This is a genomic window from Mycolicibacter senuensis (assembly GCF_002101885.1).
In the GTDB taxonomy this organism is placed as follows: domain Bacteria; phylum Actinomycetota; class Actinomycetes; order Mycobacteriales; family Mycobacteriaceae; genus Mycobacterium; species Mycobacterium senuense.
Genome location: NZ_LQPS01000039.1, coordinates 1 through 57,671 on the forward strand (window position 1 = coordinate 1; position 57,671 = coordinate 57,671).

The window sequence follows — 57,671 nt, forward strand, 5'->3', positions numbered from 1 at the left end:
CTGGGGTACCGCGCGGCGGGGCGGCGGATGGCGGTGCAGCAGCGGCGGGGGCTCGCGGGGTGGTGGGGGCGGCGGCTGCCGCTCCCAGGACCGCCCCGGTCCGCCGGGTCTGCGATCGCCGTTCACCTGGCCAATCTACGCACTCAGGATCCGCGCCGCGGCTCGTGCCGTGGTGTGGCGTCTACACGAAAAAATCGCCCCCGAATGGGAGACAAACACCATTGGCGACGACCCGTGCGCGCCGCGACGATGGTTTTACCAACACAACAAACGTCGAGCCGACCCGGAGCGACGGCAGCCCGCCGACCATGGAAGGACCGCGAGCTGAAACGGATCGGCATCGAGCCCGGTGTGTCGATCCTTCCCGATTCCTGCTGGACCCGGAGATGATTCCGCCTCCGGTGGTGACGGCCGTTCCAGGCCGACCGTTACGGCAGTGAACTGATCCGAGATGGATGGAAGGAACACCCTGGTGCCCGACGAAAGCGCTGGCGAGCAACGCACCGAGTCGCGCGGCGCCGGCAAACTACGCATTCGCAAGCTGTATGACAGCGAGACGAAACTGTCCTGGGTTCTTGCCGGTCTGGCAGGCCTGCTGGGCGCTACGGCGTTCACCCATTCCGCCGGCTACTTCGTCACCTTCATGACCGGCAACGCGCAGCGCGCGGTGATGGGCTACTACGCCGAGGACGACTGGGCCGCGTCATCGCCCTGGCTCGCGCTCTCGGCGGCGTTGCTGCTGGTGGCGTTCGTGGCCGGCGTGGTCAGCGCGACGCTGTGCCGGCGCTACTTCTGGCCGACCCGACCGCATTCCACCACCGTATTGACCACCTTGGCGCTGGTACTCGCCACGCTGCTGGACGGCTTCCTGCTCGGCGGACCGGAGCTTCCGCTGCCGTTCTTCCCGATCATCTTGATGACGTTCGGCATCGGCGCGTTGAACGCGACCTTCATCGACAAGAAGGGCGAGGTGTCGATCCCGCTGAGTTATGTGACCGGCACCCTGGTGAAGATGGGCCAGGGCATCGCGCGGCATCTCCTCGGGGTAGACGAGATCACCGCCTGGCTGGGCTACTTTCTGCTGTTCGGGTCTTTCGTGCTCGGCGCCGGGATCGGTGGGGCTATCGGTATGGTCGCCGGCGGTACCTACATGCTGGCGATCGCCAGCCTGATCTGCGCGCTGACCACCGTATACACCTATTTTTACGCCGACCGTCGTCAGCTGTTCCAATGAGTCGCACCCCAACCCGGACCCCACGTTTTCTCAGGTGGCGTTAGCGGTATTCCCATCAACTTGTTATGTTGAACGCGTCAGTTCGGCCACTGTCGCGGAAAGAGGTCTACCCCAGGATGACTCGCGTGCCCAGGTCGAAGCGGACTCCTCGTGTCGTCGCCCTGAGTACGGCAGTGGGGGCGGTGCTGGCATTCGGGGCGACACCGTTGGCCGCGGCACCGGTGGCCGCCGCCGAGGGGTTCGACGACGTGTTCGACCTCGCGTTGGCGCCGTTCGTCGACGCGACCACCGGCGGCACGGACTGGACCGCGGTGTTCAACCCGGCGTCCTGGGAGGCGTTCCTCGGGCAGGCGAACTGGGACGACTTGCTGCCCGGCGCGGCAGCGGCGGAGCCGAGCCTGTTCGCCCCGGACCTCACGGCGTTGCTGCACAACTGGTTTTACACCCCGCTGTACACCGGTATCGACGACTTGGTCAGCAGCTCCTGGATGGCGCCGGTCGTCGACGGGCTGAACCAGTTCAGCGGGGCGCTGGGGCTGGGCCTGATGATCGGCGACGGTACGGCCGGCACCGCGGAGTCCGCCGCCGGTGGCGCGGGGGGCTGGTTGTTCGGTGACGGCGGGGCCGGCTGGGACAACACCGCGGTCGACGGCGTCGGTGGGGCTGGTGGCGCGGCCGGGTTCTTCGGCAACGGTGGCGCCGGTGGCGCCGGTGGTGAGGGTGGCGCCGGTGGTGTCGGCGGGGCCGGCGGCTGGTACATGGGTGTCGGTGGCGCCGGCGGCTCCGGTGGCGACGGACTGGTGGGCGGTGCCGGTGGCGACGGTGGTTTAGGCCGAGGGTGGGCGCTGGGCGTCGGCGGTAGCGGTGGCGACGGCGGTGACGGCACCCATCTCGGCGGCAACGGTGGCGACGGTGGCAACGGCTCGATCTGGTTCGGCGGCGGCGGCGACGGCGGGAACGCCGGCACCGGGGTCTACCACGGTCCGGGCGACCTGCCCGGCCTGGGCGGGGCCGGCGGCGTGGCCGGCGCGCTGGGCACCCACGGCGCGGTCGGCAACTTCGGCACGCTGGACGGCGCCCCGGAGCGAGGCCCGGCCGAACTCGGCACCGCCGGCAAGTGGATCGTCGACCACGACGGCCGGGTGGTCATCCTGCAGGGTGTCAACCAGGTGTACAAGTCGCCGCCGTTCTCGCCCGGCGGCGACGGCTTCGGCGACGACGATGCGGCGTTCCTGGCCGCCAACGGCTTCACCGCGGTGCGCCTGGGCGTGTACTGGCAACAGATCGAGCCGGAGCCCGGGCAGTACGACCTCGAGTACCTGGCGTCGGTCAAGGAGACCGTCGAGACGCTCAAGGCGCACGGCATCGTCAGCATCATCGACATGCACCAGGACCTCTACAGCATGCCGGTCGGTGGCCACGGCGCGCCGGACTGGGCGACGATATTCAACCCCGCCGACAACGACACCAGTCACCCGTTCCCGTTCGCCTACGCGCTCAACCCGGCGCAGAATCAGGCCTGGGATGCCTTCTGGGCCAACGAGAAGGTGGGCGGGGCCGGGCTGCTGAACCAGTACGCGCGGATGTGGCAGGTCACCGCCGACTACCTGGGCGGTACCCCGGGCGTCGCCGGCTACGAGATCATGAACGAGCCGTGGCCGGGCACCCCGTGGCTGGGCAGCTTCCTCGGCAACGCGCACTTCGACCGCGAGACGCTGACCCCCTTCTACGACCAGATGACCTCGGCGATCCGGTCGGTCGACCCGAACACCACGGTGTACTACGAGCCGAATGTGCTGTTCGGCAACGCCACCCCGGTGACCCACGTCGGCCCCGTCGACGACGACAACACCGTGTTCGCATTCCACGACTACTGCATCTTCGACGCCCTGGGCGGTGGCAGCGCATTCGGTTGCTCCCTGTGGGACGGGATGATGATGAGCGGCGCCCAGCACTACATCGACCGCTACGACGTCCCGGGAATGGTCACCGAGTTCGGCGCGACCCGCAATCTCGACACCATCGCCAGCCAGCTGAACTCGATCGACCCGCACAAGTTCGGGTGGCTCTACTGGGGCTACACCAACGAGGCGGGGTCGCTGGTGCATGACACCAACCTGCCGCCGGCCGGCGACAACGTCGACGAGGCCGTGGTGGCGACGCTGGCTCAGCCCTACCCGCAGGTGATCGCCGGCATTCCGAACAGCTGGTCGTTCGAAGGCGGGGTCTTCTCGTTCAGCTACTCCACGGCGATGGCCGACGGCTCGGGCAGCTTCGCCGCCGGGTCGGAGACTCAGATCTCGATCCCGACCCTCCAGTTCCCGAACGGCTACCAGGTCAGCGTGACCGGCGGCGAGGTCGTTTCGGCGAACAACGCCCCGGTGCTGGTGATCGAATCCGGCGCCGGCGCCGGCTCCATCACCGTCACGGTCAGCCCCGCCGCATCCGGGTAGCGGGATATCAGCGCAGCCAACCCAACTGGTCGGCGAACAGCGAGTACCCGACGAAGGCGACGGTGTCGATCAGGCCGTGGGCCAGCACCAGCGGCCACAGCCGGCCGGTGCGCTGCCAGGCGTAGCCGAACACCAGGCCCATCGCGATGTTGCCCAGGCCCGCGCCGAACCCCTGGTAGAGGTGGTAGGCGCCGCGCAGTAGCGCCGAACCGGCCAGCGCCACCGCCGGGGACACCCGCAGCTGCCGCAGCCGGGTCAGCAGGTAGCCGACGACGATCACCTCTTCGGCGAAGCCGTTGGCGAAGGCGATCACGATCAGCATCGGGGCGCGCCACCAGGTGTCGTCGACCGCCGCGGGGATGACGTCGGCGTTGAGGCCCAGGGTCCGGGCCAGCAGATACAGGCCCAGTCCGGGCAGTCCGATCAGGGCGGCCAGGCCGAGGCCGCCGGCCAGGTCCCTGCGGCGGGGCAACCGGTCCAGCCCGATCCGGCCGGGTGGAAAGCCGCTGCGCCACAGCAGGTACAGCGCCAGGGCGCCCCAGGCGAACAATTGCGCGGCCCAGGCCGCGTTGAGGCCCAGGTCGATGAAGTCGAAGTAGGACCGGCGCGGGTTCAGCGGGATCCGCTGGGCGCTGAGATCACGCAGCACCGCGTCGGCGAGTTGCAGGATCGCGGTGACGGCGCTGAGCCCGAAGGTGACCGCCAGCACCAAGACGATCTCCAGGCGCAGTGCGCGCCGCTGGTCCGCCGGATCGGTCACCTCGACACGGTATAACCCCTACCGCGACTGACGACGGGGCTGCAGCCCGTTGAGGAACGGGCAGCCCATCAGTGCGCGCACCGCGCGGTTCAGGCTAAGCACGTCCTCGACCGGCCGCGGAAAACTGAGGCGCACGTCGTGGTCACCATCGGCGGCCTCGACCCGCAGCCACATCCCGTAGCGGTCCACCGCGAGGGGGCGGGGCCGGCCGCGGCGCAACTGCGGCGGCAGCTTGGTGGTGGCCAGCCGGGCGATCAGTTCGGGGTGCGCCGAATCCAGGTGTTGCAGCCAGTGGGCCTCGATCGCGCAGAACGGGTCGGGGCGGGCCGCCAGCAGCTCTTCGACGGCGACCGACTCGGCCCCGGTCGTATCGGCCAGCACCGCCGAGTCGGGCGTGAGCCGCAGCAGCGAGTAGCTGACCTCCGTGGGGGCCGGGACCTCGGATGTCCTGGCTGCCGAACGCGGGGAGATCACCTGCAGCAGCGCCGGATTGGGGTTAACCGTAGCGATCTGGTCGAGCAGTGCGGGGATCTCGGCCTCGGGGACCGCCACCAGCCGGCCGCGGATCCACGCCAGCGCGCGGACCCGTTCGCGCAGCCGCAGCGGTGCGTGGTCGGTCAGCTCCAGCATCGCCGCGACCCCGGCGGTGGCCGCCTCGGCGACCGGATCGCCGACCGGGACCGCGACCACCACGGACCCGTCCGGCAACAGGTGGCACACCGGTGCGTTGACCGGCGCGGCGTCGGCGGAGTCGGCGATCGCCAGCAGTGCCTGGCCACGGACACAGGCGCTGCGGATCCGCTCCGCGGACGTCGGGACGGTTACCGCTGTGGTGGTGGCCATCGATCACCCTTTCAGTAAGTGAGGTAAGCCTAACTTAATTAACGACCGGGTCCGGCGCAACCGTTCGGTGGAATCCGGTCCCCCGCGCCGCGCCAGGGCGGCCTCCTCGACCCGCCGCGGCCGATAGGGTTGAGCGGTGACCCGCATCAGCTATCTCGGCCCGGCGGGGACCTTCACCGAAGCGGCGCTGCTCGCGTTGACCGGCGCCGGCCTGGTTCCCGGCTGTGGCCATGAAGACCATCGCGCCGTGCCGGCCGAGACCACGCCGGCCGCGCTGGAGGCGGTGCGTACCGGCGCCACCGAGTACGCCTGCGTGCCGATCGAGAACTCGATCGAGGGCGGTGTGACGCCCACCCTGGACGGCCTCGCGACCGGTTCGCCGCTGCAGATCTTCGCCGAAACCACCCTCGATGTCGCGTTCTCGATCGTGGTTGCGCCGGGGCGGTCGCCCGCCGACATCCGCACCGTGGCCGCCCACCCGGTGGCCGGCCCCCAGGTGCGACGGTGGCTGGCCGAGCATCTGCCGCAGGCCCAGGTGGTGCCGGCGAACTCCAACGCCGCTGCCGCGCAGCAGGTCTGCGACGGCGAAGCGGATGCCGGGGTGAGCACCGCGCTGGCTGCGCAGCAGCGCGGGTTGATCGCGCTGGCCGACGGCGTCATCGACGAGCCCAACGCGCGGACCCGCTTCGTGCTGGTGGGCACGCCCGCGCCGCCGCCGCGGCGCACCGGCGCCGACCGGACGTCGGTGGTGCTGCGGCTGGACAACGCGCCGGGCGCGCTGGCTGCCGCGCTGACCGAATTCGGCAGCCGCGGAATCGATCTGACCCGGATCGAATCCCGCCCGACCCGCACCGAGCTGGGTACCTATCTGTTCTTCCTGGACTGTGTGGGGCACATCGAGGACGGCGCCGTCGCCGCGGCGCTCAACGCGCTGCGCGGCAGCTGCGCCGATGTGCGGTACCTGGGCTCCTGGCCCGCCCGGCCGGAGGCGGCGACATGACCGGCCGGCTGGTGCTGCTGCGGCACGGTCAGTCCTACGGCAACGTCGACCGTCGGCTCGACACCCGGCCGCCCGGGTCCGAACTGACATCGCTGGGCCGCGACCAGGCTCGGGCGTTCGCCGGGAACGGGCTGCACCGTCCGGCGTTGATCACCCATTCGGTGGCGCTGCGCGCTGCCCAGACCGCCGCGGAGATCAGTGGACCGTTCGGCGTGACCGCCCGCGCCATCGAAGGCATCCACGAGGTGCAGGCCGGTCATCTGGAGAACCGCAGCGACGACGACGCGATCGCCGAGTTCAACGCGATCTATCAGCGCTGGCACTGCGGCGAGACCGGGGTCGCGCTGCCCGGCGGCGAGACCGCCGAACAGGTGCTGGACCGTTATCTGCCGGTCGTGACCGAACTGCGGATGCGCTACCTCGACGACGATGCCTGGACCGGCGACATCGTCATGGTCAGCCATGGCGCAGCGATCCGGCTGGCGGCGGCCACCCTGGCGGGTGTGGACCGCAGCTTCGCGCTGGACCACCACCTCGACAACGCCGAGGCGGTCGTGCTGGCGCCGATCACCGACGGCCGGTGGAGCTGCGTGCAGTGGGGCTCGCTCACGCCGCCGTTCTATCCCGAGCCCAACGCGGACCCGGTCGGCGACGCGCTGCGCTCCGACACCGACCCGATGGGCTGAGCGGCGCCGTCGCTCAGATCGCGATCGCGTACGCCTGCGCGCAGCGGCAGCCGACGGCGTCGCAGTCGAGTGCGAACGAATGCGCCATCAACTCGCCGGGACAGCCGTCCTCGGTGCACTCGGCGGTGTGCAGTACGTGGTGGATGAGCGTGCCGTGGCAGTGCTCCAGCCCCGCCCGGCAGGCTCGGCAGTGGTCAACCATGGGTCGTTCATAGCACCGCATGCCGACAACATCGTTCCGCCGCGCCGCGACCGCGTTGCTCAACCCCAGCCGAGTTCGTGCAGCCGGTCGTCGTCGATGCCGAAGTGGTGGGCGATCTCGTGGATCACCGTGATCCGTACCTCCTCGACGACCTCGTCGTCGGAGCCGCACATCTCCAGCAGCGCGTCCCGGTAGATCGTGATGGTGTCCGGCAGCGACCCGGCGTAGCTGGAGTCCCGCTCGGTGAGCGCCACCCCTTCGTAGAGCCCGAGCAGGTCGGGTTCGTCGGGGTTGCGGCCCTCCACCAGGATGACGACGTTGTCGAAGGCGGCGGCCAGCTGGGCGGGGATCAGATCCAGCGCGTCGGAGACCAGTTCGTCGAACCGGCGCGGTTCCATCTGCACACTCACCGCGGCTGGCTACCGGCGGGCAATTGGTTGAGCCGCTCCGCGGGAATCGACGGCGGCGGCACCGGGGGCTGGCCGTTGATCAGCAGCTGCCCGCGGGCACTGTTGATCAGGGCCGCCCAGCCGCCGTTGCCCAGCGTGGCGCCGAGGCTGCATGCCACCTCGCGGCTGCCCGCCGACCAGCTGGGCAAGGAGATGGTGGCGTAGGTCAGCGTCAGCGTCGTGTCGCGCAACTGCACCGGCGCCAGGTACTCATCGGTGAGCCGCGTGCAGGTCTCCTTGATGAACGCGTCCTGCTCGGGCTCGGGAGGCAGGGCGTCGGGGAACCGCTCGGCCAGATTGACGGTGCCGGTCACCTCTTTGGTGTGGGGTGCGGCGCAGTCCACCGGAACGTCGTTGGGCTGGTTGGTGCCCGGGTCGATGCCCAGGCAGGTGCCCGGCGGCCAGATCTTGGACTGGTCGATGTCGGCGACCTTGCCGGTGAATGCGATCTGCTGGCCGCCCACGCCGGGAAGCTGCAGGCCACACAGCATTCGGCGCTCACCGTGGTGGCGCCAGGCCCGCTCGCCGGCCCACAGCATGCTGGCGACGAACTTGCTGTGCGGGTCGAACTTCGCGCCGAGGTAGCGGCGCACCGAGGACTCGCACTGCTCCTGGGTGATCTGCTCGATGCGGGCGGTGGACGGCGGCGGAGCATCCGGGCCGTACTCGGCGCCGGGAAACATCTTCATGTCCACCGGCCCGGCGACCTCGAACTTGTGCTCGTCGGCGCAGCTGACCACCGTCGCGCCGTCCAGGTCGTTCTCCGGCCAGTTCAGGCAGTCTCCGGCGACCGCGCGGTCGATCGCGTCGTTGCCCTTGCCGATACCGATCCCCAGTCCGGGCCCGGGGCCCTTGCCGCCCGCACCGGATGGCGGCTCGGCGCCCAGGTGGCCGAGCAGCCCGCCGGGCCCCTCGCCCAGCACCGGAACCACGGTGACCAGTCCCGCGATCAGCAGCCCGCCCAGCGCGGTCAACAACAGGGCGCGGCGGGTCGCGGCCGCCTGCAGCGTGCGCAGCCAAGACACCCGCTTGGCGGGTGGATTCTCCGGGTCGGCTGCCTTCGACATCCGGTCCATTCTGACAGGCAGGCACCAGCGCGTGACAAATGATGCGAAAGTGATGCCGCGGGCCGGGCCGGCCCTGGTTGTAGGGTTGCGCCGTGATCGACCTGACCCTGCTGCGTGAAGACCCCGACCGTGTCCGCCGCTCCCAGCTGGGCCGTGGCGAGGATCCGGCCCTGGTGGATGCCCTGCTGGCCGCCGACACCGCACGGCGCACCGCGATCTCGGCGGCCGACACCATGCGCGCCGAACAGAAGGCGGCCAGCCGGTCGGTCGGCGCGGCGTCGCCCGAGGAGCGTCCCGTGCTGCTGGCCCGGGCCAAGGAGCTGGCCGAGCAGGTCAAGGCCGCCGAAGCCGCCCAGGCCGAGGCGGCGGCGACATTCACCGGAGCCCACCTGGCGATACCCAACGTCGTCATCGACGGGGTGCCGGCCGGCGGGGTGGACGACTACACGGTGCTCGACGTGGTCGGGGAGGCGCCGGCGATCGAGACCCCGCGGGACCACCTGGAACTCGGCGAGTCGCTGGGCTTGATCGACATGGGCCGCGGCGCCAAGGTCTCCGGCTCGCGCTTCTACTTCCTGACCGGCGCCGGGGCGCTGCTGCAGCTGGGCCTGCTGCAGTTGGCGTTGCGGCTGGCGGTCGACAACGGGTTCACGCCGATGATCACCCCCGCGCTGGTGCGACCCGAGATCATGTCGGGCACCGGGTTTCTCGGTGCGCACGCCGACGAGGTCTACCGGCTCGAGGCCGACGATCTGTATCTGGTCGGTACCTCCGAGGTGCCGCTGGCCGGCTACCACGCCGACGAGATCCTGGACCTGTCCGGGGGGCCGCTGCGCTACGCGGGGTGGTCGTCGTGTTTCCGCCGGGAGGCCGGCAGCTACGGCAAGGATGTCCGCGGCATCATCCGGGTGCACCAGTTCGACAAGGTGGAGGCGTTCGTCTACTGCCGGCCTGCCGAGGCCGAGGCCGAACATGATCGGCTGCTCGGCTGGCAGCGCGAGATGCTGGCCCGCATCGAGGTGCCCTACCGGGTGATCGACGTCGCCGCCGGCGACCTCGGCTCGTCGGCCGCGCGCAAGTTCGACTGCGAGGCCTGGGTGCCGTCGCAGGGCACCTACCGGGAGCTGACCTCGACGTCGAACTGCACCACCTTCCAGGCGCGCCGGCTGGCCACCCGCTACCGCGACGACAACGGCAAGCCGCAGACGGCCGCGACGTTGAACGGCACGCTGGCCACCACCCGGTGGCTGGTGGCGATCCTGGAGAACCACCAGCAGCCCGACGGCAGCGTGCGGGTGCCGGCGGCGCTGGTGCCCTATGTCGGCACCGAGGTGCTCGAGCCGGCGCGCTAGCGACGTTCGGTTCAGCCGGTGAACAGCCGGCGCGAGCAGTCCAGCAGCATCCGGTGCAGCTCGTCGTTGGCGACTTCGGCGACGGTGGGGTCGGCGGCCGCCCCGAGGATGCCGGGAACCAGCATGGCGATAGCGATGAGGGTCGCCGGGTCGGGCTCCGGTCCGGCCAGGATTGCCTGCAGGCGTCGGGAGGCATCCCGGAATTCCGCGATGGCCTCGACCACACCCACCACGGCCGGGTCGGTGTGGGCCAGGGCGGTGGTGCGGCGGTGCCGGACGGCCAACTCGATGAGGCCGCTGATGGTGGCCTCCCGCTGCACCTCCCGGGACTGGATCGCCTCGGCGATATTGACGACCCGGGCGATGTCGTCGAACACCGGACGGAAGACGGCGACGACGATGTCGTCCTTGGAGTGGAACTGGTAGTACACCGCCGACTTGTTGACGCCCAGTCGGTCGGCGATCATCTGCAGGGTCGTGCCGCTGACTCCGTGTTCGGCGAACAGCGCCTGCGCCGCGTCGAGCACCCGGTCTCGCGCGAAACCGCGCGGAGCCAACGTCTTCGCCACCGCGTACCTCCCGGCTACCCAGAGTGAGCCACACCGGCCAATTGAACTAACTGATCGCTTGATTCTACTTTACTGTTCGTATAACTTCACCTAGGTCATACGCAACCGCAGTTTCGGGGGAAGGGAGCGTCGCCGATGCTGAAACCACACGCCCACGAGCCGGCGGAGCCCGCCCCATGCAAGCACTGAAGCGCGGTTGGCTGCCACTGCTGATCGTGGTCGTGCTGGTGCTCGGCACGTTGACCGTGCTGCGACTGCGGACCTTCTTCGGGGGTGAGAATCCCACCCTCATCAGCACCAAGGTCGACGACACCAAGCCCTACAACCCGAAAGTCGTCACCTACGAGGTTTTCGGTGAGCCCGGTGCGACCGCCGACATCAGCTACCTCGATCTCGACAGCCGGCCACAGCGCGTCGACGACGCGGTGTTGCCGTGGGCGGTGACCTTGAGCACCACGTTGTCGGCGGTGTCGCCCAACCTGTATGCGCAGGGCAAAGGCTTCACGCTGGGGTGTCGCATCAGCATCGACGACGAACTCAAGGACGAACGGACCGCCACCGGCGCCAGCGCCATGACCTTCTGTCTGGTCAAAGCCGCATGAGCGCGCAGCCGAACCCGCATGCCGCCGAGCGCGGTCGGATCGCCAAATGGATTCGGCGCCTTGCCATCCCGATCATGCTCGGCTGGATCGGGATCATCGTCCTGGCGAACGTGACCGTTCCGCAGCTAGAGCAGGTCGCCGAGACGGCCGCCGTGCAGATGACGCCTGAGGAGGCGCCGTCGATGATCGCGGTCAAACGTCAGGGCCAACTCTTCGAGGAGTTCAGCTCCAACAGCTCGGTCATGCTGGTGCTCGAGGGCGACGAGCCGCTGGGCGCCGACGCCCACCACTACTACGACGCGGTCATCGAGAAGCTGAAGGCCGATACCACGCACGTCGAACACATTCAGGACTTCTGGGGCGACCGCCTGACCGCCGCGGGGGCGCAGAGCCCGGACGGCAAGTCCGCCTACGTGCAGATCTACACCGCCGGCAACCAGGGCGAGGCGTTGGCCAATGAGTCGGTCAAGGCCGTGCAGCAGGCCGTCGACAGCGTGACGGCGCCGCCGGGCGTCACCGCCTATGTGACCGGCGGCGCCGCGCTGGCGGCCGACCAGGACAAGGCCGGCACCCGCAGCATGCACGTCATCGAATCGCTGACGTTCGTGGTGATCATCACCATGATGCTGCTGGTCTACCGATCCATCACCACCGTGTTGCTGGCGCTGTCGATGGTGGTGACCGGGCTGATGTCCGCCCGCGGCATCGTCGCGCTGCTGGGTTACCACAACCTGATCGGGCTCTCGCCGTTCGCGACCAGCCTGTTGGTGACGTTGGCGATCGCGGCGGCCACCGACTACGCGATTTTCCTGATCGGCAGGTACCAGGAGGCCCGCAGCGCGGGCGAAGACCGGGAAGCCGCCTACTACACCATGTTTCGCAGCACCGCGCACGTGGTGCTCGGGTCGGGGATGACGATCGCGGGGGCCACCATGTGCCTGCACTTCACCCGGCTGCCGTACTTCCAGTCGTTGGGCATCCCACTGGGTATCGGCATGACGGTCGTCGTCGTCACCTCCCTGACGATGGGGGCGGCGGTCATCTCGGTGGCCGGGCGCTTCGGCACACTGCTGGAACCCAAGCGGGCCAGCCAGGGCCGGGGCTGGCGCAAAATCGGTGCGGCCGTGAGCCGTTGGCCGGGGCCGATCCTGATCGCCGCCACGGCGACCGCCATGATCGGCATCCTCGCCCTGCCCGGTTACGAGCCGGGTTACAACGACCGCGCCTACATGCCGGACGACCTGCCCGCCAACCAGGGCTTCCTGGCCTCCGACCGGCATTTCCCCTCGGCGCGGATGAACCCCGAGATGCTGATGATCGAAACCGACCACGACGTGCGCAACTCGGCGGACTTCTTGATCATCGAGCGTATCGCCAAGCGCGTCACCGCCGTGCCCGGCATCTCCCGGGTCATGTCCATCACCCGGCCGCAGGGCATTCCGATGGAGCACTCCACGTTCGGCTACCTGCTCGGCATGCAGTCGGTGAGCCAGGAGATGACGCGGAAGTTCAACGAGGACCGCACCGCCGAGATGCTGGCGCAGGCCGAGGACATGCAGGGCCAGATCGAGGTCATGACGAAGATGATCGAGCTGATGGAGCAGATGAACGCCACCATGGGCCGCATGGTCGGCAAGATGCACCTGATGGTCTCCGACATCGAGGAGCTGCGCGACGACATCGCCAATTTCGACGACTTCTTCCGGCCGATGCGCAGCTATTTCTACTGGGAACCGCACTGTTTCGACATCCCGGTCTGTTATGCGCTGCGGTCGGTCTTCGACGCCATGGACGGCGTCGACACCATGACCGACGCCTTCAAGGGGATCCTTCCCGACATGGATGCGATGGCCGCGCAACTGCCGCAGATGCTCACGTTGATGCCGCCGATGATCCAGATGATGAAGAACGCCAAGGCCATGATGCTGTCCACCTACGCCACCCAGAGCGCACTGGCCAAGCAGCAGGAGGAAGCCCAGGGGGATCCCGCCGCGATGGGGGAGGCCTTCGACAAGGCCCGCAACGACGACTCGTTCTACCTGCCGCCGGAGATCTTCGACAACGAAGAATTCCAGCGTGGCATGAAGATGTTCATACCGCCCAACGGTCACGGGGTGCGGTTCGTCATCACCCACGAGGGCGATCCGCTCAGCGCCGACGGGATCGAGCACATCGACGCGATCAAGCTCGCCGCCAAGGAGGCGATCAAGACCACCCCGTGGGAGGGCTCCAAGATCTACGTCGGCGGTACCGCCGCGATGTTCAAGGACATGCAGGAGGGCTCCAATTACGACCTGATGATCGCCGGAGTCGCAGCACTGTGCCTGATCTTCATCATCATGCTGATCATCACCCGTGCCGTGGTGGCCGCGCTGGTGATCGTGGGCACCGTGGTGGTCTCGCTGGCCGGTGCCTTCGGTATGTCGGTGTTGGTGTGGCAGCACATCATCGGGCTGCCGGTGCACTGGATGGTGTTGGCCATGGCGGTGATCATCCTGTTGGCCGTGGGCGCCGATTACAACCTGCTGCTGGTGTCCCGGCTGCGGGAGGAGCTGCACGCCGGGCTGCACACCGGCATGATCCGGGCCATGGGGGGCAGTGGGTCGGTGGTGACCGCCGCGGGACTGGTGTTCGCCTTCACCATGATGACGATGGCGGTGAGCGAACTCCGGGTGATCGGACAGGTCGGCACCACCATCGGAATGGGGCTGCTGCTCGACACTTTGATCATCCGCTCGTTCATGACGCCGGCGATCGCCACGCTGCTCGGCAAGTGGTTCTGGTGGCCGCAGGTGCCGCGGCTGCGGCCGCCGCCGTCACCGTGGCCCGCCCCGCTGCAACGTGATCCGGGTGAGGCGCTGGTGGGATCCGGCGGCGGGTCGCACCGGAGCTGGTGAGCGGCCTCAGGTCAACGGCGCCATGATCCGCCGTGCGGTGTCGAGCAGGATGCTGTGCAGCTGCTCGTCGTCGATATCCTCGAGTTCGGGATCGGCTGCGGTGGTGAAGGTTCCGGCCAGCAGCGTGGTGGTGATGATGCGGTCCTCCGCGGTCGGGGAGGGGCCTTGCAGGAGCGCCGCCGCCGCATCGTGGATCGCCATGAAGTCTTCGCGCGAGCGCACCGCGTATTCCACGGCGCGGTCGTAGAACAGGAAGGTGAGGCGGCGGTATCGCACCGCCAGTTCGACCACGCCGCTGACCGTCACGTCACGCTTGCCCTGCTGGGTCGGCATCGCCTCGGCGATCTTGATCACCCGCACGATGTCGTCGAACATCGGTTCCACCAGGGCCATCACGATGTCGTCGCGGGAGCGGAACTGGTAGTACACGGCTGGTTTGCTCACGCCCAGCCGGTCGGCGATCATCTGCAGCGAGGTGCCGCCCACGCTGTGCTCCATGAACAGGTCCAATGCCGCCTGCAGTACTCGCTCGCGCGCGGAACCGCGCGGCGCCACCGGCTTGGCCACGACATCCCTCCCGTCGTCGCGGCCAGCCTAGCGTGCGGGGTTTTCGGAAGCGGTCCTGCTACGCGGTTGCCGTGGCGTGGCGGCGCTGGCGTTCCATGGTCGCGAAGTAGAACGCGTAGGCGAACGCGCAACTGGTGAACAGGCTCGACACGAAGTACAGCCACGGGTGTCGCAGGCCCCGCCGGTAGCCGTCCACGACGGTGAACAGCGGCAGCAGAATGACGTTGATGATGGTGTAGTCCTGGCTGGCCGAGCCGGCAGCCGGGTTGGTGTACATCAGCTGGATGTACTGGGTCCAGCTGCCCGGCCCCCAGATCGGGTTGTGGTTGGGGCCGGCGGCGTACTCGTTGACGAAGCGGATGTTGAAGTACCAGCCCAGCCCGATCGAGGCGATGCCGATCACGTAGTACACCACTTCCATCGGCGAGAACTGTCCGCCCTGAGGGGGTTTCGCGAAGACCGCGCGGTTGGCTGTCACGATCCAGCCGACGGTCGCCAGGCCCAGCACTGCATGCACGAGGAGCGAGATCATGCGCTCAGTGTCACCACGGACCGCACGTTTTGTCAATATTGCCATTCTGGGGCCGCTGGGCGCTGCGGTACCTTTAGCCGCATGCCCCGAGTGCCGCAGACCGCGCGCAGCGAACGCACCCGCGAAGCGCTGCGCCAGGCCGCGCTGGTGCGGTTCCTGGCCCAGGGTGTCGAGGAGACCTCCGCCGAGCAGATCGCCGCCGACGCGGGCGTCTCGCTGCGCACGTTCTATCGGCACTTCACCTCCAAGCACGACCTGCTGTTCGCCGACTATGACGCCGGTCTGCAGTGGTTCCGCAGCGCCCTGGCGGACCGGCCGGCGGGCGAGCCGATGATCGACTCGGTGCAGGCCGCAATCTTCGCCTTCCCCTACGACGTTGAGGCGGTGACCCGCATCGCCGCGCTACGCGCCGAGGAGCTCGACCCCGAGCGGATCGTGCGGCACATCCGGCAGGTGGAGGCCGACTTCGCCGACGCGGTAGCCGAACGGTTGCGAGCCACGACATCCCACGACCGGTTGCGGGTCGCGGTGACGGCTCGCTGTATCGCCGCGGCGGTGTTCGCCGCGATGGAGGTCTGGATGCTCGACGAGGATCGCTCGCTGGCCGAGTTGGCCCGGATGTGCCGGACTGCACTGGATTCCCTGCCGAACCGCTAGTTACGTCAATATTGACAAAACTGCGCCCACCGTGTCAGCCTCGGCGCAACGGAAGGCGGGTGCGAGGGTGAGTTTCAAGGCCGATTACGACGCGATCGTCATAGGCGCCGGGCACAACGGGCTGGCGGCGGCGCTCATCCTGCAGCGCGCCGGACTGCGCACGCTGTGTCTGGAGGCCGGGCGTTACCCCGGCGGGATGGCCTCGACGGTGGAGTTGTTCGACGGCTATCGGTTCGAGATCGCCGGTTCGGTGCAGTTCCCGACGTCGGCGGCGGTCAGCGCCGAGCTGGGTCTCGACGCCCTGGAAAGCATCGACCTCGAGGTGATGTCGGTGGCGATGCGTGGCGTCGGCGACGACCCGCTGGTCCAGTACACCGACCCGATGAAGCTGTTCACCCACCTGTCCGAGGTGCACGGCGCCGAGGCGGTCAACGGCATGGCGGGGCTGCTGGCCTGGAGCCAGGCGCCCACCCGGGCGCTGGGCCGCTTCGAGGCCGGCCGTCCGCCGAAGTCCCTCGATGAGATGTATGCCTGTGCCACGAACGAATTCGAACGCTCAGCGATAGACGACATGCTGTTCGGCTCGGTCACCGATGTGCTGGACCGTTACCTGCCCGATCGGGAGAGGCATGCCGCACTGCGCGGTTCGTTCACCGTGCTGGCCGTCAACACGCTCTACCGCGGGCCGGCCACGCCCGGCAGTGCCGCCGCCCTGGCCTACGGCCTCGGCGTTCCCGACGAGAACACCGTGCTGATGAAGAAGCTGCGCGGCGGGATCGGAGCACTCACCGGCCATTTGTGCGACACCTTCGTCGGGCTCGGCGGTGAACTGCGGCTGCGTGCCAAGGTGGCCGAGATCGTCGTCTCCGACGGGGCGATCAGCGGCGTGCGCACCGACGCCGGCGAGACCGCCTCAGCGCCGGTGGTGGTTTCGGCCATCGCCCCCGACACCACCGTCACCGCGCTCCTGGACCCGGCCGCGGTTCCCGACGACGTCCGCGCCCGCTACGCGCGCACCGATCACCGCGGGTCATACCTGCAGATGCATTTCGCGCTCGAGGAGGCCCCGGAGTTCGCAGCGCCCTACCAGGCGCTCAACGACCCCGCCATGCAGGCGTCGCTGGGAATCTTCTGCACGCCCGAGGAGGTGCAGCAGCAGTGGGAGGACGCGCGGCGCGGCGTGGTACCGGCCGATCCGACCGTCGTGTTGCAGATCCCGTCGCTGCACGACCCCGACCTGGCCCCGCCGGGCAAGCAGGCCGCGTCGGCGTTCGCGCTGTGGTTCCCGATCGAGGGCGACGGCAACTACGGCGAGATGAAGGTCGAGATGGGCCAGCGGGTGATCGACAAGATCACCCGGCTGGCACCGAATTTCGAGCGCAGCATCAGCCGGCACACCACCTTCACCCCGCGCCATATGGGCACCATGTTCGGCGCTCCCGGCGGCGACTACTGCCACGGCTTGCTCAACCCCGACCAGATCGGGCCCAACCGGCCCGGCGCCCGCGGCTTCCTGGGCCAACCGCTGGTCGACGGCCTGTATCTGGGCAGCGCCGGCTGTCACGGCGGTCCCGGGATCACCTTCATCCCGGGCTACAACGCCGCGCACGCGGTGCTGGCCGACCGCTGAGCACACGCCGGCGGCGAAGGGCCGATCAGCCGTCCAGCAGTTCGTCGAGCAACTCTTGGAACGCGGCCGGATCCACCGGGGTGAACGCCGGCTGCGGCCAGCCCGCGTCGGCGAGATCCAGGGTGATCAGCGTGCTGCGCCATGGCCGCCTGACGTCCAGCGGCAGCCAGCGCCGCAGATCCGAACTGCCCCACAACCGGAACCGGTGAGTCAGCATGCCCAGCGGCTCGGCGCGGTAGCCGCGGATCGCCGACAACGGGATCACCTTCGAGGTGCCGGACGGAAAGTGGTAACGGCGCAACGTGATCGCCCGGCGGTCCAGGGCGACCAATCCGTCGTCGTAGCAGTCGATCACAGCTTCTCGCAGCGCAACTCGTGACCCTTGGCGGTCAGGCAGCGTCCGGTCTTGAGGTCCCATTGCCAACCGTGCTGATTGCAGGTCAGCGTCTCGCCCTCGACCACCCCGAACTTCGACAGGTCGGCTTTCATGTGGGGGCAGCGGCGCTGAATCTGCCAGCCGTCCAGGGTGATGGTCGCCGAGTCGTCGTGGCTCTCGCCGAACCACCCGTCGGCGTAGACGATCCGGTCCTCGGTGAGGCACTTGAAGAACGTGTAGAGGTACTCGTTGTAGCCGCCGACCCGCCACGCCGTGAAGCGGGTCGACAAGAAGATGGTGTTGACCCAGTCGGGTTCGCCGTCGCGCAGCACGGTGCGCACCAACTCAGGCGGGATGCCGAAGCCGTATCGGAATTTCTCGCCCGGAACCGGCTCGCGCACCACGCGTTTGGGAAAGTCCAGCACCACCGTCTCGGTATGCCCGGCACCGTCGAGCACCAGCTCGACCGGATAGCCGATGCCGTCGCAGATCTCGTTGCTGCGGGCCATGATCGGCTCGAACAGTGCGCGCAGCTGCTCGCGCATCGCCGGGCCGGCCGCCGGCGCCCAGGATGCCTTCTCGGCGGCCAGCACCGGTGCCATCCGCTCGGCGTAGGCGGCGATGTAGTCCGCCTTGCCGCCGGTGAAGATCGCCTCCGCGTCGTCGACCGGATGGGTCAGCGAATCCAGTTGCGCTGCGGTGAAATCGGCCGTGGTGCCCGGAATCATCAGCAGCCCGCCGTCGTGGCCGTTGCGCCGCAGCTGATCCAGGAACACCATCTCGTCGGGGAAGATGTTCGCCGGATCGCCGTGGTCGTCGTTGAGATGGCGCAACTCCGGATCCAAAAAGCACGGCGGGCCGGCCGACGGAACCACCCATCGCGCGCCGACGTGGGCGACGTACTGGCGGGCGCGGTCCATCTGGCGTTGCCGCTTCTGGATGCCGAACGCCTCCTTGGCCCGGGCCGGCATGTCGTAGACCATCGGGTACCAGATCGCGCCCGAGTACTGCAGCAGGTGCACGTCGATCGAGTCGAAGGCGCCCAGCACGTCCAGGTCGATCGGACGCGAGTCGTTCATGTTGAACACGGTGGTCACGCCGTCGCAGACCACCAGTCCGGAGTCGCCGATCGGGCCGTCGGCCGGGGCGCGCAGGGCGATGATCATCACGTCCAGCTCGCCCTTGGGCCCGGTCACGGTCTGCCGCACCGAGTCGGTGGTCTCGAAGAACCGGTGAAAACCCAGCGCCTCCAGCTCCCGGCGCAGGTCGGGCACCGGATAGTCGGGCAGCAGCACCACCGCGTCCTTGTTGACGTGGGCCGCCAGGTGCTGCGGGTCGAAGTGGTCGCGGTGCAGATGCGAGATGTAGAGGTAGTCGCAGTCGCCCAGGGCGTCCCAGTCCAGCGCGGAGTTGTCCGGGAACGGGAACCACGACGCGAAGTAGGCCGGATTCACCCACGGGTCGCACAGAATGCTGCCCGCGGCGGTGTCGATCCGGAAGCCGGCGTGTCCGACGCTGGTGACCCGCACTTGCACCTTCCCGACGCTGTAACCGATTCCTCCCGAGCTTAACGGCGGCACGCCCGCCGGCATCGCCTAGGCTGGACGACTGTGGAGCCGTGGTACGGGAGTGTCGCTACCGTTGCGCGCACGTTGTGGCGCTTCCAAGGGGTGAAGATCACCGTCACCGGTGCCGAGCACGTCCCCGCCAGCGGGGGTGCGGTGATCGCGATCAACCACACCGGCTACCTCGACTTCACGTTCGCCGGAATGGCCGCGTACTTGGGCAAGCCGCGCCGCCGGGTGCGGTTCATGGTCAAAAAGGAGATGTTCGACAATCGGTTCGTCGGCCCGGTGATGCGTGGTTGCCGGCACGTCGCGGTGGACCGCGGCCAGGGCGCCGACGCCTATACCGCCGCCGTCGAGAAACTCAAGGCCGGCGAGCTGGTCGGCGTCTACCCGGAGGCGACCATCAGCCGCAGCTTCGAGCTCAAAGAGTTCAAGAGCGGCGCCGCCCGGATGGCGATCGAGGCGCAGGTGCCGATCATTCCGCACATCGTGTGGGGCGCCCAGCGGATCTGGACCAAGGACCATCCCAAGCGGCTGGGGCGCATCAAGGTCCCCGTCTCGGTGGTGATCGGCGAGCCGATACCGCCGACGCTGCCCGTCGACGACCTGCGGGCGCTGTTGCAGACCCGCATGCAGCACCTGCTCGAGCAGGCCCAGGACACCTATCCCGAACACCCGGCCGGCGAGTTCTGGGTGCCGCACCGCCTGGGCGGCGGCGCCCCCACCCCCGCCGAGGCACTGCGGCTCGACGCCGAGGAAGCCGCCCGCAAGGCCGAGAAGCGCGACGCCGGAAACCAGCAGCCGCCGACCGCGACGGGCGGCCTGGAGTAGTCCTGGCATGCAGCCGGTTTTTCGCGCACTGGAACTGGCAGCGGTGACCATGGTGAAGGTCTCCGGGGCTCGACTCGATTTCGATGGCCTGGAACACATCCCGGCCACCGGCGGCGCGGTGATCGCCATCAACCACACCGGCTACGTCGACTTCCTGCCCGCCGCGCTGGCGGTGTATCGCCGGAAGCGCCGGATGCGGTTCATGATCAAAGCCGAGATGCAGCGGGTGAAGGTGGTGAATTTCCTGATCAACCACACCGGCACCATCCCGGTCGATCGCGGCGCCGGGTCGCAGGCCTACCGGCATGCGGTGGCCGCGCTGCGGTCCGGCGAGGTGGTCGGGGTGTACCCGGAGGCGACCATCAGCCGCAGCTTCGAGCTGAAGGACTTCAAGTCCGGGGCCGCCCGGATGGCCCTCGACGCGCAGGTGCCGATCGTCCCGCTGATCGTGTGGGGCGCTCACCGGTTGTGGACCAAGGATCACCCGAGGGCGCGCCTGGTCGCCAGCGGGATACCCATCACCGTCGCGGTGGGCCCGCCGCTGGCCCCGGTCGGCGACGCCGCCACCCTCAGCGCCGGGTTGCACGCAGCCATGGCGCCGATGCTGGACCGCGCACAACGGGAGTATCCGCACCCGAAGGACGCGTACTGGGTGCCGCGACGACTGGGCGGCAGTGCGCCCACGCCGCAGCAGGCTAGGGTGCTCGATGAGCGGGAGCTGGCTGAACGGATGCGCAACGCGGCGGGCCGGGGCCGACCGGACGCATCGAGCACGGAGTAGTAGCGCATGGCCGAACCGCTGTTCCGAGCCCTGGAGATCATGATCCCGCCCCTGGTGAAGGTCAATGGGCCGCATCCGGTTTTCGACGGCCTGGAGAACATTCCGGAACGCGGCGGTGCGGTGCTGACTCTCAACCACACCAGCTATCTGGACTGGTATCCGGCCTCGATCGCGGCGCTGCGGCGCAACCGGCGGCTGCGGTTCATGATCAAGTCCGAGATGACCGAGGTGCCGGTGATCAGCTACGTGATCAGGCACATCAAGCTGATCCCGGTCGACCGCTCCGCGGGGGCCGGCGCCTACGACGTGGCGGTGCAGCGGCTGGCCGGCGGCGAGCTGGTCGGGCTGCACCCGGAGGCCACCATCAGCCGCAGCTTCGAACTGCGCGAGTTCAAGACCGGTGCCGCCCGGATGGCCCATGCCGCCGGTGTCCCGCTCATCCCGGTGATCGTCTGGGGCATCCACCGGGTCTGGACCAAAGACCACCCGAAGCAGCTGTGGCGCAACCACGTACCGGTGCTGGTGAAGATCGGCCGGCCGATTGCCGCCTCCGGCGACGTGGAGGCGACCACCGCCGAGCTTCGTGACAGGATGGCCGCGATGCTTGAACAGGCGCAACTGGAGTATCCGCACCCCGCCGGCGCGTACTGGGTGCCGCGGCGGCTCGGTGGCGGCGCCCCGACCATGGCCGAAGCCCTGGCGATGCGCGAAGCCGAGCTGGCCGAGCGTGACCGCAAACGGCTGGAGCAGCCGCACGGTGGCCGGCTGCGGCGGGCGTTGGCCGGCCGGGGGCGGAGTTGATGGCACGGCTGGTACGGTCGCAGGTCGACTCGGCGCCGCCCGCGCTGATCGCCAGTGACGTCGACGGCACCCTGCTCGACAATGCCGAAAACATCAGCGCGCGCACCCGGGCGGCGGTGCATGCGGCCATCGAAGCTGGATCCGGCTTCATTCTGGCGACCGGGCGCCCGCCGCGCTGGATCTCGCCGGTGGTCGATGCGCTCGGGTTCGCGCCCCTGGCGGTCTGCGCGAACGGGGCGGTGCTCTACGACCCGAACACCGACCGGGTGATCTCGGCGCGGACACTCTCGGCGGACACCCTGGTCAAACTGGCCGAAGTGGTCTACCGCGTCATCCCCGGCGCCGGCCTGGCAGTGGAGCGCATCGGCGAGCGGGCGCACGATGCGGTGACGCCGCAGTTCGTCAGCTCGCCGGGCTACGAACACGCCTGGCTCAACCCGGACAACACCGAGGTGTCCCTCGAGGACCTGTTGTCCCGGCCGGCGATCAAGCTGCTGATCCGCAAGGCGGGGGCGTCCAGCGCCGACATGGTCGCGGAACTGGCCGCCCACATCGGCAGCGCCGCGGAGCTGACCTATTCCACCAACAACGGGCTCGTCGAGGTGGTGCCGGCGGGCATCACGAAGGCCAGCGGCATCGAGGAGCTGATCACGCCGCAGGGGCTCGGCATCGAGCAGGTGGTGGCCTTCGGGGACATGCCCAATGATCTGCCGATGCTGGTGCAGGCGGGCCACGGCGTGGCGATGGGCAACGCCCACCCGGCGGTGCTGGCCGCCGCCGCGGAGATCACCGCGCCCAACACCGAGGACGGCCTGGCGCGGGTGCTGGAACGGATTTTCCCCGGCTGACTCTGCGCCGGTGGCGGGGGCCTCTCGCACTTTCGCGCCCTGGCCGCAGCGTGAACGGCGCTAGTTCACGCCGATCACCCGCGAGAAACGTTCCAACTGCGCCGGCGGGCCCTCCGGCGGGGGCGGTGGCAGCTCTTCGGCGTTGCCGTCGACAACCCGGATGACGTTGCCGTCGGCCCGGTTGTAGTTCAGCGTGCCGTGTTGGAAGTTCTGGCCGATCCACTCCGGTTCGGGGATCTCGGCGCTGGTCGGGAGGCCGAGCATGCCGCGCTCGTAACCCAGTGCGGCCCAGGCCTCGTAGATCGCCCCGGTGATCGGCTGGGCGCCGGTCTCCGGTGACCAGTACACCGCGCCGCGCTCGAAGGTGGCGTACTTGGTGGAGCCCTCGCCGATCGCCTCGGGCGAGGTGGGGGCACCGAGCATGCCCTCCGCACCGCCCAGTTCCAGCCAGCGGGCGTGGATGGCGCCGCCCTGCATCGTCCGGATCATGTCTTCGGGGCCCGGGGGGTCGCCGAACCGGGCTGCGATCTCGCGGATCTCGTTGAGCGCTACGTACCCGTGCTCGCCGGGGCACTCGGTCTCGTCGAGGTCGCGGTGGCCGATGATCGTGGGCAATGACAGTGCCGAGCCGCGGGGGAAGTGGGTGAAAGAGCCGCCGCCGGAGGTCAGTTGGACGGTGCTGCGCGGGTCGGTGCGGTCCAGTCCCAACCGCCAGCCCAGCAACCGGCCGACGGTCTCGAGCTGGATCGGCGGCGGGGGCGCGTCGTCGAAGGTGCCGATCATCGACACCCCCCAGGTGTTCTTGTTGAACCCGCCGGCGTGGCTGCCCACGATGCCCTTGGTGATGCCGCCTGCCCGGCCCTCGAACACCTGGCCGTACTTGTCCACCAGCGCGTTGTAGCCGATGTCGCACCAGCCCAGGGCGCGGGTGTGATAGGCGTAGATGGCCCGGATGATCGCCGCCGAGTCCTCGGGGGAGTAGTCGTTGGAGCCGGCGGTGTGATGCACCACCGCTGCCTGGACCGGGCCGCTCTCCGCCGGCTTGCCGCACCGGCCGCGGGCGCCGGCACCCCATTGGCTGCGCGGAATGATGTTGGGCGGCTGTCCCGGTGCCAGCGCGGCGCTCGGCGGGGTCCATTGCGCGTCGACCGGGGCCTTCGGCGGGGTGATCAGGACCGCGGAGATGTTCTGGGCGAACGGCTGTGCGGCGGTGGCCGGCACGTAGCCGAGGTCGGGCTTGGGCTTCTGCTTCGGCTCGGGCCCCGCCTTGGCTCCCGTCTTGGCTCCCGGTTTCGTTCCCGGTTTGGCCTCGGGTTCGGCGTCGGCGGCTTCGGGCCGGGTGAGCGCGATCTGGACCGCGGTGGTCCGGCCGACGAACACCGGTTCGGTCCCGTCCGGGCCGGGGGCGGGCGCATCGGCCGGCCGGGCCTGCGAGGACGCCTCCTTGACCTCGTGGGCGGTGGCATACCAGGGGCCCCACGACCCGTCGGCGCGTCTGGCGCGGACTTTCGCCGAGGTGCCGCTGAGGTCGGCGCCGGTGAGCGCCACCATGGTGAACGGCTCGTCCTGGGTGATCTCCCGGACGGTGACGCCCGGTGCGAGATCGGGCAGTGGTTGCTGATTCAGTTTGGTCGCCGCGGCGCTGGGGGGAGCCGGTGCGGTCCCCGCCGGCTTCGACCCCGGCCCGGCGTCCAGTGCCCACGGCAGGATCAGCACGGTCGCGACGGTAGCGGTCAGCTTGATCGTCGGCGGGGGGCGACGGGTTGGCACGTGCTGATGTTACGTATGTGTCTTGTGTTGTTAGTGATGCGACACGCGTCTGGTCGAAGTGGCCGGACGTCAAACGACACCGCAGAGTCCCACGTTGCCCGGCGGTGCGGGCTGACTCTGCGGTGCCGTTTAGGAAACAGGCTTCTTTGTTACGGGGCCGGCACGGCGGCGGGTGCCGCCGCGGCGGCCGGACCGGCGCCCTGTGCGGCTTGGGCGATGGACGGGATCACCACACCCTTGAGCAGGTCGATGGCCTGTCCGGCGCCCAACTGGTTGGCCGCGCTCATCAGGTCGCTGACGACACCGCCCTTCTCCTCCGGCATGCCCATGCCCAGCGAGGGGTCGCCGAGGATCGGGTAGGTGCCGTCCAGGCCCGGGTCAAGGCCCACCGGAGAGGTGAGCGGCATGCCGTCGGAGCCGAGCAGGCCGGTGTCCGGGCTGGTCAACCCGGGGCTGGTCAACCCGGGGCTGGTCAGCGACGAGTCGGACAGCGACGGGGTGGTCAGACCGGGCGAGGTCAGCCCGGGGGTGCCCAGCGGCGGCGTGGTCAAACCCGGCGAGGTCAAGCCCGAGGTGGTGGACACACCGGGTGTGCCCGCCGGCGGCGTGGACAGCGACGGGTCGGTGAGCCCCGGCGAGGTCAGTCCCGGTGAGGTGAGCCCCGGCGAGGTCAGGCCGGGTGAGGTCAGGCCGGGCGAGGCGGGGTACATCCCCGGCGAGGTCAGCCCCGGTGACGCGGGGTACATCCCCGGCGACGCGGGGTACATCCCCGTCCCTGCCCCGTTGCCGAAGCCGCCCGGCACCGGCGGAAGGTTCACGCCGAACTGGGACAGGCCCTGGGTGAGGGCGGAGATCAGCTCGTTGGGCAGGTCGGCCACCGACGCGGCCGCAACGAAGTCATGGTGCTGCGGGGCGCTGTTGTGGGCGGCCAGCTCGGATACTGCGACAACTGCAAACGGACTTGCGACCGCTAGGGCGGCGACTGCGCTCATAGTGGTCGAGAGCCTGCGTCGACGTCGGTTCGGCACGGAAGTCTCCTCAATGTGTTTTGCCCTTCAGTCCCGAGGGGCTGCGGAGCGTTTACTGCCTACCTGATCGACGGTACGCGTGTGGCTAGTGTGATTAGAGTGACGAGATCGAATCGTGAGGAAACCGCGACCAACCCTTCGTCGACGTCGGTGTCCCGGGCGCGCACCGAGATTGCACTGGTGCAGAGAATCGGCGCGTTTTGCCTGCGTGAGCGCAATCTCGCGGTGCCGCCGGCGCTGCGAGCGCCCGCCCGGCCGCCTGGACGGGAGAAGTGGCGGGGCGCCGACGATGCTCGCGGCCACTGTTCGGCTACCCTTGGCGCCGATGACCGCTCCTTTTGACCTCTTCGTTGTGGGTTCTGGATTCTTCGGCCTGACCATCGCCGAGCGCGTGGCCAAGCAGCTCGACAAGCGTGTCCTGGTCCTCGAGAAGCGCCCCCACATCGGCGGTAACGCCTACTCCGAAGCCGAACCGCAGACCGGCATCGAGGTCCACAAATACGGCGCGCACCTGTTCCATACCTCTAATAAGCGGGTCTGGGACTACGTGCGGCAGTTCACCGACTTCACCGGCTACCAGCACCGGGTCTTCGCCATGCACGACGGGCAGGCCTACCAGTTCCCGATGGGGCTGGGCCTGGTCTCGCAGTTCTTCGGCCGCTACTTCAGCCCAGATGAGGCCAGGGCGCTGATCGCCGAGCAGGCCGCCGAGGTGGACACCAAGGACGCCACCAACTTCGAGGAGAAGGCGATCAGCCTGATCGGCCGCCCGCTCTACGAGGCCTTCGTCAAGCACTACACCGCCAAGCAGTGGGAGACCGATCCCACCGAGCTGCCCGCGTCCAACATCACCCGGCTGCCGGTGCGCTACACCTTCGACAACCGCTACTTCAACGACACCTACGAGGGGCTGCCGGTCGACGGCTACACCGCCTGGTTGCAGAACATGGCCGCCGACGAGCGCGTCGAGGTCCGCCTCGACACCGACTGGTTCGACGTCCGCGAGGAACTGCGGAACGCGAGCCCGTCGGCCCCCGTTGTTTATACCGGTCCGCTGGACCGCTACTTCGACTACGCGCAGGGCCGGCTCGGCTGGCGCACCCTGGACTTCGAACTCGAAGTGCTCGAGGGCTGCGGGGACTTCCAGGGCACCGCGGTGATGAACTACAACGACGCCGACGTGCCCTACACCCGCATCCACGAGTTCCGGCACTTCCACCCCGAACGGTCCTATCCGACCGACAAGACGGTGATCATGCGCGAGTACGGCCGGTTCGCTCGCGACGAAGACGAGCCGTACTACCCGATCAACACCCCCGATGACCGCGCGATGGTCGAGGCCTACCGCCGGTTGGCCAAGGCCGAGATGGAGTCGGGCAAGGTGCTCTTCGGCGGGCGGCTGGGCACCTATCAATACCTCGACATGCACATGGCGATCGCCAGTGCGCTGAGCATGTACGACAACGTCCTGGCGCCGCACCTGGCCGATGGTGTGCCGCTGCACGAGAACAACAGGGAAAACAACCGATGACCAAACCCAAGAGTTCGCGTGCGGTGAGCCGGCTTTCGCGGATCATCCTGCCGCGCCACGGCGAGCCGCTGGACGTCCGCAAGCTCTACATCGAGGAGTCGGAGACCAACAACCGCCGGGCGCACCCGCTCACCCGGACCAGCCTGGAGATCGGCGAAGAGTCGGAGGTGTCGTTCGCGACGTACTTCAACGCCTTCCCGGCCTCCTACTGGCGTCGCTGGTCGGTGGTCGAATCGGTGGTGCTGCGCCTGGAGCTGACCGGTTCCGGCCGCGTCGACGTCTACCGCTCCAAGGCCACCGGTGCGCGCATCGCGGTGGACGGCAAGCCGTTCGGGTCCGTCGATGGCGACGGCACGCCGACGATCGTCGAGTTCGAGGTCGGTCTGCAACCGTTCGAGGATGGCGGGTGGATCTGGTTCGACATCACCACCGACAGCGCGGTCACGCTGATCGGCGGCGGCTGGTACGCGCCGACCGAGGCCCCCGGGCGTGCCGACGTGGCGGTGGGCATCCCGACCTTCAACCGGCCCGACGACTGCGTCAACGCGCTGAGCGCGCTCACCTCGGACCCGGACGTCGACGCGGTGATCAGCGCGGTGATCGTCCCGGATCAGGGCACCCGTAAGGTGCGCGACCACCCCGGCTTCGCGGCGGCCGCCGCCGCGCTCGGCGACCGGCTGTCGATCCACGACCAGCCCAACCTCGGCGGGTCCGGCGGTTATAGCCGGGTGATGTACGAGGCGCTGAAGAACACCGGCTGCGAACAGATCCTGTTCATGGACGACGACATCCGCATCGAACCCGACTCGATCCTGCGGGCGCTGGCGCTGAACCGCTTCGCCAAGACGCCGACCCTGGTCGGCGGGCACATGCTCAACCTGCAGGAGCCGTCGCACCTGCACATCATGGGCGAGGTCGTCGACCCCGGCGTGTTCATGTGGACCAACGCCCCGCACACCGAGTACGACCACAACTTCGCCACCGACTCGCTGGCTGAGACACCCGATTTGCACCGCCGCATCGACGTCGACTTCAACGGCTGGTGGATGTGCATGATCCCGCGCGCCGTCGCCGAGGAGATCGGTCAGCCGGTGCCGTCGTTCATCAAGTGGGACGACGCCGAATACGGGCTGCGGGCCGGCGAGCACGGCTACCCCACGGTGACCCTGCCGGGCGCGGCGATCTGGCACATGGCCTGGAGCGACAAGGACGACGCGATCGACTGGCAGGCCTACTTCCACCTGCGCAACCGGTTGATGGTCGCGGCGCTGCACTGGGACGGCAACATCGCCGGCCTGATCCGCAGCCACCTCAAGGCGACCCTGAAACACCTTGCCTGCCTGGAGTATTCGACGGTCGCCGTGCAGAACAAGGCGCTGGATGATTTCCTGGCCGGCCCCGAGCACATCTTCGCCATCCTGGAGTCGGCGCTGCCGGACATCCACGCGCTGCGCAAGACCTACCCCGACGCGGTGGTGTTGCCGGCGGCCAGCGAACTGCCCATCCCGTCGCAACGCCGCAAGCCGATGCGCCCGCCGGTCCAGCCGCTGACCATCGGCTATCGGTTGGCCCGCGGCATCCTGCACAACCTGAAGGCCACCGCGCCCGAGCATCACGTGCGTCCGCAGCTCAACGTGCCCACCCAGGACGCCCGGTGGTTCCTGCTGTGCACCCAGGACGGCGTCACCGTCACCACCGCCGACGGCCGCGGCGTGGTCTACCGCCAGCGCGACCGGGCGAAGATGTTCACGCTGCTGCGCGAATCGCTGCGCCGCCAGTACCAGTTGTCGCGCCGGTTCGACGACCTGCGCCGCGCCTACCGCCGGGCACTGCCCACGCTGGCCAGCAAGCAGCAGTGGGAGACCGTGCTGCTTCCCGACGGCGCCAAGTCGGCATGACCGAGTTCGCGCCCCCTGGTGATCCCGACGCGGTTCCGCCGCACGGCGAGGACGCGGTGCTGGTCGCCGTGCAGTCTGCGCTGGCCGGCCGGTCCGGGGTGCTGACCACGGCGCGCGCCATGTCGCACTTCGGTGAGCACAGCCTGGGCTGGCTGGCACTGTCGGCGCTCGGTGCGCTGGCGTGGCCGCGCCGGCGCCGGGCCTGGCTGACCGCCGGGGCCGGGGCGTTCGTCGCGCACGCGGCCGCCGTGGTGATCAAGCGGGTGGTGCGACGCGAGCGCCCCCACCACCCGGCGATCGCGGTCAACGTGGGCACCCCGAGCCGGCTGAGCTTCCCCTCCGCGCACGCCACCTCCACCACCGCGGCGGCGATTCTGCTGGGACGAGCGGCCGGGCTGCCCGCCAAGACACTGCCTGCGGTGCTGGTGCCGCCGATGGCGTTGTCCCGCATGGTGCTCGGGGTGCACTATCCCAGTGACGTGGCCACCGGCGTCGTCGTCGGAGCCGCGGTCGCCGCGGCCGCGATCCGCCTGGACAACTCGGGAGGCGCCGGATGAGTGCAGCGACCGAACACCGCGCGCCGGAGGCCCGCCCGCCGTCCAACCTGATGACCGGGATCGTCAAGGCGATGCGGCCCCGGCAGTGGGTGAAGAACGTCCTGGTGCTGGCCGCGCCGCTGGCCGCCCTGGGCGGAGACGTGCACTACGACTACGCCGATGTCGGCGGCAAGGCGCTGATCGCGTTCGTGGCGTTCAGCCTGGCGGCCTCGGCGGTGTATCTGGTCAACGACGCCCAGGACGTCGAGGCAGATCGCGCGCACCCCACCAAGCGGTTCCGGCCGATCGCCGCCGGGGTTGTGCCGGTCGGCATGGCCTACGGGCTGGCCGCGCTGCTGGGGGCGGCGTCGCTGGTCGTCTCCTGGAGTCTCAGCCTGAGCCTGGCGCTGGTGATGGCGGTCTACCTGGCCATGCAGCTGGCCTACTGCTTCGGGCTCAAACATCAAGCGGTGCTGGACATCTGCATCGTGTCGTCCGGATTCCTGCTGCGGGCGATCGCCGGGGGAGCGGCCGCCGACATCTACCTGTCGCAATGGTTCCTGCTGGTGATGGCATTCGGGTCGCTGTTCATGGTGGCCGGAAAGCGCTACGCCGAACTGCAGCTCGCCGAACAGACCGGCGCCAAGATCCGCAAGTCGCTGGAGAGCTACACCGGCACCTACCTGCGTTTCGTCTGGACGGCCTCAGCCACCGCGATGCTGGTCTGTTACAGCCTGTTCGCCTTCGAGCGCGACAACGGTTCCGGCTCCTGGTACGCGGTGACCATCATCCCGATCACCATCGCGATACTGCGGTACGCCGTCGACGTCGACGGCGGCATGGCCGGCGAGCCCGAGGACATCCTGCGGCGCGACCGGGTGCTGCAGCTGATGGCGCTGGCCTGGATCGGAACCATCGGTGCTGCCGTCGTTTTCGGCTAGCCGACCGCTGCGCGCACCGGACCCCCGGGTCCGGCCGTTGGGCTGGCCGGCGGTCGCCTACAGCCCATCGGTGCGGCTGAGTTCGTGGGCAGCGGTGGCCGTCGTGCTGTTGCTGTTCGGTGTCGGGGCATGGCGGAGACGCTGGATCTCCGACGACGGACTGATCGTGTTGCGCACCGTGCGCAACCTGCTGGCCGGCAACGGCCCGGTGTTCAATGCCGGCGAACGGGTGGAGGCCAACACCTCCACGGCCTGGACCTACCTGATGTACCTCGGCAGCTGGCTCGGCGGGCCGATGCGCATGGAGTACATCGCGCTGGTGTTCGCGCTGACGCTCAGCCTTGCCGGGGTGGCGCTGCTGATGCTGGGCACCACCCGGCTGTACGCCCCCAACCTGCAGGGCCGCCGCGCACTGTTGCTGCCGGCCGGGGCACTGGTCTACATCGCGGTGCCGCCCGCCCGCGACTTCGCCACCTCCGGGCTGGAGAGCGGGCTGGTGCTGGCCTACCTGGGCCTGCTGTGGTGGATGCTGGTCTGCTGGTCGCAGGCGCTGCGCATGCCACGGTCGCGGGCCCGCGGCCCGCTGTTCACCGGGTGCCTGGCCTTCGTGGCCGGCGCCAGCGTGCTGGTGCGTCCCGAGCTGGCGCTCATCGGCGGCGGCGCGCTGATCATGCTGCTGATCGCGGCGCCCCGGCAGTGGCGGCCCCGGGCACTGATCCTGGTGGCCGGCGGCGCCCTGCCGGTGGCCTACCAGATCTTCCGGATGGGCTACTACGGGTTGCTGGTGCCCGGTACCGCGCTGGCCAAGGACGCCGCCGGCGACAAGTGGTCGCAGGGCATGATCTACCTGGCGAACTTCAACGCGCCCTACGCATTGTGGGTGCCCGCCGTGCTGTTGGCGGCGCTGGGCGCGGCGCTGTGGGTGGGCGCCGCGGTGCGCCAGCGTCCCCGCCGTCCGGTGCCGCGCGGTGTCGGCAGGTGGGCGCGGCTGGCGCAGAGCCCGGCGGCGGTGGTCTGCTTCTTCGTGATCAGCGGACTGGTGCAGGGCGCCTACTGGATCCGCCAGGGCGGCGACTTCATGCACGGCCGGGTGCTGCTGGTGCCACTGTTCTGCATGCTGGCCCCGGTGGCCGTCATCCCGGTGCTGCTCCCCGACGGTGCGCGTTTCCACCGGGAGGCCGGCTACCCGCTCAGCGGGGCCGTCGGCCTGCTGTGGCTGGCGGTGGCCGGCTGGGCGCTGTGGGCGGCCAACTCACCCGGGATGGGCTACGACGCCACCCGCGTCACCTATTCCGGGATCGTCGACGAGCGCCGATTCTATTCGCAGGCGACCGGTCACGCCCACCCGCTGACCGCCGCGGACTATCTCGGCTATCCGCGAATGCGCGCGGTGCTGGCCACCATCGAGGCCACCCCCGACGGGGCACTGCTGCTGCCGTCGGGCAACTACGACCAGTGGGATGTCGTCCCGGTCATCCTGCCGGTGCCGCCGGGAATCGGCGTGCCCACCGATCCCCAGCCCGGCGACACCGGTCCGCACACCGTGTTCTTCACCAACCTGGGCATGTTGAGCATGAACACCGGCCTCGATGTCCGACTGCTCGACCAGATCGGTTTGGCCAATCCGATTGCGGCGCACACCGAACGGCTGGACCACGGCCGGATCGGCCACGACAAAGACCTGTTCCGGGACTTCGTGGTGGCCGACGGCCCGTGGGTCAAGTGGTATCCGCTGATTCCCGGCTACCTGGACCAGGACTGGGTCGCGCAGGCCGAGGCGGCGCTGCGATGCCCCGACACCGCGGCGGTGCTGGGCTCGGTGCGTGCGCCGATGGGCCCGCGCCGGTTCCTGTCCAACGTGCTGCACGCCGCGAGCTACACCCGCTACCGGATCGAGCGGGTGCCGCGCGACGAGCTGATCCGCTGCGGGCTGGCCGTGCCCGAACCGACCCGCCCGGCCTACACCGGGATGCCGCCCGACGTCCCGTGACGGTAGGTGCGCGGCGGCTGGCGAAAATGTGACAGACGTCATGCCGGGCCGGTCGCCGCCACCCCGCGCGGCCGGTCCCACCGGCTCGTATGGGGGCCCGAGCGCAACGCGGCGGTCGCCGGAGAAACCGGTGCCGGACCCGTCCGGCCGGTCGTGGCAGAACTCTAAGAGCTCGATCACGGACTTCTATGGTTGACTACACCGGCACTGTCGCGCACGCGCGCGCAGATCTGGCCCGACTCGGGCCCACGTTATGAGCACGGCAACAAGACGAATGAGGATGCCCAGGATGAAGTTGCTTGACAGGTTGATGGTCGCCGCCTCCGGCGCGGCCCTGCTTGCGGGGTTGGTCGGTGCCGCCGGTGGTACCGCAGAGGCCAACGCCTTCTCCCGGCCGGGTCTGCCGGTGGAGTACCTGCAGGTGCCCTCGGCGTCGATGGGCCGCGACATCAAGGTGCAGTTCCAGCCGGGTGGCGCCGACTCCCCGGGGCTGTACCTGCTCGACGGCATGCGCGCCCAGGACGACTTCAACGGCTGGGACATCAACACCCCGGCGTTCGAGTGGTACCTCAACTCGGGCATCTCGGTGATCATGCCGGTCGGCGGCCAGTCCAGCTTCTACAGCGACTGGTACAAGCCGGCCTGCGGCAAGGCGGGTTGCTCCACCTACAAGTGGGAGACCTTCCTGACCCGTGAGCTGCCGACCTACCTGGCGTCGGAGTACGGCGTGAGCCAGAGCCGTAACGCGGCGGTCGGCCTGTCGATGGCCGGTTCCTCGGCGATGACCCTGGCCATCTACCACCCGAACCAGTTCACCTACGCCGGTTCGCTGTCGGGTTACCTCAACCCGTCGACCGGGAAGGGCTGGATCGGCCTGTCGATGGGCGACGCCGGCGGCTACAAGAAGAACGACATGTGGGGCGACGACAACGACCCGGCGTGGCTGCGCAACGACCCGACCGTCAACGTCGAGAAGCTGGTCGCCAACAACACCCGGCTGTGGGTGTTCTGCGGCAACGGCAAGGCCAACGAGCTGGGCGGCGACAACATCCCGGCCGTCTTCCTGGAGCAGAACTTCATGATCGGCGCCAACAAGAAGTTCCAGGAGCTCTACACCGCTGCCGGCGGCAACAACGCGATCTTCAACTTCCCGGAGTACGGCACGCACTCCTGGGAGTACTGGGGTCAGCAGCTGCAGGCCATGAAGCCGGACCTGCAGAGCCACCTGGGCGCCACCCCGAACAGCGGCGAGAGCACCAGCTCGGGCGAGTAGTCTCCCAGCACCGATGTACCGCCGACGGCGGCGACCTCCGAGTCGCCGCCGTCGGCCGTTTTCTGTCCTGGCCGCCGGTGCCGTGTGATTGACTACCTTCCGGAGTCAGGGCGCGCGACCAGCGGCGGGTGACACCACGAAATCTGTGCCGACGAGCGAGGTGGGTATGAGCGGACTGTCGAGGTTGTGGCGGGCACTGTGCGTGACCGTGCTGACACTGGGGCTGTGGGGCGGTGGCGCGATCGTCGGTTCCAGCGCCCAGGCCGCACCGTTCGAGAGCCTGATGGTGCCGTCGCCGTCGATGGGCCGGGACATCCCGGTGGCGTTCCTCAACCAGGGCCCGCACGCCGTCTACCTGCTCGACGCCTTCGACGCCCACCCCGAGGTGAGCAACTGGGTGACCGCGGGCAACGCGATGAACACCCTGGCCGGCAAGGGCGTCTCGGTGGTCGCACCGGCCGGTGGGGCCTACAGCATGTACACCAACTGGGAACGCGACGGCAGCAAGCAGTGGGACACCTTCTTGTCCAGTGAACTGCCGGACTGGCTGGCGGCCAACCGGGGCCTGGCGCCGGGCGGTCACGCGGTGGTCGGCGCGTCCCAGGGTGGCTACGGCGCGCTGGCGCTGGCCACCTTCCACCCCGACCGGTTCGGCTTCGCCGGCTCGATGTCGGGCTTCCTGAACCCGTCGCATACCACGGAGAGCGGTGTCATCAGCGCCGGCCTGGAGAACTTCGGCGGCGTCGACCCGTACGGCATGTGGGGCGCGCCGCAGCTGGGCCGCTGGAAGTGGCACGACCCCACCGTGCACGCCACCCTGCTGGCGCAGAACAACACCCGGGTCTGGGTCTACAGCCCCATGGGCGGCGCCTCCAACCCGGCCGCGATGATCGGCGACCCGGCCGAGGCGGCCGGCAGCGGGCGGTTCTTCAACATGCAGTACCGCCAGTCGCGTGGCCGCAACGGGCATTTCGACTTCTCCGGCGGTGACAACGGCTGGGGTTCGTGGTCATCGCAGCTGGGGGCCATGGTCGGCGACATCGTCGGCGCGATCCGTTAATCCCCCGCTGACACTGCACTCAGGGCGCAAAAGTGCGAGTAAGCAGCGCCTTCAGTGCAGCGTCAACGTGTTCCAGGCGGCCCTGACGCGGCGCAGGACGTCGCCGCCGCGGTGTTCCTTGAGCACCTTGATGTGCGTCCAGCCCAGCTGCCGGATGTACTCGAGCCGGGTGGCGTCCCAGACGTACTGCGGCCGGTCGGTGAGGTGGTGCTCGCCGTCGTACTCGACCGCCAGCATGAGGTCTTGCCACCCCATGTCCAGAAAGTACTTGGGGCGACCGTCCGGCCCGGGGACCGGGATCTGGGTGGTCGGGCGGGGGAAGCCGCCGCCCATCAGCAGCAGCCGCAACCAGGTCTCTTTCGGTGATTCGGCGCCGGCGTCGACGAGGTCGAGCGCGGCCTCGAGCTGACGCAGCCCGCGGGTATGACGGTGGCGCCGGGCCAGTTCGAGCACATCGGCGGTGCGCAAGCCGGTGGCGTTGGCCAGTGCGTCCAGCCGGGCGACCGCCTGACCCAGGTGCCCACGCCGGCCGAGGTCGAACGCCGTCCGCGCCACCGTGGTCACCGCCATCCCGCGGCGGTGTTGCTGCTCGCCGGGGAGCAGTAGGTCATTGCGGGTCAGCACGCCGGCCGGAGGGTGGGTGTTGCGCCAGATCAGTTCGATCGGAACGGTGGCATCGACCCATTTCGCGCCGTGCAGTGCGGAGGCGGCGGCCCCGGCGACCACCGCCTGGCCGCCCGACCACAGCCAGGCGGCGACCGTCCGCTGCTGCAGGCTCGGGCGGATGCGTGCCGGCAGGTACACGTTCGGTAGCACCGCCACGTGATGGCGACGCAACTCGTAGCGGGTCAGGTTCCCGGCCGCCAACGCCGCACTGCCGAGAAAAGGCATCTCGGAATCCGTCATGCCCAGATGATGGCCGCGGCGCGTCCCAGCGCGTCGACGCTGATCCACAACACCAGTTGACGCTGCGTCCAGGGCGTAAAAGTGCGAGTAACCACCGCCCTCAGTGCAGCGTCAATGGCGAAAGCCGCCGATCTGTACCGTTATAGGCGATATGGCCAAGAAAGCGCGCAAGTCCACCGCGAAATCCCCACGTAAATCCCCGGCGAAAGCGCTGCGCAACCGGCGCCGCGTATTGGCGTGGGTGGCCGCCGGTGCGATGGCACTGGCGGTGGCGCTGGTGGCGGTGGTGGTGGTGATCTGGATCCGGCACCCGGGCTCGCCGCCGATCGCGGACCAGCAGCCAGAGGGCGTCCCGCCGACCAGTTCGACGCCGCCGCGGGCCAAGAAGCCGCGCCCGGCCTATCAGGACGCCAGCTGCCCGGACGTGCAACTGGTCTCGGTGCCCGGCACCTGGGAGACCTCGCCCACCGACGACCCGCTGAACCCCACCCAGTTCCCGATTGCGCTGCTGCTCACCGTCACCCGCCCGATCGCCGAGCAGTTCGACGCCTCCCGGGTGCAGACCTACACGGTTCCCTATACCGCGCAGTTCCACAATCCGCTCTCGGCCGACAAGCAGATGAGCTACAACGACAGCCGGGCCGAGGGCACCCGCAACACCATCAAGGCGCTGACCGAGATGAACGAGAAGTGCCCGCTGACCAGCTACGTGCTGGTCGGTTTCTCGCAGGGCGCGGTGATCGCCGGTGATGTCGCCAGCGACATCGGCAACGGGCGCGGCCCGGTCGATGAGGACCTGGTGCTCGGCGTGACGCTGATCGCCGACGGCCGCCGCCAGGAGGGACCCGGCGGCGGGATCGATGTGCCGCCGACGCCGCCGGGGCAGGGCGCCGAAGTGACCCTGCACGAGCTGCCGATCCTGTCCGGGATGGGGCTGACCATGACCGGCGCCCGCGACGGTGGCTTCGGTGACCTCGACCAGCGCACCAACGAGATCTGCGCGCGCGGCGACCTGATCTGCGCCGCCCCGCGAGAGGCATTCAGCATCGGTAAGCTGCCGGCCACCCTGGAGACGCTCGCCGGTGGGGCGGGTCAGCCGGTGCACGCGTTGTACGGCACCACCGACGTCTGGAGCCACGACGGCCTGTCCGCCGCCCAGTGGACGTTGAACTGGGCCCGCGAGCTGGTGGACAACGCGCCGCATCCGCCGCACGGCTGAAGCTGGGACCGCCGCGTGACCCCGGCGGTTCAGCGAGGCTCGACGAAGGAGAGGCGAAGCTGGGACCGCCGCGTGACCCCGATATGGCCGTCACACGCGGTACCGTTTGATTTGGCACATGCCGCACCGACCTCTAACATTAAGAAGAATTTAAGAGCATGCGGCTCGTGGCCGCGGGACCAGCAGCACGCGTCGAGGGGTATCGGAATCCCGCTACCATCTGTGAGGTCCCGGGCCCGCGCGACGGACCACACCACGCGGCTGGCCGCGCCCGGCAGCCGATGAGAACGTAAGTTCGCGACAGGAGATTTTGCATGGCCCAGGCACCAGCACAGGCCGCCTACCACAACCCTTTCGTCAAAGACGGCAAGATCCGGTTCCCCGACAACGCCAACCTGGTGAAGACGGTTGAGCGCTGGGCCGCACTGCGCGGCGAGAAGCTGGCCTACCGGTTCCTGGACTACTCCACCGAGCGTGACGGCCTGGCCCGCGACATCTCCTGGGCGGACTTCGGTGCCCGCAACCGGGCGGTGGCGGCCCGGCTGCAGCAGGTCACCCAGCCCGGTGACCGGGTGGCGATCCTGTGCCCGCAGAACCTCGACTACCTGGTGTCGTTCTTCGGGATCATGTACTCCGGACGCATCGCGGTGCCGCTGTTCGACCCGGGCGAGCCCGGCCACGTGGGCCGGCTGCACGCGGTGCTCGACGACTGCACGCCGTCGGCGGTGCTGACCACCACCGATTCCGCCGAGGGGGTGCGCAAGTTCTTCCGCAGCCGCCCGGCCAACGCCCGGCCGCGCGTCATCGCCGTCGACGCGGTGCCCGCCGAGGTGGGTTCGACCTGGGTGATGCCCGAAGTCGACCGGGAGGCGATCGCCTACCTGCAATACACCTCCGGGTCCACCCGGACCCCGACCGGGGTGAAGATCAGCCACCTCAACCTGCCGACCAACGTCGTCCAGCTGCTGGATTCGCTCAAGGGGCGCGAGGGCGACCGCGGGGTGACCTGGCTGCCGTTCTTCCACGACATGGGCCTGGTCACGATTCTGCTGTCGTGCGTGATGGGCCAGCAGTTCACCTTCATGACCCCGGCCGCGTTCGTCCGCCGGCCTTACCGGTGGATCAAGGAGATGGCGCGTAAGGAGGGCGAGACCGGGGAGTGCTTCTCGGTGGCCCCGAACTTCGCCTTCGAGCACGCCGCCGCCCGCGGCCTGCCCAAGGAGGGTGACCCGCCGCTGGACTTGAGCAACGTCCGGGCGATCCTCAACGGCAGCGAGCCGGTCTCGGCCGCGTCGGTGCGCAAGTTCAACGAGGCGTTCGCGCCGTTCGGCTTCCGCGAGGTGGCCATCAAGCCGTCCTACGGGCTGGCCGAGGCCACGCTGTTCGTCTCCACCACCCCGCCCGACGAGGGGCCGCGGATCATCTACGTCGACCGCGAGGAGCTCAACAACGGCAACCGGTTCGTCGAGGTGCCGGCGGATGCCCCCAACGCGGTCAGTCAGGCTTCAGCCGGCCGGGTGGCCGTCGACCAGTGGGCGGTGATCGTCGACTACGAGACCGGCGCCGAGCTGCCCGACGGCGAGATCGGTGAGATCTGGCTGCAGGGCAACAACATGGGCGTCGGTTACTGGAACCGGGAAGAAGAGACCGCCGACACTTTCAAGAACGTGCTGAAGTCGCGGACCAGCCCCTCGCGCGCCGAGGGCGCCGACGAGAACGGCTTCTGGGTGCGCACCGGCGACTACGGCGCCTACTACGACGACGACCTCTACATCACCGGCCGGGTGAAGGACCTGGTGATCGTCGACGGCCGCAACCACTACCCGCAGGACCTGGAGTACTCCGCGCAGGAGGCCAGCCGGGCGCTGCGGGCCGGTTACGTCGCGGCGTTCTCGGTGCCGGCCAACCAGTTGCCGCAGGAGGCGTTCGCCAACCCGCACTCCGGGCTGAAGTTCGATGCTGAGGACAGCTCCGAGCAGTTGGTAATCGTCGCCGAGCGCGCCCCCGGCGCCCACAAGCTGGAGTACCAGCCCATCGCCGACGACATCCGAGCGGCGATCGCGGTGCGGCACGGCGTGACGGTGCGTGACGTGCTGCTGGTGTCGGCGGGCAGCGTGCCGCGCACCTCCAGCGGCAAGATCGGCCGGCGCGCCTGCCGGGCGGCCTATCTGGACGGCAGCCTGCGCGGCGGCACCACCGGTCCGAATGCCTACCCCGACGAGGTCTGACCCTAGATGAGCGAGGCACCGCAGATGACCGGCGACGGCGACGACGCAGCATTGCGCGGCACCGGCCGCACCGACCTGACCGTCGCCGACATGCGGGCCTGGCTGCGCAACTGGGTGGCCAACGCCACCTCCCAGTCGCCGGAGAAGATCAACGAGACCGCCCCGCTGATCGAGCTGGGTTTGTCCTCGCGCGACGCGGTGGCGATGGCCTCCGACATCGAGGACTTCACCGGTGTCACGCTCTCGGCGACGGTGGCGTTCCGGCACCCGACGATCGAGGCGCTGGCCACGGTGATCATCGAGGGCGAGCCGGTGGTCATCGATCACTCCGGCGACGAGGACTGGTCACGCGAGGCCGATGTCGACGACATCGCGGTGGTCGGGCTGGCCACCCGTTTCCCGGGCGACATGAACTCCGCCGAGGAGACCTGGACCAAGCTGCTGGCCGGGTTCGACGCGATCACCGACCTGCCGGAGGGCCGCTGGAGCGAGTTCCTGGAGGAGCCGCGCATCGCCGAGCGGGTGGCCAAGGCGCGTACCCGCGGCGGCTACCTGTCCGACATCAAGGGTTTCGACGCCGAGTTCTTCGCGCTGTCGAAGATGGAAGCCGACAACATCGACCCGCAGCAGCGGATGGCGCTCGAATTGACTTGGGAAGCACTGGAACACGCCCGCATCCCGGCGTCGAGCCTGCGCGGCCAACCGGTCGCGGTGTACATGGGGTCGTCCAACGCCGACTACCAGAACCTGGCGTTGTCCGACCCGAGCGTCACCCACCCGTATGCCATCACCGGTAACGCCAGCTCGATCATCGCCAACCGGGTCAGCTACTTCTACGACTTCCGCGGGCCGTCGGTGGCGGTGGACACCGCGTGCTCGTCGTCGCTGGTGGCCGCACACGCGGGGGTGCAGGCGCTGCGTAACGGTGAGGCCGATGTGGCGATCGTGGGCGGCGTCAACGCGCTGATCACCCCGTTGGTGACGGTCGGCTTCGACGAGGTCGGCGGGGTGCTGTCCCCGGACGGCCGGATCAAGTCGTTCTCCTCCGACGCCGACGGCTACGCGCGTTCCGAGGGCGGCGGCGTGCTGGTGCTCAAGCGGGTCGAGGACGCCCGCCGCGACGGCGACCAGATCCTCGCGGTGATCGCCGGGTCCGCGGTCAACCACGACGGCCGCTCCAACGGTCTGTTGGCGCCCAACCCGGACGCGCAGGAGGCCGTGCTGCGCAAGGCCTACAAGAACGCCGGTATCGACCCGCGCACCGTCGACTACATCGAGGCGCACGGCACCGGCACCATCCTGGGCGACCCGATCGAGGCCGAGGCGCTGGGCCGGGTGGTCGGGCGCGGCCGTGCCGCAGACAAGCCGGCGCTGCTGGGCGCGGTGAAATCCAATGTGGGACACCTGGAGTCGGCGGCCGGAGCGGCCAGCTTGGCGAAGATCGTGCTGGCATTGCAGCACGACAAGGTCCCGCCGTCGATCAACTACGCCGGGCCCAACCCCTACATCGACTTCGCGGCCACCCGCCTGAAGGTCGCCGACGCCGTCACCGACTGGCCCCGTTACGGCGGCTACGCGGTCGCCGGGGTGTCCGGTTTCGGGTTCGGCGGGGCCAACGCGCACCTGGTGGTGCGTGAGGTGCTGCCGCGCGACGTGGTGAACAAGGCGGTCGAGGAGCCCGAAGCGCCTGCCCCGGTGGAGGATCCGGTGCTCGAGCACGAAGCGCCCCGCTTCGACGAGTACGGCGAGTTCATCGGGCCCGAGGGCTCCGCCGATGAGCCGGAGTACGAACTGCCCGGCCTGACCGACGAGGCGCTGCGGCTCAAGGAGGCCGCGCTGGCCGAGCTGGCGGAGCGGGCGCCGTCGCCGCTGATCCCGTTGGCGGTCTCGGCATTCCTGACCTCGCGCAAGAAGGCCGCCGCAGCCGAGCTGGCCGACTGGATGGACAGCGACGAGGGCCGCGCCACCCCGCTGGAGTCGATCGGCCGGGCGCTGTCGCGGCGCAACCACGGCCGGTCCCGCGCGGTGGTGCTGGCCCACGACCACGACGAGGCCATCGCCGGTCTGCGGGCCGTCGCCGAGGGCAAGTCCAAGCCGAACGTCTACTCCGCCGACGGTCCGGTGACCAACGGGCCGGTGTGGGTGCTGGCGGGATTCGGTGCGCAGCACCGCAAGATGGGCAAGGACCTCTATCTGCGCGATGAGATCTTCGCGGAGTGGATCGAGAAGGTCGACGCGCTGATCCAGGACGAGCGCGGGGTCTCGATCCTGGAGATGATGCTCGACGACGCGGTCGACTACACCGCCGACACGGTCGAGTACCCGATCGAAGCGGTGCAGCTGGTGATCTTCGCGATCCAGATCGCGCTCGGCGAACTGCTTCGCGCACACGGCGCTTCCCCGGCGGCGATGATCGGTCAGTCGCTGGGCGAGCCGGGCGCGGCCTACTTCGCCGGCGGGTTGTCGCTGCGTGACACCGTCCGCATCATCGTGCCGCGCGCCCGGTTGATGGGCGAGGGCGAAGCCATGCTGTTCGGCGAGTACATCCGGCTGATGGCGCTGGTGGAGTACTCCGCCGACGAGATCAGAGACGTCTTCGCCGACTTCCCCGACCTGGAGGTGTGCGTCTACGCCGCACCCACCCAGACCGTGATCGGCGGGCCGCCCGAGCAGGTCGACGCGATCATCGCCCGCGCCGAGGCCGAGGGACGCTTCGCCCGCAAGTTCGCGACCAAGGGCGCCAGCCACACCGCCCAGATGGACCCGCTGCTGGGCGAATTCACCGCGGACCTGCAGGGCATCGAGCCGATGCCGCTGAACTGCGGCTACTTCTCCACGGTGCACGACGGCAACTACATCCGTCCCGGCGCCGAACCGATCCACGACGTCGACTACTGGAAGAAGGGGCTGCGTCACTCGGTCTACTTCACCCACGGGGTGCGCAACGCCGTCGACAACGGCTACACCACCTTCCTGGAGTTGGCGCCCAACCCGGTGGCGCTGATGCAGGTCGGTTTGACCACGGCCAGCGCCGGGCTGCACGACGCCCAGTTGATCGCCACGCTGGCCCGCAAGGCCGACGAAGTCGACGCGATGACGATGGCGATGGCCCAGCTCTACGTCCACGGCCACGACCTGGACATGCGCACGCTGTTCCCGCGGCACACCGACGGCCCGGTGGGCCCGGAGGAGTTCGCGAACATCCCGCCGACCCGGTTCCGGCGCAAGCCGCACTGGCTTGACGCCCGCTTCTCCGGCGATGCGACCGGCGTCATGCCCGGCTCGCATGTGGCGACCCCGGACGGCCGGCACGTCTTCGAGTACGCCGCGCGAGGTGAGGCCGATCTGGCCGCGCTGGTGAAAGCCGCTGCGGCGGCGGTGATCCCGGACGCCTCGCTGGTTGCCTCCGAGCAGCGTGCGGTGCCGGCCGACGGTTCCCGGCTGGTGACCACGCTGACCCGGCACCCGGGTGGGGCGGCGGTGCAGGTGCACTCGCGCATCGGCGAGTCCTTCACGCTGGTCTACGACGCGCTGGTCTCGCGCGGCGGCACGACTGGGGTGGCGCTGCCCATGGCGGTCGGCGCCGGTACCACCATGGCCGTCGAGGCGTCTGGAGCATCCGTTGTGGCACCGGCCGAACCCGAGGTCGACGACGCCGAGATTTTGCGCGACAACCTCACCGCGGGCGCCGGCCTGGCCGCCGGTTTTGCCAAGTGGTCACCGGAGAGCGGTGAGACCGTCGCCGACCGGTTGGGCGCGATCGTCGGCGGCGCGATGGGTTACGAGCCCGAGGACCTGCCCTGGGAGGTGCCGCTGATCGAGCTGGGCCTGGATTCGCTGATGGCTGTGCGGATCAAGAACCGGGTCGAGTACGACTTCGACATACCGCCGATCCAGCTGACCGCGGTCCGCGACGCGAACCTCTACAACATCGAGGAGATGCTCCGCTACGCGGTCGAGCACCGCGACGAGGTCCAGGCGCTGCACGAACACCAGAAGACCCAGACGCCAGAGGAGATCGCCGCCGAGCAGGCCGCGCTGATCTCGGGGGCCACCGCCACGTCGGTGGCCGCACCCGCGCCGGACCCGCAGGCCGAGCCGGAAACCGAGCCCGCACCGCCCGCCTCGATGGACCCTTCCGACATCCCGATCCCGCCGCCTCCGACAGATCCGTCCGGCCCGGGTGCGAACGCGAGCGGTGTCAGCACCAAGACGGCTGCGGCTGCGGCCGCCAAGGTTCTCACCCAGGAGGCGGTGGCCGAGGCACTGGGCGCCGACGTCCCACCGCGGGACGCCGCCGAGCGGGTCACCTTCGCGACGTGGGCGATCGTCACCGGCAAGTCCCCGGGCGGAATCTTCAATGAGCTGCCCGCCATCGACGACGACACGGTGGCCAAGATGGCCGAACGGCTCTCCGAACGCGCCGAAGGCGTCATCACCGTCGACGACGTGAAGTCGGCCACCACCATCGAGGCGCTGGCGACCATCGTCCGCGACCAGCTCGAGGAAGGGGTGGTGGACGGGTTCGTCCGCACCCTGCGGCCCCCCGCCCAGAACACTGAGGGGGCGTCGAAGATCCCACTGTTCGTCTTCCACCCGGCGGGTGGCTCAACGGTGGTCTACGAACCGCTGATGAAGCGGCTGCCCGCCGACACTCCGGTCTACGGCATCGAGCGGGTGGAGGGCTCCATCGAGGAGCGCGCCGCCGAGTACGTGCCCAAGCTGCTGGAGCTGCACGACGGCCCGTTCGCGCTGGCCGGTTGGTCGCTGGGCGGGGCGCTGGCCTACGCCTGCGCAATCGGCCTCACCCGCGCCGGCGCCGACGTGCGCTACGTCGGGCTCATCGACCTGGTGCTTCCCGGTGAGCCGATCGACCAGAGCAAGGCGGGGATGCGGGCGCGCTGGGATCGCTACGCGCGTTTCGCCGAGCGCACCTTCAACGTCGAGGTTCCCGAGATCCCCTATGAGGAGCTGGAGAAGCTCGACGACGAGGGCCAGGTGCGTTTCGTCCTCGATGTCGTCGCGCAGAGCGGCGTGCAGATCCCGGGTGGGATCATCGAGCACCAGCGCACCTCGTACCTGGACAACCGCGCCCTGGACACCATCGAGATCCAGCCTTACGACGGGCACGTCACGTTGTACATGGCCGACCGCTACCACGACGACGCCATTGTCTTCGAGCCCGCGTATGCCACCCGCAAGCCGGACGGCGGCTGGGGCGAGTACATCTCTGATCTGGAGATCGTGCCGATCGGGGGCGAGCACATCCAGGCCATCGATGAGCCGTACATTGCCAAAGTGGGCGCGCACATGAGCGAGGCGCTCAACCGCATCGAAGGAAAGTAGGCGCGCGTGACCGGCCAACTCCCGCCACCCCTCCCCTCGGAAGATCTCCCAGCCGTCCAGCCCAAGACCACTGCCGAGCTGCTGGCCGAACTCCGCGAAAAGCTGGAACTGGCCAAGGAACCCGGCGGTGAGAAGGCCGTCGCCAAGCGCCAGAAGAAGGGCATCCCCAGCGCCCGCGACCGTATTCATGCGTTGCTGGACCCGGGCAGCTTCCTGGAGATCGGTGCGCTGTGCAAGACGCCCGGCGACCCGGATGCGCTCTACGGCGACGGCGTGGTGACCGGCCACGGCCGGATCGACGGGCGCCCGGTCGGGGTGTTCAGCCACGACCAGACCGTGTTCCAGGGCTCGGTCGGCGAGATGTTCGGCCGCAAGGTGGCCAAGCTGATGGAGTGGGTGGCGATGGTCGGTTGCCCGATCATCGGCATCAACGACTCCGCCGGTGCCCGCATCCAGGACGCGGTGACGTCGCTGGCCTGGTACGCCGAGCTGGGCCGGCGCCACGAGATGCTGCGCGGCCTGGTACCGGAGGTCTCCATCATCTTGGGGAAATGTGCTGGGGGAGCGGTGTATTCGCCTATCCAGACCGACCTGTTGGTGGCCGTGCGTGACCAGGGCTACATGTTCATCACCGGGCCCGACGTGATCAAGGACGTCACCGGTGAGGACGTGAGCTTCGACGAGTTGGGCGGCGCGGATGCGCAGGCGCAGCGCGGCAACATCCACAAGGTGGTCGCTGATGAAGCCGAGGCCTTCCAATACGTGCGTGACTACCTGTCGTTCCTGCCGTCCAACCACTTCGACGACCCGCCGATCGTCAACCCTGGCCTGGAGTCCGAGATCACCCCGCACGACCTGGAACTGGACGCGATCGTGCCCGACGCGGACAACACCGCCTACGACATGCACGAGATCCTGCTGCGGATGTTCGACGACGGCGATGTCTTCGAGATCGGTGAGCAGCGCGGGCAGGCGATGATCACCGCGTTCGCGCGGGTCGACGGGCATCCGGTCGGGGTGATCGCCAACCAGCCGATGTTCATGTCCGGCGCGGTCGACACCGAGGCATCCGACAAGGCGGCCAGCTTCATCCGGTTCTGCGACTCCTACAATCTCCCACTGGTTTTCGTCGTCGACACCCCCGGGGCGATGCCCGGGGTATCGGAGGAGAAGAACGGCATCATCAAGCGCGGCGGCCGGTTCTTCAACGCCATCGTCGAGGCCGACGTGCCGAAGGTGACGTTCATCATCCGCAAGGCCTATGGCGGCGGCTATGCGGTGATGGGCTCCAAGCAGCTCTCCGCGGACCTGAACTTCGCCTGGCCGACGGCCCGTATCGCAGTGATCGGTGCCGACGGCGCCGCCCAATTGTTGGTGAAACGCTTCCCGGATCCGACTGCGCCGGAGGTGCAGAAGATCAAGGCGGACTTCATCGCCGGCTACAACGAGAACATGGCGATTCCGTGGACCGCGGCCGAGCGGGGCTACATCGACGCGGTGATCCAGCCGCACGAGACCCGGCTGCTGCTGCGTAAGTCGCTGCGACTGTTGCGCGACAAGCAGAACTTCCCCAAGGTGCAGCGCAAGCACGGTCTGCTGCCGATCTGAGCCTGATGCGGGTCGTCCGGCGGGCCCTGAGCTCGCAGCTGGCGCCCGGTTTGGCGTTGCTTGTGGCGACGGCGGCCGCCCTGCTGTGGGCCAACTGCGCCGGCCAGACGTACACCAGCTTGTGGGCTGCATGGCCGGGCTCGGCTTCACCGTCGCCCTGTTCGTGTCCCATCTCGCCTATCCCGACAGCAGCATGATCGAGCACGCCAAGATCGGCGTATTCGCGGCATCGCTGGTGGCCGCCGGGGCCGCCGCCGCTGTGCTGGCCTGCACCGGCCGGCGGACTGTCCGTGCATTAAGTTGACGTTCAGCGTTTGGTGCCGGCCGACTGGGGCGCGCTGTTATAACGCCTGGTCAAACCGCGGATCGCCGCCCGGCGATCCTAAATTTGACATAACAGAGTGTGATTGGAATCATCCAGTCGACAACGGTCCGTTGATCTGCGGACGTGCGACCGCGGCGAGGAAGTCGGGATGTTTGATGCAGTCGCGGCACGCTCCGGGCGCCGCACACCAGGCCTGCTAGCCGCACTGGGCGCCGTCACATTGGTCGCCGGACTCACGGGTGCCCCGCAGCTGACGTCGCTGCCGTCGGCGCCTGCTCAGGCCGGCGTGCTGCTGTCCGCCGGGACCGATTCACTCGCGGAATCGAACATTGCGCTGATCATGGGGCCTAGCATGATCCCGACGCCGAGCCAGCAGTACGCCGATATCGTGAACGACCTCTTTTTGCAGCCGCGCGGTTTCGCCGGCGAACTCGAGGTACTGACCACGCCGGAGGCACCCTATTTGCTGGATGACTCCATGGCCGAGGGCGGGCAGGCGCTGGTCGACAGGGTGCAGAGCCTGATCGCGGACGGGCAGGCCGGCGCCGATAACCCGGTGACGGTCTTCGGCTACTCGCAGAGCGCCGCGCTGACCACGCTGGCTATGCAGCAACTCTATGACGCCGGGGTGTCGACCGACGCCGTGCGCTTCGTGTTGATCGGCGATTCGGCGAACCCGAACGGCGGCCTGCTGGTCGGTTTCGAAGAGATGCAGGACTTCTACGACACCATGCGAGATGCCGGCGTCACGTTGGGCAACCCGACGCCCAACGATCTGTACGCCACCGACATCTACACCTTGGAGTACGACGGCTACGCGGCCTTCCCGCACTACCCACTGAACTTCCTGGCTACCCTGAACGCGATCATCGGTATGGCTACGCAGCACATGGCCTACCTCGGACTGACTTCCGAGCAGCTTGAGCAGGCGATCCTGCTGGAGTCCAGTCCCGACAGCCTGATCAACTCCTACATGGTTCCCAGCGAGCACCTCCCGCTGCTGTTGCCGCTGCTGTTCATGCCCGTGTTCGGAAAGCCGCTCTACGACCTGCTGGAACCGACCATGCGGATCCTGGTGAACCTGGGCTACGGCAACATCGAACACGGCTGGTATGACGGCCCGGCCGACCAGCCGACGATGTTCTCGCTCGATTCCCAGGACGTCGACTGGACGGAGTTCAACGCCGCGTTGGCCGTGGCGTCGCAGACCGGCTGGGACAACTTCGTTGCCGGCGTGATGGACCCGGCGACCTATCAGTGGCTGGACCCGGCCGACGATCCCGCCTTTGCGAATTTGATTGCGGCCGGCGAGGCTATGGGCCTCGGCGGAGGTCCGGTGCCGGAGCTGCTCGCGAACCTGACGAACCTGATATGGGAATCGCTGGTCGGCCAATACCTAGACCCGGCTTACTGGGCAGACGTCTCCTAAGATCCCTTTCGCCGCGAGCTGGGCCCCGGCTCACTGCGAGTCGCGCTACGCACACCGCCGCGCCCGCCGCAGTCAATGACCGGTATCGGGCGGGTAAGTGTTGCGTAACGCTTCAGCAACACCGGCAACTTTTGCCCCAAAGCAATTATTGTTTCCCCCAGGCGATCCCACGCCGGGTTGAACGCCGAGGTCCCAATAGGCCGGGGCCCGAGCGTGATTCCCGGCTGCGCGGTTCGCTACGGAAGCTCCGGTGGTACGACAAGGGGGACTGCGTGTGGCATAGCGACGGACGGCGATGAGCCTGCTGCTGCCGGCGTCGCGGCCACCGGCGCCGGCCAAAGAAAAGCGCCGAAGCACCGCGGAGCAACGCAACCGTGTGCTGCGCAAGGCGATTGTGGCGTCGGCGGTCGGTAACGCCACCGAGTGGTATGACTACGGGGTCTATGCCGTCGTGGCGACGTATCTCACCGACGCGTTCTTCCCCGACACGCTGGGCAACCTCGGTACCATGCTGGGTTTCGCGGTCTCGTTCGTGCTGCGGCCGCTCGGTGGCATGGTCTGGGGCCCGATCGGCGACCGGTTCGGCAGGAAGTCGGTGCTGGTCGCGACCGTTCTGCTGATCGCGGTGGCGACCACGCTGATCGGCGTCCTGCCCACCTACGCCACCGCCGGCTGGTGGGCGCCGGGCCTGCTGATCGCGCTGCGTATCGTGCAGGGGTTCTCGACCGGCGGCGAATACGGTGGCGCCGCGACGTTCATGGCCGAAAGCGCGCCGGATGCCAAGCGCGGCACCTATGGCAGCTTCCTGGAATTCGGTGCCGTGGCGGGCTTTGTGATGGGCACCGCGGTCGTGCTCGCGCTCGAGGCGACGTTCACCCATGAGCAGATGGTCGCCTGGGGCTGGCGGATCCCGTTCTTGTTGGCCCTGCCGCTGGGTGTGGTGGGCCTGGTGCTGCGCAGCAGGATGGAAGAGACGCCGGTGTTCGCCGAATGCGTCGCCTGCGAGGAGATCACCGGTTCGGCGTGGGACCGCCTGGTGGACCTGCTGACCAACTACACCCGGCCGATCCTGGTGACGTTCGCGTTGTTCGTCGTGCTGAACATCATCGACTACACCCTGGTGACCTATCAGCCCACCTACCTGCACGCCTCGGCCGGACTCGACGAGCGCAGCCGGACGACCGTGGTGCTGATCGGGGAGCTGGCGATGTTGGCCTGCATCCCGTTCGCCGGCGCCTGGTCGGACCGGGTCGGGCGCAAACCGCTGTGGCGGGTCTCGCTGCTGGGGTTCGCCGTGCTGGGGCTACCGATGTACTGGCTGATGGGACACGGATTCGTTTGGGCGCTGGTGGGTTTCACGGTGCTCAGTGTGTTGTTCGCCGCGCCGCTGGCGACGGTGTCGGCGACGTTCCCGGCGCTGTTCCCCACCCAGGTGCGTTACGCCGGCTTCGCGATCGCCGACAACGCTGCGGTGGCGGTGTTCGGCGGCACCGCACCGGTACTGGCCGACTCGGTGATCGAACGCACCGGGTGGCACCTGTTCCCGGCCGCGTACCTGGTGTTCGCCGCGCTGATCGGGCTGGTCGCGTTGCGGTTCCTGCCGGAAACCCTCGGGTACTCGCTGCGCGGTACGGGCATCCCCGGCGTGCCGGGCGAGCTGGAGCGCGAACTGTCCGCCCTGGCCGCTGAGCAGTCGGCCGGCGTGCGCCGCAACCCGGCGTTCGACGAGGTGTGGGCGGTCGACAAGTACCTGCGGCCGCAGCAGCGGACGCCCGCCGGCTACCGGGGTGTGCCGCAGCTCGCCGGAGTGAGTGGTCCGCGGATCAGGGTTTGAGCACCCGCATGCCATACAGATAGGTGGTCAGGTATTCCTCGATCACCGGGGCCCGAACCTCGCCGGCCTCGGGGATCGTGATCAGCAGGGCGTACAGCCCGACCAGAAACGAGATGCCGTTGTGCATGACGTCGACGTCGGCGGGGATCTCGCCGCGGTCGCGGGCCCGCTGAAGTTCCTCGATGACCGCAACGATCACCGGGTGGGTGGGCCATACCTCCGTCGGCGGCCGGGTAGGCGAAAAGTGCAGCACCAGCAGCTCTTTGAACAGGTGACCGCCCAGGCGACGTTCTAGCTTCTCCAGCACGTGCACGATCTGCGCCAGTGTGGCCCGCACATCGTGCTCGCGGGTGAAGAAGCGGGTGAGTTCGCCGGCCATCCGCACTTCCTCGCGGTGCTCCAGCTCCAGCAGGACGTGTTCCTTGGTGGGGAAGTGGAAGAAGAACGTGCCGTGGGCGACGCCCGCTGCCGCGACGACGGCGCCGATGTCGGCGGCGGCCATGCCGGCGCGTTTGAACTCGGCGAGCGCGGCACCCAGCAGCCGCTCGCGGGTCTGCAGACCCTTGCGGCCCCGGCCGTCGGTCTTGGGGTTCGGCACTGCGGTCAACTCCGGCTTCGGCGAACTGGTTCCGGTCGACTCTAGACTACAGTTAACTGACTTGAATCAGAATCAGGCTTGGCAACAGCTGCCGGGACCGCTACGGTACGGGGGACGTAAATACCGGCAGCACAATGCGTACTAGGTCTCGGCGCGGCGAGCCGCGGGCCGGGACGCAACGCCAATAATGCTGACTCAAGTCATCTCGGAGGGGTTCGGTGCAGATTCTCCCAGAAGTCCAAGACCTGCCCAGCGCAGGCAACATCAAGGCCCAGTGGGTCAGCTTGTGGACCGGACCGGCGGTCGGCGCCGTCCTGGTGGTGGCCTTGCTGGCGTTCCCCGGTTTCTGGCCTCCGATGTCGCCGACCTTGACCGCCGAGCAGGTCGCGCGATACTACGCAGAGCACACCGACTGGATCCGGTTCAGCCAGATCACGTTCAACCTGTGCGGAATCATGCTGCTGCCGTTCTTCATGGTGATCGTCGTCCAGATGAAACGCATGAAGAACCAGAGTCACATCTTCGCCTACTGCTACCTGACCGCGATCGTCAGCGGCGCCACCATCTTTGCGCTGTCGAACGTCTTCTTTCTGGTCGCGGCCTTCCGCCCGGACCGCGACCCCGAGCTGACGTTGCTGCTCAACGACTTGGCCTGGATCGTGTTCATCGCACCGATCGGCATGGTGCTGGCGCAGTTCCTGATGTTGGCCGCCGCGGTCCATTTCGACGACGGGCCGGACCCGGTATTCCCGCGCTGGGTCGGCCCCTATTCGCTGGCGACCGGTGTGGCGATGATCCCGGCGGCCGGCGCCGCGGTCTGGCAGACCGGACCGTTGGCCTGGGATGGGCTGTTGTCGTTCTGGCTGCGCAACGGGGCATTCGCGGCGTTCGTGGTGGTGATGTTCTTCGTGCTTCGCCGGGCGGTGCTGGGCCAGGCGGTGGCCGAGGGAGTGGTGGCCCGGGGAGCGGTGGCCGGGTGAACCTGCTGACCCCCGACCGGTACGTCACGACGCCCGCGGGCGTCCCGACCGGCAAACACGATGTGCGCTTTCTGACCTGGTTCTTCCCGGTCTGGTACACCGTCTTCGGCATCATCATCTGCGTGTTGACCCGGGTGACACCGCCACCGCGGCCGGACGTCACGACGGCCGGGAAGGTCGCGTTCTTCACCGAACATCAACTGACCATCCAGATCGGGTTCGTGCTCCTGCTGATCCTGCTGGGCGGTGCGCCGCTGACCAACGGCCTGGTCCTGTACCACATGAAACGGATGTCGGTGGGGTCGGTGCTCGCCTACGGCTACATCGGCGGCATGAGCGTCGGCGCGCTGCCCGGATTCCTGCTCGTCGGCGTCTGTTATCTGACCGCGACGTTCCGGCCCGACCGTGATCCCGAGCTCATCGGCTGGCTCTACGATCTGGGCAATCTGTCCTACAACGGGTCGCTGGGTTGCTTCACCACCGCCTACGTGGTGCTGGCCATCGCGGTCCTCTACGACAAGAACAATATCTTCCCCAAATGGTTTGGCTACGTGACCGTTTGGCAGGTCATCACCGAGGTCATCGCCACCCAGTTCTTCCTGTTCTACTCCGGGCCGCTCGCCTGGAACGGTGTGCTCAGCCTCTGGTGGGCGGTCGTGGTGTTCTCGGTGTGGCTGGGTGCGCTGATCTTCGTGCTCCGGTCGGCCACCATCCGTGAGCCGGTCGACTCGCCAGGCCTGGACTGACGCACCGGAAGGAAACCCATGCTGCAACGTGACGCTCCGACCGCAACGGAAACCCGACTGCCGGGCGACGGCCACATCTGGGTGATGGTGCTCGGCGATCTGCTCATCTTCACCGGCTACTTCGTCATCTTCATGGTCTACCGGACCATGAATCCGGCCGACTTCCTTGCCGCCCAACAACATCTCAACGTCAACATCGGTGTGATCAACACCGTGGTGCTGCTGACCAGTTCCTGGTTCGTGGCCCGCAGTGTGCTGGCCGCCCGGGCCGGAGACCACCGCTCGGCGGTGCGATTCGTCTATTTGGGGGCAGCCGGCGGGGTGCTGTTCATGGTGCTGAAGTGCTACGAATGGGCCGCCAAGATCAGTGCCGGGAACACCAACTCCGACTTGTTCTTCTCGTTCTACTACGTGATCACCGGTGTGCACCTGGTTCACGTGCTGATCGGACTGATCGCGCTCGGCGTCGTCGTCCGGGAGCTGAATAACCCCGGCCGGCGCCGGCTCATGATGGTCGAGTCGGCCGCAATTTACTGGCACATGGTGGATCTGTTGTGGGTCATCATCTTTGGCCTGCTCTACGTGATGAGGTGAGCATGACGGTTTTCGGTTATCGCGAGCATCGGCACGAGACCGAGCGGTCGTTGACCTGGGTGTGGATCGTGCTGGTGGCGATCACCATCGGGTCGTGGACCCTGGCGCCGGCGCACTTGACGCACACCGCCCAGGCCAGCGTGCCGGTGACAGCGCTGGTACTGGCGCTGGCGTTCGTCAAGTCGCGCATGATCATCGGCCATTTCATGGAGGTCCACACCGCGCCGCGCTGGCTCAGGCACGCCACCGACGGCTGGCTGGCCGCGTTGATCGCGACGGTCTTCGTGATCTACCTGTTCTGAGCCTGCCCCGGGACACGCACGCTCGCGCCAAAAAAGGGGGTCAGGCCTTGATGCGGATCTCACCCGGCGTCCACCAGCCGCTGCGGGTGGCGCTGCCCAGCTCCAGCTCGGCCGGCGAGGCCGGGATCACCTCATCGAACTTGCGCAGCGAGCCCCAGTCGCGGCCCCAGTCGTGGTTCAGGTACGTGGCCATCACGTGCGCCCGCAACAGCATGTCGGAGATGCCCAGCAGCCCGCCGTTGACCCCGTCCTGCCAGGTGTCGGTGTCCTGCTTCTTGGCGTTGTAGTCCGGGGTGATCCGGTACTTGGGCACCTCGGTGACGCCGTTGGCGTGCAGCATCGGATGCTGGCACGGGAACGCCAGGCCGACCGCCCAGTCCAGCAGCACCGGCTGCTCGGAGCCGATGTACTCCTGGATGGTCTTCACCTCGGGCAGCCGCGGCGGGGTGAACGCGATCCAGTCCCGCGGGTTCAGCGACTTGTCCACGGCCACAATGCGAACCGCGACCGCGTCGGCGGGGATCTGCTTGCGCGGGTAACGCAGGTTGCGCCACATCCGCGCCTGCTCGCCGAACAGGTCGTAGGGCACCAGCCGCCCGCCGGGCACCACGGCGCCGTCCGGGCCGGGCAGTCCGTACTCCAATTGCACGTCCTGGCCGGTGGTGTAGCCCTTGAGCACGCTGTTGCCGGCGATGGTGCCCGCCGCGGTCACCGCCAGCAGCGGATGTGCGTCATCTGCCGCAGGCAGCTCATACCACGCGGAAGTGAGCTTGGACTCCTGCTGACCGTCGGTCGAGTAGCTGCCGGCCAGCGGAATCCGGGCCGGGTCCAGGCCGTAGGGCAGCGGGACCCTCGAGCCATTAACGCCAGCTGCCGGCAATTTCTTCGGGGCGTCCCAGTCGTAGTCGGTGCCGGGCTGGGTGATGCTCATCCGCAGCGACTCGGCCACGATCTTCTCCGGTACCCCGTTGGCGGTGAACCCGACCGGGTCGACGCCGCCCAGTGGGCCGAGCTCACCGTAGTCGCCCGGCAGCGGGGTGAGCGCACCGTCGTTGGGGTCGGGTTCGACCAGCACATTGTCGGCCTGCCCGCAGCCGCCCACGAAGGCGCGCACGTTGGCCAGACCGTTGGAGTAACTGGGGTATTCGCGGACGATGCCGATCGCCATCGAGGCCACGAACACGCACACCATGAAGCCGGCCGCCACCGGCACCGGGGCGGCGGTCAGCGCTCGCGCCACCGTGCCCTCGCCGCGGTCCCTCGGCGCGAAGTGCAGCCAGGCCGCCCACCCCGCCGTGATCGCGAACAGCGCGAAGAAGATGGTGCTGACGGTGACGGACCCGATGCGCGGCATGTCGGCGTTGAACGGCACCCCGTAGCTCGAGACGTACCACCAGCCGTTGGTGGTGGCGAAGCACAGTGCGAGCACGAACAGCACCGCCGCGGCGAACGCCATCCGGTTACGCGACCAGCGCACCACTTGTCGGGAGACCAGCACGGTCGTCAGCGCGGCCATCGCGCCGGCTACTGCGGCGAACAGCCCGAAGTGGTGCACCCACTTGGTGGGGGCGAACATCAGCGAGAACATCGTGGCCAGGATGACGCCCATCAGCCGCCACACCGGCCCGCTGGCCACCCCGGCGATCCGCTTGCGCCGCAACATGATGAACATCGCGGTGAACAGGCACAGCGCACAGATCAGGAACCCGAACCGCCGCGACAGCGAACCGTCGACGGTGGGCAGGACCAGATAGTAGTAGCGCAGGTTCTCGGTGTACCAGGCCTGGCTGGGGCCGATCGCGGTGCGAATCCTGGTGGCCTCCAACACCGCACGCACCGTCTGGTCGGCGAAGACCACGGTCAGGATGATCGCGCCGGCGGCCAGCAGCGGCGCCACCAGCGCCCAGGTACCGTGAATCCGGTGCCGGCGCACCAGGATGCGCAGCAGCGGCCGCCCACCGGCCAGCAGCGCGGCCACCGCGATCAGCCCGGTCGGCTGGATGCCCAGGGTGAACGCCGCGCAGATGATCGCCAGCGCCGCCGGGGTCAGCCGGCCGGAGATGATCGCCCGCTCCACCAGCACCCAGGTGATCAGCGCGCCGACCGCGATGATCCCCTCGGGCCGCAGGCCGTTGTTGAACGGCATCCAGGCGGCCAGCAGCACCGTCCCGGCCGCCCACAGCGCGGGCCTACTGGCGGCCACCGCCGGGCCGAACCGGGGCAGTACTTCGCGGCTCAGCAGCAGCCAGCACACCAACCCGGCCACCAGGTCGGGCAGCCGGATCCAGATGCTGGCATCGGAGACGTGCGTCATCAGCGCCAGCAGGTTGTAGTACCAGCCGAACGGGTCCTCCGGGCTGCCGAACCAGCGGAAGTAGTTGCTCATATAGCCGGCGTGATCGGCTACCCGGGCCATGCCGAGGATGTAGCCGTCGTCGGAGGAGTTCGCCCCGATCACGTACCAGACCACGAAGCCCAGCACCACCGCGACGTCGGCCAGCGAGAAGAACCGCCAGCGGGAAGGGATCAGCCGGTGCATCCGGCGGCCGTCGAGCCGGTCCAGGCGCCACAGCGCCAGCACCGCGATCACGGTGGCCAGGATCGCCGCGAAGATCGCGGCCCGCTTCAAAGCCGTCGGCTGGGTGGAGAAGCGGGTGTCGATATCGGCGGTCAGCGAAAGACCTTCCGGCGCCGGGCCGCTCAGGTCGGAGAACACCCCGACGATCTGCGGGCGCAGGTTCGGGTCCGGCCAGCCGTAGCGTTGCGTGACCCCGCCGATGGTCGCGAAGGTGCCGTCGTGCGACGAGGTGACCTCGATGTCGGTACAGCCGGGGCCTTCCACCTTGGCCCGCGGCGCGGTGGCCAGCACCACGTTGCGGTCGGTGACATCCACCCGCTTCTCGGTGACGGTGATGAACAGCCCGTTGAGTGCGGCGTCCTTGCCCTTGGCCGGCGCGGTCGACAGCAGCGTGCCGCCCTCGGCGGGCAGCTCACGTACCAGCGCGCACGGCGCCTTCACCGACATCGAGACCGGGGTCTGGGAGATCAGCGGCGCGGTGACGCTGTGCAACTCGCCGTGCTGCGGCCAGTTCAGCGTCGCGGTGGTCTGCACCACCGGCAGCAGCGGGGTGGCCACCGACAGCAGGAAGCCGACCAGGCCGGCGATGATCGCTACCAGGCGCGTGGTGCGAATACTCATGGCAGTGCTCGAATCGGTCCGGGCCGGCTCCAGCCGGTGACGGTCATGGTGCCCTCGTCGATGACGGCGTCGGGCGCGGTCTTGGTGGGGATCAGCCGGTGGTAGGCCTCCACCGCACCCCAGTCGCGATACCAGTCGTCGCGCAGGTAGGTCGGCACGGTGGTGGTCCACAGCATCGCCTGGGTGATCATGAACGGCCCACCGTCCTCGGCGGACTGCCACAGGTTCGACGAGGCCGCGGTCTGCTTGTGATCCGGCATGATCCGGTACTCGGGGAGCTCGGCGACTCCGAGGTGTTCGGAGAACGGCCGCTGGCACGGGAAGTTCGCCGCGACCGCGATGTCCATCAGCACCGGGGTCTGCGAGCCCATCAGCTCGCCGATGGTCTGCACTACCGGCACCCGCGGCGGGGTGAAGGCGATCCACTGTTCGGTGGACAGGTTCGGGTCGTTGGCCACGACGCGCACCACGTCGGTGCCGGGCGGCGCCCACGCCAGCGGGAATCGCAGGTTGCGCCAGGAGTTCTGCGGCCCGATGTCGATGGGCTCCACCTCGCCCAATGACTTGACGGTGCCGTCGGGCCGGGTGGTGCCCCATTCCAGTTTCAGCGGCTGGCCGTAATCGAGCTTGCCGTCCTCGCCGTGCGACCAGATGGCGCCCGCGGCGCTGACGACGACGATGGGAGCCCGTTGCGCGCCGGGCTCCGGCAGCCGGTACCAGACCGAGGTGGCGTGCGCGGCCACCTGCTCCTTGTACGACCCGAGCACCGGTGTGACGGCCGGGTTCAGGCCGAACGGCAGCGCCACCCGGGATCCGTTCACCCCGTCCGGGGCGTCGTCGGGAATCTTGCCGCCGGCGGTGCCCGCGGCGTCGCTCTGGTTGGCGCTGGGTTTGTTGGGGGAGGCGTCGGCGTTGGGCACACCGGGCTTGGCGATCACCGCCAGCGAGGTCAGGTCGTCGTCGACGGCGTTGGGGTCGAAACCGTACGGGTCGGTGCCGCCGAGCGGGCCGAGCTCGCCGTAACGCTGGCCCGGGATCGGTTGCAGCAGACCGGCATTGGTATCCGGTTCGGCGAGCACGTCGTCGGCCATGCCGCAGGAGGACAGGCCGGAGAGGAGGGCGTCGGCGTTGGCCCGGGCGGTGGTGTAGGCCGGGTACCGCCCGGCCGCGGCCTTGGCCATCGAGCCGACCATCAGCAGCACCATCAGGCTCGAGACGACCAGCAGTGGTGTCGACGCCAGGATCCGGTTGCGCCGGGTGGCGGTGACCTGGGTGTGGCCGGCGTAGTCCAGCCGGAAGTGCTGCCAGCCGGCCAGCAGGCCGGTGGCGATCGAGGCTGCCAGGAACATCGAGGTGACCGGGCGGCTGGCGATCACCGGCGGGATGTCGAACCACGGCACGCCGTAGCCGCCGACGTAGAACCAGCCGTTGACGCCCGAGGTCGCCCAGGCGACCAGGAACAGCAGCGCGGTGACGTACAGCGTCATGTTGCGTCGACTGTGCAGTCCGACCCGGGCGAAGGTGAACGCGGTGACCGCGGCCAGCGCCCCGGCCAGCCCGGCGAACCCGCCGAACTGCACCGCCCACTTGGTCGGGGTGAAGGTCAACAGCAGCAGGCCCACCGC

At 68.8% G+C, this 57,671-nt stretch carries 46 protein-coding genes and 1 pseudogene (1 of these 47 running past the window's edge); 31 read left to right on the forward strand and 16 right to left on the reverse strand.

Going from position 1 to position 57,671, the window contains the following annotated elements:
- Positions 1-472 precede the first annotated feature (472 nt).
- Positions 473-1,234, forward strand: a complete 762-nt coding sequence (locus tag AWC24_RS12280) for a DUF1275 family protein (RefSeq protein WP_109560456.1) — start codon at positions 473-475, stop codon at positions 1,232-1,234.
- A 125-nt stretch (positions 1,235-1,359) separates the two neighbouring features.
- Positions 1,360-3,687, forward strand: coding sequence for a cellulase family glycosylhydrolase (locus AWC24_RS23350; protein ID WP_133055721.1), 2,328 nt, complete (start codon positions 1,360-1,362; stop codon positions 3,685-3,687).
- Positions 3,688-3,694: 7 nt separating this feature from the next.
- On the opposite strand, the gene AWC24_RS12290 is transcribed toward AWC24_RS23350, so the two are convergent.
- Both AWC24_RS12290 and AWC24_RS12295 read right to left on the reverse strand, forming a co-directional pair.
- Positions 3,695-4,447 (reverse strand): CPBP family intramembrane glutamic endopeptidase, encoded by a 753-nt coding sequence (locus AWC24_RS12290; protein WP_085085283.1) that lies wholly within the window; start codon positions 4,445-4,447, stop codon positions 3,695-3,697.
- Between the two features lie 18 nt (positions 4,448-4,465).
- Positions 4,466-5,290: a DUF2470 domain-containing protein gene (locus AWC24_RS12295; RefSeq protein ID WP_085085285.1), complete on the reverse strand. Its 825-nt coding sequence runs from the start codon at positions 5,288-5,290 to the stop codon at positions 4,466-4,468.
- 136 nt (positions 5,291-5,426) lie between these two features.
- Between AWC24_RS12295 and pheA the strand changes: the two are divergent.
- A pseudogene (pheA, locus tag AWC24_RS12300) lies at positions 5,427-6,269 on the forward strand (prephenate dehydratase); the annotation flags it as partial.
- A 17-nt stretch (positions 6,270-6,286) separates the two neighbouring features.
- A complete protein-coding gene (locus AWC24_RS12305; RefSeq protein ID WP_085085289.1) occupies positions 6,287-6,976 on the forward strand; it encodes a histidine phosphatase family protein in 690 nt (229 codons plus the stop codon).
- A gap of 13 nt (positions 6,977-6,989) precedes the next feature.
- On the opposite strand, the gene AWC24_RS12310 is transcribed toward AWC24_RS12305, so the two are convergent.
- The 3 genes from AWC24_RS12310 to AWC24_RS12320 are packed head-to-tail and all read right to left on the reverse strand — an operon-like array spanning position 6,990 to position 8,694.
- Positions 6,990-7,178, reverse strand: coding sequence for a hypothetical protein (locus AWC24_RS12310; protein ID WP_085085728.1), 189 nt, complete (start codon positions 7,176-7,178; stop codon positions 6,990-6,992).
- A 59-nt stretch (positions 7,179-7,237) separates the two neighbouring features.
- The gene (locus tag AWC24_RS12315) at positions 7,238-7,576 is read right to left on the reverse strand and encodes a metallopeptidase family protein (protein ID WP_407663469.1); all 339 of its coding nucleotides are present in this window, start codon (positions 7,574-7,576) and stop codon (positions 7,238-7,240) included.
- 8 nt (positions 7,577-7,584) lie between these two features.
- Positions 7,585-8,694 carry a septum formation family protein gene (locus tag AWC24_RS12320; RefSeq protein WP_308494604.1) on the reverse strand — a complete coding sequence of 370 codons (1,110 nt, stop codon included), beginning with the start codon at positions 8,692-8,694 and terminating at the stop codon, positions 7,585-7,587.
- A gap of 92 nt (positions 8,695-8,786) precedes the next feature.
- Between AWC24_RS12320 and serS the strand changes: the two genes are divergently transcribed.
- Positions 8,787-10,046 (forward strand): serine--tRNA ligase, encoded by a 1,260-nt coding sequence (gene serS, locus AWC24_RS12325; protein ID WP_085085295.1) that lies wholly within the window; start codon positions 8,787-8,789, stop codon positions 10,044-10,046.
- Positions 10,047-10,057: 11 nt separating this feature from the next.
- On the opposite strand, the gene AWC24_RS12330 is transcribed toward serS, so the two are convergent.
- Entirely contained in the window at positions 10,058-10,615 is a 558-nt protein-coding gene (locus AWC24_RS12330; RefSeq protein ID WP_085085297.1) for a TetR/AcrR family transcriptional regulator, read from the reverse strand.
- A gap of 176 nt (positions 10,616-10,791) precedes the next feature.
- Here AWC24_RS12330 and AWC24_RS12335 point away from each other — a divergent pair, with 176 nt between their 5' ends.
- Together AWC24_RS12335 and AWC24_RS12340 are read left to right on the forward strand one after the other, a co-directional pair.
- Positions 10,792-11,217, forward strand: coding sequence for an MmpS family transport accessory protein (locus AWC24_RS12335; RefSeq protein ID WP_085085299.1), 426 nt, complete (start codon positions 10,792-10,794; stop codon positions 11,215-11,217).
- Positions 11,214-14,114: an MMPL/RND family transporter gene (locus AWC24_RS12340; protein ID WP_085085300.1), complete on the forward strand. Its 2,901-nt coding sequence runs from the start codon at positions 11,214-11,216 to the stop codon at positions 14,112-14,114. The genes AWC24_RS12335 and AWC24_RS12340 overlap by 4 nt, the downstream gene beginning before the upstream one ends.
- A 6-nt stretch (positions 14,115-14,120) precedes the next feature.
- Here the strand turns inward: AWC24_RS12340 and AWC24_RS12345 are convergent, their stop codons facing one another.
- Together AWC24_RS12345 and AWC24_RS12350 are read right to left on the reverse strand one after the other, a co-directional pair.
- Entirely contained in the window at positions 14,121-14,681 is a 561-nt protein-coding gene (locus tag AWC24_RS12345) for a TetR/AcrR family transcriptional regulator (RefSeq protein WP_085085302.1), read from the reverse strand.
- A 58-nt stretch (positions 14,682-14,739) separates the two neighbouring features.
- On the reverse strand, positions 14,740-15,213 hold the full coding sequence (locus AWC24_RS12350) for a DUF2834 domain-containing protein (RefSeq protein ID WP_085085304.1): 474 nt from the start codon (positions 15,211-15,213) through the stop codon (positions 14,740-14,742).
- 81 nt (positions 15,214-15,294) lie between these two features.
- Between AWC24_RS12350 and AWC24_RS12355 the strand changes: the two genes are divergently transcribed.
- Positions 15,295-15,870, forward strand: a complete 576-nt coding sequence (locus AWC24_RS12355) for a TetR/AcrR family transcriptional regulator (RefSeq protein WP_085085306.1) — start codon at positions 15,295-15,297, stop codon at positions 15,868-15,870.
- A gap of 67 nt (positions 15,871-15,937) precedes the next feature.
- Positions 15,938-17,500 carry a phytoene desaturase family protein gene (locus AWC24_RS12360; protein ID WP_085085308.1) on the forward strand — a complete coding sequence of 521 codons (1,563 nt, stop codon included), beginning with the start codon at positions 15,938-15,940 and terminating at the stop codon, positions 17,498-17,500.
- Positions 17,501-17,525: 25 nt separating this feature from the next.
- Here the strand turns inward: AWC24_RS12360 and AWC24_RS12365 are convergent, their stop codons facing one another.
- Entirely contained in the window at positions 17,526-17,855 is a 330-nt protein-coding gene (locus tag AWC24_RS12365; protein WP_085085310.1) for a hypothetical protein, read from the reverse strand.
- A complete protein-coding gene (locus tag AWC24_RS12370; protein ID WP_085085312.1) occupies positions 17,852-19,405 on the reverse strand; it encodes an MBL fold metallo-hydrolase in 1,554 nt (517 codons plus the stop codon). The genes AWC24_RS12365 and AWC24_RS12370 overlap by 4 nt, the downstream gene beginning before the upstream one ends.
- A gap of 81 nt (positions 19,406-19,486) precedes the next feature.
- On the opposite strand from AWC24_RS12370, the gene AWC24_RS12375 reads away from it, so the two are divergent.
- From AWC24_RS12375 to AWC24_RS12390, 4 genes are read left to right on the forward strand one after another with little or no spacing between them, the layout of a single operon-like run.
- Complete coding sequence (locus AWC24_RS12375; RefSeq protein WP_085085314.1) at positions 19,487-20,275, forward strand: lysophospholipid acyltransferase family protein; 789 nt, start codon at positions 19,487-19,489, stop codon at positions 20,273-20,275.
- A 7-nt stretch (positions 20,276-20,282) separates the two neighbouring features.
- The gene (locus AWC24_RS12380; RefSeq protein WP_085085316.1) at positions 20,283-21,056 is read left to right on the forward strand and encodes a lysophospholipid acyltransferase family protein; all 774 of its coding nucleotides are present in this window, start codon (positions 20,283-20,285) and stop codon (positions 21,054-21,056) included.
- 6 nt (positions 21,057-21,062) lie between these two features.
- Positions 21,063-21,857, forward strand: coding sequence for a lysophospholipid acyltransferase family protein (locus tag AWC24_RS12385; protein WP_085085318.1), 795 nt, complete (start codon positions 21,063-21,065; stop codon positions 21,855-21,857).
- Positions 21,857-22,705 (forward strand): Cof-type HAD-IIB family hydrolase, encoded by an 849-nt coding sequence (locus AWC24_RS12390; RefSeq protein ID WP_085085320.1) that lies wholly within the window; start codon positions 21,857-21,859, stop codon positions 22,703-22,705. The genes AWC24_RS12385 and AWC24_RS12390 overlap by 1 nt, the downstream gene beginning before the upstream one ends.
- A gap of 60 nt (positions 22,706-22,765) precedes the next feature.
- Here the strand turns inward: AWC24_RS12390 and AWC24_RS12395 are convergent, their stop codons facing one another.
- Together AWC24_RS12395 and AWC24_RS12400 are read right to left on the reverse strand one after the other, a co-directional pair.
- Complete coding sequence (locus tag AWC24_RS12395) at positions 22,766-24,475, reverse strand: N-acetylmuramoyl-L-alanine amidase (RefSeq protein WP_085085322.1); 1,710 nt, start codon at positions 24,473-24,475, stop codon at positions 22,766-22,768.
- A 149-nt stretch (positions 24,476-24,624) separates the two neighbouring features.
- Positions 24,625-25,503, reverse strand: coding sequence for a hypothetical protein (locus tag AWC24_RS12400; protein ID WP_085085324.1), 879 nt, complete (start codon positions 25,501-25,503; stop codon positions 24,625-24,627).
- A 316-nt stretch (positions 25,504-25,819) separates the two neighbouring features.
- Here AWC24_RS12400 and glf point away from each other — a divergent pair, with 316 nt between their 5' ends.
- The 7 genes from glf to AWC24_RS12435 all read left to right on the forward strand — a co-directional run bounded on the left by glf (position 25,820) and on the right by AWC24_RS12435 (position 34,732).
- Positions 25,820-27,034 carry a UDP-galactopyranose mutase gene (gene glf / locus AWC24_RS12405; protein ID WP_109560433.1) on the forward strand — a complete coding sequence of 405 codons (1,215 nt, stop codon included), beginning with the start codon at positions 25,820-25,822 and terminating at the stop codon, positions 27,032-27,034.
- Positions 27,031-28,932, forward strand: a complete 1,902-nt coding sequence (locus AWC24_RS12410; protein WP_085085328.1) for a glycosyltransferase — start codon at positions 27,031-27,033, stop codon at positions 28,930-28,932. Before glf ends, AWC24_RS12410 begins: the two co-directional genes overlap by 4 nt.
- Positions 28,929-29,489, forward strand: a complete 561-nt coding sequence (locus tag AWC24_RS12415) for a phosphatase PAP2 family protein (RefSeq protein ID WP_085085330.1) — start codon at positions 28,929-28,931, stop codon at positions 29,487-29,489. Before AWC24_RS12410 ends, AWC24_RS12415 begins: the two co-directional genes overlap by 4 nt.
- Positions 29,486-30,409, forward strand: coding sequence for a decaprenyl-phosphate phosphoribosyltransferase (locus AWC24_RS12420; protein WP_085085332.1), 924 nt, complete (start codon positions 29,486-29,488; stop codon positions 30,407-30,409). The genes AWC24_RS12415 and AWC24_RS12420 overlap by 4 nt, the downstream gene beginning before the upstream one ends.
- On the forward strand, positions 30,387-32,399 hold the full coding sequence (gene aftB, locus AWC24_RS12425) for a terminal beta-(1->2)-arabinofuranosyltransferase (protein WP_085085334.1): 2,013 nt from the start codon (positions 30,387-30,389) through the stop codon (positions 32,397-32,399). Before AWC24_RS12420 ends, aftB begins: the two co-directional genes overlap by 23 nt.
- 289 nt (positions 32,400-32,688) lie before the next feature.
- Entirely contained in the window at positions 32,689-33,672 is a 984-nt protein-coding gene (locus AWC24_RS12430) for an esterase family protein (RefSeq protein WP_109560434.1), read from the forward strand.
- A gap of 166 nt (positions 33,673-33,838) precedes the next feature.
- A complete protein-coding gene (locus tag AWC24_RS12435) occupies positions 33,839-34,732 on the forward strand; it encodes an esterase family protein (protein ID WP_085085337.1) in 894 nt (297 codons plus the stop codon).
- A gap of 51 nt (positions 34,733-34,783) precedes the next feature.
- On the opposite strand, the gene AWC24_RS12440 is transcribed toward AWC24_RS12435, so the two are convergent.
- Positions 34,784-35,638 (reverse strand): putative endonuclease domain-containing protein, encoded by an 855-nt coding sequence (locus AWC24_RS12440; RefSeq protein ID WP_085085339.1) that lies wholly within the window; start codon positions 35,636-35,638, stop codon positions 34,784-34,786.
- A gap of 151 nt (positions 35,639-35,789) precedes the next feature.
- On the opposite strand from AWC24_RS12440, the gene culp6 reads away from it, so the two are divergent.
- The 7 genes from culp6 (at position 35,790) to AWC24_RS12475 (ending at position 49,627) form a co-directional block, all read left to right on the forward strand.
- On the forward strand, positions 35,790-36,857 hold the full coding sequence (gene culp6 / locus AWC24_RS12445; protein WP_085085341.1) for a carboxylesterase Culp6: 1,068 nt from the start codon (positions 35,790-35,792) through the stop codon (positions 36,855-36,857).
- A gap of 314 nt (positions 36,858-37,171) precedes the next feature.
- Positions 37,172-39,085 carry a long-chain-fatty-acid--AMP ligase FadD32 gene (fadD32, locus tag AWC24_RS12450; protein WP_085085343.1) on the forward strand — a complete coding sequence of 638 codons (1,914 nt, stop codon included), beginning with the start codon at positions 37,172-37,174 and terminating at the stop codon, positions 39,083-39,085.
- A gap of 6 nt (positions 39,086-39,091) precedes the next feature.
- Positions 39,092-44,431: a polyketide synthase Pks13 gene (pks13, locus tag AWC24_RS12455; protein ID WP_085085345.1), complete on the forward strand. Its 5,340-nt coding sequence runs from the start codon at positions 39,092-39,094 to the stop codon at positions 44,429-44,431.
- Positions 44,432-44,437: 6 nt separating this feature from the next.
- Complete coding sequence (locus AWC24_RS12460) at positions 44,438-46,039, forward strand: acyl-CoA carboxylase subunit beta (RefSeq protein ID WP_085085347.1); 1,602 nt, start codon at positions 44,438-44,440, stop codon at positions 46,037-46,039.
- A 130-nt stretch (positions 46,040-46,169) separates the two neighbouring features.
- Complete coding sequence (locus AWC24_RS12465; protein WP_133055722.1) at positions 46,170-46,343, forward strand: Na+/H+ antiporter NhaA; 174 nt, start codon at positions 46,170-46,172, stop codon at positions 46,341-46,343.
- A gap of 307 nt (positions 46,344-46,650) precedes the next feature.
- Positions 46,651-47,793, forward strand: coding sequence for a PE-PPE domain-containing protein (locus tag AWC24_RS12470; protein ID WP_234807353.1), 1,143 nt, complete (start codon positions 46,651-46,653; stop codon positions 47,791-47,793).
- Positions 47,794-48,088: 295 nt separating this feature from the next.
- A complete protein-coding gene (locus tag AWC24_RS12475) occupies positions 48,089-49,627 on the forward strand; it encodes an MFS transporter (RefSeq protein WP_085085351.1) in 1,539 nt (512 codons plus the stop codon).
- Here AWC24_RS12475 and AWC24_RS12480 read toward each other — a convergent pair.
- The gene (locus AWC24_RS12480; RefSeq protein ID WP_085085353.1) at positions 49,617-50,225 is read right to left on the reverse strand and encodes a TetR/AcrR family transcriptional regulator; all 609 of its coding nucleotides are present in this window, start codon (positions 50,223-50,225) and stop codon (positions 49,617-49,619) included. The two genes, AWC24_RS12475 and AWC24_RS12480, sit on opposite strands and share 11 nt — an antisense overlap.
- A 218-nt stretch (positions 50,226-50,443) precedes the next feature.
- Between AWC24_RS12480 and AWC24_RS12485 the strand changes: the two genes are divergently transcribed.
- From AWC24_RS12485 to AWC24_RS12500, 4 genes are read left to right on the forward strand one after another with little or no spacing between them, the layout of a single operon-like run.
- Positions 50,444-51,205: a hypothetical protein gene (locus AWC24_RS12485; RefSeq protein ID WP_085085355.1), complete on the forward strand. Its 762-nt coding sequence runs from the start codon at positions 50,444-50,446 to the stop codon at positions 51,203-51,205.
- A complete protein-coding gene (locus AWC24_RS12490; protein WP_085085357.1) occupies positions 51,202-51,951 on the forward strand; it encodes a hypothetical protein in 750 nt (249 codons plus the stop codon). The genes AWC24_RS12485 and AWC24_RS12490 overlap by 4 nt, the downstream gene beginning before the upstream one ends.
- Before the next feature lie 18 nt (positions 51,952-51,969).
- Entirely contained in the window at positions 51,970-52,545 is a 576-nt protein-coding gene (locus AWC24_RS12495; protein WP_085085359.1) for a cytochrome c oxidase subunit 3 family protein, read from the forward strand.
- A gap of 2 nt (positions 52,546-52,547) precedes the next feature.
- Positions 52,548-52,847, forward strand: a complete 300-nt coding sequence (locus AWC24_RS12500; protein WP_085085360.1) for a cytochrome C oxidase subunit IV family protein — start codon at positions 52,548-52,550, stop codon at positions 52,845-52,847.
- Between the two features lie 40 nt (positions 52,848-52,887).
- Here the strand turns inward: AWC24_RS12500 and AWC24_RS12505 are convergent, their stop codons facing one another.
- Together AWC24_RS12505 and AWC24_RS12510 are read right to left on the reverse strand one after the other, a co-directional pair.
- Positions 52,888-56,046 (reverse strand): arabinosyltransferase domain-containing protein, encoded by a 3,159-nt coding sequence (locus tag AWC24_RS12505; RefSeq protein ID WP_085085361.1) that lies wholly within the window; start codon positions 56,044-56,046, stop codon positions 52,888-52,890.
- Positions 56,043-57,671: the 3' end of an arabinosyltransferase domain-containing protein gene (locus tag AWC24_RS12510; protein WP_085085363.1), read on the reverse strand. Its footprint extends 1,650 nt past the window's final position; 1,629 of the gene's 3,279 nt are visible here — the last part of the coding sequence; its start codon lies off the right edge, out of view — the gene reads right to left on this strand; it ends in the stop codon at positions 56,043-56,045. Before AWC24_RS12510 ends, AWC24_RS12505 begins: the two co-directional genes overlap by 4 nt.

Bases quoted from the DNA above. Each gene is read 5' to 3' on its own strand.
- AWC24_RS12310 (WP_085085728.1), bottom strand. From the start codon at position 7,178: ATGGTTGACCACTGCCGAGCCTGCCGGGCGGGGCTGGAGCACTGCCAC.
- AWC24_RS12390 (WP_085085320.1), top strand. From the start codon at position 21,857: ATGGCACGGCTGGTACGGTCGCAGGTCGACTCGGCGCCGCCCGCGCTG.
- AWC24_RS12350 (WP_085085304.1), bottom strand. From the start codon at position 15,213: ATGATCTCGCTCCTCGTGCATGCAGTGCTGGGCCTGGCGACCGTCGGC.
- fadD32 (WP_085085343.1), top strand. From the start codon at position 37,172: ATGGCCCAGGCACCAGCACAGGCCGCCTACCACAACCCTTTCGTCAAA.
- AWC24_RS12335 (WP_085085299.1), top strand. From the start codon at position 10,792: ATGCAAGCACTGAAGCGCGGTTGGCTGCCACTGCTGATCGTGGTCGTG.
- AWC24_RS12440 (WP_085085339.1), bottom strand. From the start codon at position 35,638: ATGACGGATTCCGAGATGCCTTTTCTCGGCAGTGCGGCGTTGGCGGCC.
- AWC24_RS12305 (WP_085085289.1), top strand. From the start codon at position 6,287: ATGACCGGCCGGCTGGTGCTGCTGCGGCACGGTCAGTCCTACGGCAAC.
- AWC24_RS12430 (WP_109560434.1), top strand. From the start codon at position 32,689: ATGAAGTTGCTTGACAGGTTGATGGTCGCCGCCTCCGGCGCGGCCCTG.
- pks13 (WP_085085345.1), top strand. From the start codon at position 39,092: ATGAGCGAGGCACCGCAGATGACCGGCGACGGCGACGACGCAGCATTG.
- AWC24_RS12355 (WP_085085306.1), top strand. From the start codon at position 15,295: ATGCCCCGAGTGCCGCAGACCGCGCGCAGCGAACGCACCCGCGAAGCG.
- AWC24_RS12320 (WP_308494604.1), bottom strand. From the start codon at position 8,694: ATGTCGAAGGCAGCCGACCCGGAGAATCCACCCGCCAAGCGGGTGTCT.
- AWC24_RS12475 (WP_085085351.1), top strand. From the start codon at position 48,089: ATGAGCCTGCTGCTGCCGGCGTCGCGGCCACCGGCGCCGGCCAAAGAA.
- AWC24_RS12435 (WP_085085337.1), top strand. From the start codon at position 33,839: ATGAGCGGACTGTCGAGGTTGTGGCGGGCACTGTGCGTGACCGTGCTG.
- AWC24_RS12385 (WP_085085318.1), top strand. From the start codon at position 21,063: ATGGCCGAACCGCTGTTCCGAGCCCTGGAGATCATGATCCCGCCCCTG.
- AWC24_RS12340 (WP_085085300.1), top strand. From the start codon at position 11,214: ATGAGCGCGCAGCCGAACCCGCATGCCGCCGAGCGCGGTCGGATCGCC.
- AWC24_RS12295 (WP_085085285.1), bottom strand. From the start codon at position 5,290: ATGGCCACCACCACAGCGGTAACCGTCCCGACGTCCGCGGAGCGGATC.
- AWC24_RS12495 (WP_085085359.1), top strand. From the start codon at position 51,970: ATGCTGCAACGTGACGCTCCGACCGCAACGGAAACCCGACTGCCGGGC.
- AWC24_RS12380 (WP_085085316.1), top strand. From the start codon at position 20,283: ATGCAGCCGGTTTTTCGCGCACTGGAACTGGCAGCGGTGACCATGGTG.
- AWC24_RS12410 (WP_085085328.1), top strand. From the start codon at position 27,031: ATGACCAAACCCAAGAGTTCGCGTGCGGTGAGCCGGCTTTCGCGGATC.
- AWC24_RS12465 (WP_133055722.1), top strand. From the start codon at position 46,170: ATGGCCGGGCTCGGCTTCACCGTCGCCCTGTTCGTGTCCCATCTCGCC.
- AWC24_RS12415 (WP_085085330.1), top strand. From the start codon at position 28,929: ATGACCGAGTTCGCGCCCCCTGGTGATCCCGACGCGGTTCCGCCGCAC.
- culp6 (WP_085085341.1), top strand. From the start codon at position 35,790: ATGGCCAAGAAAGCGCGCAAGTCCACCGCGAAATCCCCACGTAAATCC.
- AWC24_RS12420 (WP_085085332.1), top strand. From the start codon at position 29,486: ATGAGTGCAGCGACCGAACACCGCGCGCCGGAGGCCCGCCCGCCGTCC.
- AWC24_RS12500 (WP_085085360.1), top strand. From the start codon at position 52,548: ATGACGGTTTTCGGTTATCGCGAGCATCGGCACGAGACCGAGCGGTCG.
- AWC24_RS12505 (WP_085085361.1), bottom strand. From the start codon at position 56,046: ATGAGTATTCGCACCACGCGCCTGGTAGCGATCATCGCCGGCCTGGTC.
- AWC24_RS12315 (WP_407663469.1), bottom strand. From the start codon at position 7,576: ATGGAACCGCGCCGGTTCGACGAACTGGTCTCCGACGCGCTGGATCTG.